Raw genomic sequence first — 57671 nt, 5'->3', positions numbered from 1 at the left:
GCCAGCAGGCCTGGAGGAACAGCCGGTGCTGGGGGTCCAGGACCCGTGCGGCCTGGGCGGAGAAACCGAAGAAGTCCGCGTCGAACTCGTCGAACCCCTCCAGCGGCGCCGCCCGTTTGACGTAGTCGGGGTGCTTCAGCACGTCCGCGGGAACCCCCTGGTCCAGGAGCTCCTCGTCGCTGAGGTCAACGATGGACTCCCGCCCCGCGCAGAGGTTCTCCCAGAACTCCTCCGGTGAGTCCGCCCCCGGGAGGCGGCAGGCCATGCCGATGACGGCGATGGCGTCCTCCGGCACCTCGTCGGGGTCCGTGGCCGGTCGGTGGCTCGACATCAGCCCCTCCTCCTGTCCTGCCGACGGCCCCGCCTGGCCGCCCGGGCCAGCGCCCGCTGCCTGACCTCGTCCTCGCCGTCGGGGTCCGTGGCCGGTCCGCCGTCAGCCGCCGGGCGGCCCGGCGACAACCGGCCCACCACGTCCCGCGCCAGCCGGTCCGTGCTGGAGCCCTGGAGCAGCGAGGCCACCGGCAGGTCCACCCCGAAGTCACGGCGGACCGCGTTCTTGATCCGCACCGCCATCAGCGAGTCGAGGCCGATCCGCACCAGGGGCCTGGTGGTGTCCAGTTCCCCGCTGGGGAAGCCCAGGGCGGCGGCGACGACCCGGGCCAGCCGCCCCCGCACCGCGTCCAGCAGGTCCTGGCCGTCCAGGCCGGTCAGCGCGTCGGGCCCGGACCAGTCGCCGGCGGTCCGCTCCTCCGCGCCGCCGCCGGCGAGCAGCGGGGCGAAGAACGACGAACCGGTCAGCTCCGGGTAGCTCTCCGCGAGCAGCCGTGGGTGGATGCGGGTGACCCCGGCCTGGACGCGCCCGTGGGCGAGCAGCCCCTTGAGGGCCTCGACGCCCTCCTGGGGACGGAGCATCCCGAAGGCCGCCAGCTTCAGGTCGCGGGCGGCGCCGACCTCGGACCAGCCACCCCAGTTGACGCTGAGCGCGGGCAGGTCCCGGGCCCGGCGCCAGTGCGCGAGGCCGTCGAGCCAGGCGCTGGCCGCCGCGTAGTTCCCCTGCCCCCCGCCGCCGAGCAGTGAGGCGATGGAGGAGTAACCGACCCACCAGTCCAGGTCCGCCCCGGCGGTCGCCTCGTGCAGCCGCCACGCCCCCACGGCCTTGGGGCGCCACACCCGCTCCAGGCGCTCCGCGTCCATGCCGGCCACCACGCCGTCGTCGAGCGCGGCGGCGGAGTGCACGACCCCGCGGAGCACCGCGCCGGCCCCCCGGACCGCGTCCACCATGCGCCGCGCGGTGTCCGCCTCGGCGACGTCCCCACGGACGACCGTCACCCGGGCCCCGGCGGCCTGCATCCGGGCGATGGCCTCCTCGGCCTCGGCGCTGGGCGCGGAGCGCGCGTTGAGGACGAGACACCCCGCGCCGCGCTCGGCCAGCCAGCCCGCGGTGAACAGGCCGAGGCCGGTGAGGCCGCCACTGACCAGGTAGCCACCGCCCTCGCGGACCACCGGCACCGCAGGCTCGGCGGCCGGCAGGGTGGTGGGGGTCAGCCGTGCGACGAGCCGCTGCCCGCCGCGCCAGGCCACCTCGTCGTCCTCCGCGCCGGACACCGCCTCGCGGGCGAGGTCCTCGAGCCCCCCGGTGCCCGGGTCGAGGTCGATCAGTGTGGGCCGCAGCTCGGGGTGCTCGAACCGCAGGGTCCTGGCCAGTCCGCGCAGCGCCGTCTGGGCCAGGTCCCCCGGCTCGCCGGCGGTGGCGTGCAGCCCGCCCTTGGTGACCATCCACAGCCGGGGCGAGGGGAGGTTCCTCGCACCGTACTCGGCGAGCGCCGTCACCGCGTTGGCCGCTGCCAGGACCCGCGCGGCGCCCTCGGCGAGCACCTCGTCCCCGGACCCGACCCCGGGGGCGTCGGCGGCGAACAGCACGTCGGTCACCGGGAGTTCCGGCCGGTGGTCGGCGAGGGCCGCGGACACCGCCGCCGGGTCGCGCCAGTCGGCGAAGGCAAGGGTGTGGCCGGCCGCGGCGAGCGGCGCCGTCGCCGCCTCGGGCTCGTCCCGCCCGTTCCCGTCCCACAGCACCACCCAGTGCCGCGGCCGTCCGGGCGGTTCCTCCCCGGGCAGCGGCGCCGGCTCGAAGGACCGCTCGTAGAGCTTGTCGTGGAGCGAGATGGGCAGCGCCGACTCGTCGATCTCCTTGAAGTAGACGTCCCGGGCCTCGGCGACCAGTTCGCCACGGGCGTCCAGGAGCCGCAACCGGGCCAGGTAGCCGGTGTCCTCCGCGGCCACCCCGACCTCGGCGTGGGCGTAGGTCACCGCGGCGACGTCACCGTGGACCCGGATGCTGCCGATCCCGGCCGGCAGGTGGTTGCGGCCGGGCACCTCGGGCACCCCGGCCACGGCGGCGTGCAGACAGGCGTCGAGGAAGGCCGGGTGCACCCGGAAGTGGGGGTTGCGGGTGGCGGCCTTGGGCCAGGTCACCCGGCACAGGGTGGAGGCGAGCAGCCCCCGGAGGCCCTCCCCCGCGGAGCGCCGCAGCTCGGTCAGGCCCGCGAACGCGGGGCCGTGGAACTGCCCGAAGCGGCGCATCCGCGCGTACACCGCGGACGGGTCGCCGAACTCCGGGTGCGCCGCCATCAGGTCGGACAGCGCAGGCCCGGCCTCCCGGTCGGCGGGACCGGCCGAGCCGGGCGCCCCCGCCGTCCCGCCGCCGAGGTGGCGCACCCGCGCCGTGGCGTGCACGACCCGTTCCCCGGACGCCGACGCGGTGGCGATCTCCACCAGCCCGCTCCCGTCGTCCTGCCGGGTGAGCCAGGTGGTGACCTCCACCGGCTGGTTGAGGACCAGGAGCTGCTGGTAGTCCACGTCCTGGAGCTCGACCGCGTCGGCGGTGGCGCCGAACGCCACGCAACCGGCGGACAGCGCCATCTCGCAGTAGCCGGTGCCCGGCATCACCACGATGTCCCGCGAGGAGTGGTCGGCGAGCCACGGCAACCGGTCCAGGTCGATCCTGGACTGCCACACGTGCTGCGCCGGCGTGCCGGGCAGCCGCAGGTGGGCACCGAGCAGCGGGTGCTCGTCCGCCCGGGTGTCGGGGCCGCCCCGCCCCTCCTCCCGCAGCCAGTACCGCCGGTGCTGCCAGGCGGTGGTCGGCAGGTCGAGCAGCCGTCCCTCGGGAAGGGCCAGGGCCGGGTCCACCGCCACCCCGTGGCAGTGCAGCAGCCCCAGGTGGGTGAGGAAGGTGGTCACCTCCGGCTGGTCGCGACGGAGGGTGGGGACCACCGCGCCGTCGTCGATCCCCAGGTCCTCCAGGGTCTCGGTGATCGAGTGGGAGACCACGGGGTGCGGGGACACCTCGACGAACACCCGGAAGCCGTCGCTCGCCGCGGCGGCCACGGTCTGGGTGAACCGCACCGGGTTGCGGGCGTTGACGGCCCAGTAGTCGGCGTCGCAGGCCGGCGGGGTGCGGGGGTCGGGGTGCGCGGTGGAGTAGAACCTCACCGCGGGGGAGGTCGGCGTCAGACCGGACAGCCCCCGGCGCAGCTCGGGGAGCAACGCGTCGACCTGCGGGCTGTGCCCGGCGCCGTCCGCGCCCTTGATCCTCCGGGCCATCAGGCCCCGTCCGGTCAGCTCGGTCACCAGCCGCTCGACGGCGTCGACGGGCCCGGACACCACCGTGGACCGCGGCGAGGCGCTGACCGCGACACCCACGCCCTCGTGCCCGTCCAACCAGCGTTCGACCTCGTCGCTCGGCAGCTCGACCAGCGCCATGGTGCCCCTGCCCACGAGGCCGCGGCGCAGCAGCGCGCTGCGCTGGCACACCACCCGGGCACCGTCCTCGGGGGACAGCGCACCGCTGACCACGGCCGCCGCGGCCTCGCCCAGCGAGTGCCCGAGCACAGCCGCGGGTTCCGCGCCGTGCGCGCGCCACACCTCGGCGAGTCCCACCTGCAGGGCGTGGATGGCGATCTGCGCGGCGACCGTGTCGCCGTACTCGCCGGAAACCAGGGTGCGGCGCAGAGAGATCCCGGCCTCGGCGGCGACCACCGGCTCGAGCCGGTCCACCACCCGGGCGAACACCGGCTCGCGTTCCAGCAGTTCGCGGCCCATGCCGGCCCACTGCGAGCCGTGGCCGGAGAACACCCACACCGCGCCGGCCGCGGCGCCGGGCAGCACCGTGCCGGTGACCAGGTTCCCGGTCGACTCGTCGGCGAGCAGCGCCTTCAGCCCCAGTTCGAGTTCACCGGCCGAGTCGGCGACGATCGCCGCCCGGGTGGCGAGGTGGCTGCGCCCGCGGCCCAGGGTGTGCGCGACGTCCCGCAGCGGGACGTGGCCGTGGTCGCCGAGCCAGGACGCCAGCCGCTCGGCGTTGGCCCGCAGCCCGCGGGGCGACGCCCCGGAGAGCCCCACCAGCACCGGACCGGCCACCGGCTCCCGGTCCGGCTCGGCGGCCGGCGGCCCCTGCTCGAGCACCACGTGCGCGTTGGTGCCGCCCATGCCGAACGAGGAGACCGCGGCCAGCCGGGGCCCGGAGCCGGTCACCGGCCACGGGGTCAGCGCCGTGGGGACGAACAACCGGGTCCCTTCCAGGTCCAGGTCCGGGTTGAGCCGGCGGAAGTGCACATTGGGCGGGACCTGGCCGTGGCGCAGGCAGAGCACCGCCTTGAGCAGGCCCAGCACCCCCGCGGCCTCCTCGCAGTGACCCATGTTGGTCTTGGCCGCGCCGAGGGCGCACCGGCCCTGCCCCCCGTGCCCGTAGACGTCGCTGAGCGCCCGCACCTCGATCGGGTCGCCGATGGGGGTGCCGGTGCCGTGGGTCTCCACGAGGCCGATGTCCCCGGCCCGCACCCCGGCCCTGGCCACCGCCTGGGCCAGCACCGCCCGCTGCGCCTCCGCCGAGGGCGAGGTCAGCCCGTTGGAGAGGCCGTCCTGGTTGATCGCGGTGCCCCGGATGACGGCGTGCACGGTGTCCCCGTCCCGCAGCGCGTCGGAGAGCCGTTTGAGCACCACCACCCCGCACCCCTCGGCGCGGACGAACCCCGCGGCGTCGGCGTCGAAGGTCTTGCACCGGCCGTCCGGGTCGGTGATGCCGGCCTTGTACAGCGCGATGGTGGTCAGCGGGGAGCTGATCACGTGCACCCCGCCGGCGAGGGCCAGGTCGCTGTCCCCGGCCCGCAGCCCCTGGCAGGCCAGGTGCACCGCCACCAGCGACGAGGAACACGCGGTGTCCACCGCCACCGAGGGGCCCCGGAGGTCCAGCAGGTACGACAGCCGGCCCACCGCGGTGCTGTGCGCACCGCCGGTGACGGTGTGCACGTCCTCCACGCCCTCGGGGTCCCGGAGCCGTTCGATGAGGTAACCCGGTGAGGCGATGCCCACGTAGACGCCGGTGCGGGAGCCCCCGAGGCCCTTCGGTGCGGTTCCCGAGTGCTCCAGCGCCTCCCACGCCACCTCGAGGAGCAGCCGCTGCTGGGGGTCCATGGCCAGCGCCTCGCGGGGCGCGATGCCGAAGAACTCGGCGTCGAAGCCCGCCGCGTCGTCCAGGAACCCGCCCCACACGTGCGGCATCCGGCCCGGCATGTCCGGGTCGGGGGAGTAGTAGGCGTCGATGTCCCAGCGGCCCTGCGGCACCTGGGTCACCGCGTCCCGGCCCTCGGCCAGCAGCTCCCACAGCCGGTCGGGTGTGTCGGCGCCGCCGGGGTAGCGGCAGCCCAGGCCCACCACGGCGATGGGCTCGTCGGTGCCGGGCCGGTCCGCCGCGGGCAGGTCGGCGGCCAGTTCGCGGGCCAGGGCCGCGCGTGCCTGCGGCGAGAGCCTGCCGATGAGGTTGGAGAGGTCGGTCACGGTGTCTGCTCCTCGTTCGCCTTCGCCGGGTGGCCGTCCGTTCCCTGCTCCGGCCCCATGGCCGCCAGGATCTGCGCCAGCACGTCGGTGTCCTCGGCGGACAGCGCCGCCGGTGGTTCCTCGGCGGCGGGCACCGGCCGGGTGGCCGCGGTGTCCCCGCCGGCCCCGGACCCCGGGGCAGGAGGAGGGGGAGGGGCCAGCCCGAGGCGCCCGGCCAGGTCCTCCACGAGTGAGGCCAGGTCCCGGTGGGACCAGACCAGCGCCGCGGACAGCTTCAGCCCGGTGCCGCCCTCCAACCGGTTGCGCAGCTCCAGTGCCATCAGCGAGTCCATGCCGAAGCTGGCGATCGGCGCCCGCAGGTCCACCGTCCCCTGGTCACGCCGGAGCACCCCGCGCACCTGTTCGCTGACGAACGCCTCCAGCAGCCGCCGGGCCTCCGGCTCCTCCCCGACCCCGGCGATCCGGGCGAGCAGCGGCGCCGACTGCCCGGTGTCGGCCGTCCGTTCGTCCGCCCCGGCGTACACCGACGAGGCGGCCACCGCGGGGTGTCCCCGGAACCACTCGTCGGGGTGGAACGACGCGAACGTGGTCTGCGCGCGGCGGTGGGAGACCAACGCGGACAGGGCCGCCGTCCCGTCCTGCGGCTCGATGAGCCGGTAGCCGCGCGCGTCCAGGTCCTGGGCGAGCCCGATGCCGGACCACGGTCCCCAGTCCACCGAGAGCGCCGGCAGCCCCCGCGCGCGGCGCCAGTGCGCCAGGCCGTCCAGCCAGGCGCTGGCCGCCGCGTACCCGGCCTGTCCCGCGCTGCCCAGCACCCCGGAGGTGGAGGAGAACCCCACCCACCAGTCCAGGTCCAGGTCCTCGGTGGCCCGGTGCAGCCGCCAGGCGCCGACGACCTTGGGACGCCACACCCGTTCGAGGCGCTCCGCGTCCAGGTCGGCCACCAGGCAGTCGTCGAGCACCACCGCGGAGTGCACCACCCCGCGCAGGGGCGCGCCGGACTCCCGCACCGCCGCGACCATCCGCTCCGCGGTGCCCTCGGCCGCGATGTCGCCGAGGACCACGCTGACCCGCGCCCCCGCGGCCCGCATCCGCTCGATCGCCTCCAGGGCCTGCCCTGACGGCTCGGAACGGCCGTTGAGGACCACGGCACCGGCCCCCTCGTCCACCAGGTGACCGGCGGTGAACAGGCCGAGGCCGGAGAGCCCCCCGGTGACGAGGTAGCCCCCGCCCTCGCGGACCAGGGGCACGGTGCCCGGCTCCTGGACCACCTCGGTCGTGCCCGAGGCCGGCACGGTGATCACCAACTTGCCGGTGTGCTCGGCGTTGGCCATGGTGCGGAACGCGTCCGCGGCCCGCTCCAGCGGCCACTCGGTGTGCGGCAGCGGTTCGAGCCGCCCCGCCGCGAACTCCGCGAACACCTCGTCGAGCACCCGGCGCATCACCGCCGGCCGGGTCCGTGCCAGCAGGTCGGCGTCGACCGCGGCGAAGGTGATCCCGCGGGAGAAGGGAAGCATGCCCAGCCGTGCGTCCTGGTGGATGTCCCGCTTGCCGATCTCGACGAACCTGCCGTGCTCGGCGAGCACCTCGACCCCGCGGTGCAGGGCCGGCCCGGTCAGGGAGTTGAGCACGACGTCCACGCCCCGGCCCCCGGTGGCCGCCAGGACGTCGTCCGCCCACGCCAGGGTGCGCGAGTCCGAGACGTGGCGCACGCCCATCCGGCGCAGCAGGTCCCGTTTGGCGGGGGTGCCCGCGGTGGCGTGCACCTCGGCCCCGGCCGCCCGCGCGATGGCGATCGCGGCCATGCCGACCCCGCCGGTGCCGGAGTGGACCAGGACGTGTTCGCCGGCGGCGACGCGGGCCACGTGGTGCAGCCCGTACCAGGCGGTGACGAAGACCGACGGGACGGTGGCCGCCCCGGCCGCGGTCATGCCCTCCGGCAGCGGGGTGACCAGGTCCGCACGGGTGGTCAGGAAGGTGCCGAAACACCCCCAGCCGGACGCCGCCACCCGGTCGCCGACGCGCAGCCCCGTGACGCCCTCCCCGACCGCGCTGATCTCTCCCGCGCACTCCGTGCCCAGCAGCATCGGCCGGTCGTCGCCCTCCGCGACCTGGTACACGCCCATCGCCTTCAGCGTGTCGCTGAAGTTCAGGCCGGCGGCGGCCACCCGGACCTCCACCTCGCCCGGCCCCGGCGGCCGGCGGTCGAAGGCGGTCAGCTCCAGGGCGTCGAGCCGTCCGGCGGTGCGGCTGGTCAACCGGAACCCGTCCGCGCCGTACCGGGCCGTGCGGCGCGCCGCGGGCCGTGCCCGGTCCGACAGTGGCGCCGGTGTGAACCGGGTCAGGTAACGCTGCCCGTCCCGCAGGGCGATGTCGTCCTGCGCCGGGTCGGCCAGCAGCTCCGCCAGCACCGACGACGCGCCGGTGCCGCCCTCCGCCCCGGGGCCGAGGTCCAGCAGGGTGGCCCGCAGCGCCGGGTGCTCGTAGCCGAGGGTCCTGACCATCCCCCGCAGGGCGCTCTGCGCCGGGCTCACCGGGTCTCCCGCGCCCACCGGGTGCGCTCCGTGGGTGACCACCCACAGCCGCGGTGCCGGGTGCTCAGCCGACCCTTCCGCCGTCTGGCCCAGCACCCCGACCAGTTCGGTGAGCCGGGCCACCCGCAGCCGCGCCTGGTCCAGGGCGGTCTCCGGGGCACCGGTCAGGAGCCGCTCGTCGTCCTCGGCGGGAGGCATGACCACCACCACCCCGCGCAGCGGCTCCCCCGACGACACCGCCGCGGTGATCGCGCCGGCGAGCGCGGCGGGGCCGGCCGCGGAGTCCAGCAGGGGGCAGGGCCTGCCGGCCGAGGTCAGCCCCTCCCGCAGCCGCTCGGCGAGCGGGGCGCCCCCGGGTTCGGTGAGCAGCAGCCAGGAGCCGCCCGGCGGCTCGGTGTCGGCGGCGACCGGGGGGACCGCCTCCCAGGAGAGCTCGAACACCCGGTCGTCCAGCGGGTGTCCGCCGGACTCCCGGGGCACCCGGACCACCTCCACGTTTCTGGCCTCGACCACCACCCGGCCCCCGTCGTCCAGCAGGGTGACGTCGCCGAGCAGGCCACCGTCGGGGCCGTGCGGCGCCAGGCGGCTGTGCACCACGCCGCCCGTCTCCGGGGCCGCCCACCTGCGCAGCGACCCCACCCGCACCGGGAGCAGGGCGTCGCCCCCCGCGGGGCGGGACGCGTCCGCCGCGGGCACCGCCGCGAGGAGCTGCATGCACAGGTCGAGCAGCACCGGGTGCAGCGATGCCTGCGGCAACCCCACCCTGGCCTGCTCGGGAACCGTGACGCGCCCCACGGCGCTGCGTCCCTCGGGATCGACCAGCGCGGACTCCACCCCCTGGAAGGCGGGGCCGTGCTGCTGCCCGGCCGCGCGCATCCACGCGTACAGCCGTTCGGCCGGAACCTCGGTGTGGTGCGGGGCCCCGGGACCTGCGGGGTCCTGGGCGGGCGGTCGCGGCCCGGTGGCGGGGCGGACCCCGGCCACGGCGTGCGTGGTCCAGGCGCCCTCCCCGTCCCGGGTGCGGACCTCCACCCGGCCGCACCCGGCGCCGGTCTCGGTGAGCTCCGTGGTCACCACGGTGGGCCCGTCGAGCACCAACAGCGACCGGTACTCCACGTCGTGCAGCTCCAGCGCGTCCGGTTCCGCGGCCAGCGCCTGGCACCCGGCGGCGAGCGCCGCCTCGCAGTAGGCGGTGCCGGGGACCACCACGCTCCCGGCCACCCGGTGGTCCTCGAGCCACGGCAGCCGCCGCGGGGACAGCTCGGTCTGCCACACGTGCCGCACCGGGGAACCGGGGACCAGCACACGGGTGCCGAGCAGCGGGTGGGCCGCCGGGTCCTGGGCCCCGCCGCCGTCGGTGTCGAACCAGAACCGCTCGTGCTGCCAGGCGTTGGTCGGCAGGTCGGTCAGCGTGCCGTGCGGGTGCAGCCGCGCGAGGTCCACCGGCGCCCCGTGGCAGTGCAGTTGGCCCAGGTTGACCAGGAGCGTGCGACCGGCCGGCTCGCCGCGCCGCAGCGTCCCGGTCACCAGGACGTCGTCCACGCCCTCCGCGGCCAGCGTCTCGCTGACGGAGTGGGTGACCACCGGGTGGGGGGAGACCTCGACGAAGACCCGGAAGCCGTCGGCCGCGGCGGCGGCCACGGTCTGGGTGAACCGCACCGGGTTGCGCATGTTGGCCGCCCAGTAGTCGGCGTCGCACACCGGCGTGGTGTGCGGGTCGGGGTGCGCGGTCGAGTAGAACGTCACCCGCGGCTCGCGGGGGGCGAGGTCCGCGAGCAGCGCCCGCAGCTCGGGCAGGAGCGGCTCCACCTGCGGCGTGTGCGCCGGGACGCTCACCCCGGGGACCAGCTTGGCGAGCAGTCCCTCGCCCTGCCACGCCTCCACCAACCGGCGGACCTCGGCGGCGCCCCCGCCGACCACGGTGGACCGGGGCGAGGCGCTGACCGCGACGGACACCCCGTCGTGACCCGCGAGGCGCCGGTGAACCTCGGCGGTGGGCAGTTCGACCAGCGCCATCAGGCCGCTCCCGCGGAACCGCTCCTGGTAGAGCCGGGAACGCCGGCAGATCGCCCGGGCGCCGTCCTCGAGCTCGAGGGCGCCGCTGACCACGGCCGCCGCCACCTCGCCCATGGAGTGCCCGAGCACCGCCGCGGGCTCCGCGCCGTGCGCGCGCCACACCTCGGCGAGTCCCACCTGCATGGCGAACACCGCGGGCTGGAGGTGACCGAGCGGCGCGTCAGTCAGGTCCCGGTCGCACAGCAGCTCGACGAGCGACAGCCCGGACTCGGCCGCGACCACAGGCTCGAGACGGTGCACCACCTCGGCGAACGCCGGCTCGGTGGCGAGCAGTTCACGGCCCATGCCGGTCCACTGCGAGCCCTGCCCCGAGAACACCCACACCGCGCCCTCGCCGGCCGACGGCAGGGTGGCCGCGGTGACCGCGCCCGGTGTGGTCTCGCCGGCGGCCAGCGACTTCAGCTCCTGGCCGAGTCCGGCGAGGGAGTCGGCGACGACCGCGGCGCGGTGCGGCAGGTGGGTGCGGCGGCGCCCCAGGGTGTGCGCGACGTCCACGGGGGACGCCTCCGCGTTCCGGCCCAGCCAGTCGGCGAGGCGCTCGGCGTTCGCCCGCAGCCCCGCGGGGGTGGCCCCGGAGAGCTGGAACAGCAGCGGCCCGCCGTGGCGGTGTGCCGGCGCCTCCCCGGAGGAGGCGGCCTGCTCCAGGACCACGTGGGCGTTGGTGCCGCTGATCCCGAAGGCGCTCACCCCGGCGCGGGCCGGCCGCCCGGTGTCCGGCCACGGCTGGCCCTGCGCCGGGATCTCGATCCTGGCTGCCCGCTCGCTGATCCGGTGGGTCCGCTCGGTCAGGTGCAGGTGCGGCGGGATGTGCCGGTGGTGCAGCGCGAGCACGGACTTGATCAGCCCGGCGACCCCGGCGGTGGCCTCCGTGTGCCCCAGGTTGGTCTTGGCCGAGCCGACGAGCAGCGGCCGGTCCGGGTCCCGGTCGGAGACGAACACCGAGGCCAGCGCCTCGAGTTCGATGGGGTCGCCCAGCGGTGTCCCCGTGCCGTGCCCCTCCACGTAGTCGATGTCCCGCGGGCCGAGACCCGACCGGTCCAGCGCGGTGCGGATCACGTCCTCGTGGGCGAGGCCGTTGGGCACGGTGGGCCCGCTGCTCGCCCCGTCCTGGTTGACTGCGGTGCCCCGCACCACGGCCAGCACCCGGTCCCCGTCCCGCTCGGCGTCGGCGAGCCGCTTGAGGACGACGACCCCGCAGCCCTCGCCCCGCCCCAGTCCGTCGGCGGAGGCGTCGTACGCCTTGCAGCGCCCGTCCGGGGCCAGGGTCCCGAACCTGGACAGGGAGATGCTGGACTCCGGCATCAGCATCAGGTTCGTCCCGGCGGCGAACGCCAGGTCGGCGTCGCCGGTCCGCAGGCTCTGACACGCCAGGTGCACCGCGGTGAGCGACGAGGAGCAGGCGGTGTCCACGGCCACCGCGGGCCCGTGCAGGCCGAGGTGGTAGGCGATGCGTCCCGCGGCGGCGTTGTGCACCCCACCGGTGACGGTGTACGCGTCCACGTCCTGCGGCCCGAGTGCCTGGAAGTGCCGCACCGCGTACTCGTGCAGCGTGATCCCCACGAAGACGCCCCCGCGGGTCCCGTGCAGCCGGTCGGCGGGGAGCCCGGCGTGCTCCAGCGCCTCCCAGACCACCTCCATCAGCAGCCGCTGCTGGGGGTCCATCGCCACGGCCTCGCGTGGCGAGATGCCGAAGAACGACGCGTCGAACGACGCCGGGTCCCAGTGCGTGAGGAAGCCGCCGGAGCCGGACCTGATGGTGCCGGGGACGGTGAAGTCGTCGCAGAGGAACCGGGCCGCGTCCCAGCGCGACGCCGGCACCTCCACCACGCCGTCCCGGCCCTCGGCGAGCAGCCGCCAGTAGTCCTGGGGACCGTCGACCTCGCCGGGCAGCCGGCAGCCCAGCCCGATGACGGCCACCGGCTCGGTGAGTCGGCCCTCGGCCGCCAGCGCACGCCGCTCGAGGCGCTCAATGGTGTCCAGCGCCTGCTGGATGACGGCGCGCCGGTTCTCGCCCTGACTGTTCGTGCCGGTCACAGGGAGTCCAGCCTTTCGGTGAGGCGGCGGAGGAGTTCGTCCTCCGACGGGTCGTCGGCCGACGCGGAGCCGCCCGACGGGGCGTCGGTCGGTGTGGAGCCGGCCGCGGGGGTGCCGGCGGAGGTGGAAGGGGCGGTGCCTGGTTGGGCGTCAGGCGGTCCACTGGACGCCGCGGGCGCGTCGTCCCCGCCGTCGAGCGCGCCCAGGAGGTACTCGGTCAGGGCGTCCACCGTGGGGTAGTTGAAGACCGCGGCCGGCGGCAGGTCGCAGTCGAGCTCCCGGGAGAGCTGCGCCTGGGTGCGGCTGGCCATGACCGAGTCCATTCCGATCTGGAAGAACCGCTGGTCCACGCCGAGCCGCTGCGGCGAGTCGAACCCCATCAGGGTCGCCACGGTGGACCGAACCAGGGCCTGGAGCAGCCTCCTGCGCGCGGCCCCGGTGGCGGCCCGCACGCGTTGCGCCTGCCCGCCCGCCGCGGCGCCCCCGCCCCTGGCGCCGGCCGGCGCCACCTCGTCGATCAGGTGCAGGGCGATCCGGGAACGGTAGGCGTCGGCCAGCGTCGGCCAGTCCACCGCGGCCACCACGCAGTGCGTCTGGTCACCGAACAGCAGGGAGTCCAGGGCGCGCACCGCCGTGGCGTCAGGCATCGGCCGCAGCCCCGAGTCGGACATCAGGTCCCGGTAGTGGACCTGGTCGAACGCCTCCCCCCAGATCCCCCAGTCGATGACCAGGGCGGGCAGCCCCAGGGTGCGCCGGTGCCTGGCCAGGGAGTCGAGGAAGTAGTTGGCCGCTGCGTAGTGGGTCAGCCCGCGCGCGCCGAGCAGCGCCGCGGTCGAGGAGAACAGCACGAACTGCCGGACGTCGTGGCCGGCGCTCAGCCGGTGCAGCAGCACGCTGCCGTCCACCTTCGGGCGCAGCATCAGGTCGATGTCCGCGTCCGTGAGGTCGGCCAGCTCCGTGTAACCGCCGGCGAGGGAGGCGTTGTAGACGCCGTGCAGCGGCGGCAGGTCAGCCCCGAAACGGGCGAACAACGCCGTCATCGCGGCCTCGTCGGCCACGTCCGCCCGCACCTCGGTGACCGCGGTGCCCTCGGCCCGGAGCCGCCGCGCCACCTCGGCGGACGGGCCGGTCAGTCCCCTGCGGCCCAGCAGCACCAGGTGTCGGGCGCCCAGCGCGACCAGCCGGGAGATCAGCACCGGCCCGATCGAGCCGGTGGCGCCGATCACCAGGTGGCAGCCCTCGGGGTCGAGCCGCCCGCCGGTCGGGCCCAGCGCGCCCCGCACCAGCCGGGTGACGTGCCGCCGGCCGTCCCGGAAGGCCACCTGGTCCTCCCCGTCGGACCCGAGCACCTCGTCCACCAGCAGTCGTGCCGCGTCCCGCGGGCCGGTGTCGTCGAGGTCGACCAGCCCGCCCCAGACCTCGGTCAGCTCCACCGCGAGCCCCCGGCCCAGGCCCCACAGGGCCGCCTGCGCCGGGGCCACCCGTGGCTCCCCGCCGACGGACTGGGCGAACCGGGTGACCAGGCGCATCCGTGGCCGGTCCGGACCGCGGTCGGCCAGGACCCGGGCCAGGCGCATCGGGTCCACCGTCAACCGGCGGGCCCACCGCGGCGACTCGGGTTCCTCCGCCGGGGTGTCGAGCGCCGCGCAGTACAGCACGTGGTCCAGCTCGGGGACGTCGGCGAGCCGCCGCGCCAACGCCCCGGGGGGCAGGTCGGCGAGTTCGCCGGCGGTCACCAGGCTGACCGTGCCGCCGCGGGCCTCCACCTCCGCCCGGACCTGCTCGCCCACCCCCGAGGCGTCGGCCACCACCAGCCACCGGCCGGCCTCCCCGCCGGTCCCGGCCGGCAGTGCCCGGGGCACCCAGACGGTGTGGTACACCCAGTCGGCGGGCACCCCGTCGTCCGCGGACACCTCCGCCTGCGCGCACCGCCACCACCCGCCGTCGCCGGTGGACAGGTGAAGCTCCCAGCGGGCGCGGTCGGTGTCGCCGTGCCGCAGGGTGCTCTGGAACCGGACGGCGCCGGTGGGGCCGGCCGGCGGCTGGTGCACCTCAAGGCCGGTGACCCCCGGGGCGGCGAACCCGGCGGCCCGCGCGGCGGCCACCGCCATCGCCAGACAGTGCCCCTGGTCGGTGGCGGAGGAGGCGTCCACCGAGCCCTGCCAGACCTGGGCGTCCTCGAGTCCCGCGAGTTCCACCCGCGTCCCCAGCACCGGGTCCGCGTCGGCGTCCCGGCGGGTGACGCCGCCGACCGCCCCGACCACCACTCCGGCTCGCCAGTGCCGTCGCCGCTGGAAGGCCGTGGTGGGCAGGTCCACCAGACGCCCCCCGGGCCGCACCCGGGACCAGTCGATCCGCACCCCGTGGCAGTGCAGCGCACCGAGGTTCTCCAGCAGCACGTCCCGTTCCGGTTCGTCCCGCCGGAGCGTGCCCCGCACCACCGCGTCCCCGGCGCCCGCGTCGTCCAGGGTCTGCCGCAGCGCGTGGCGGACCACCGGGTGCGGCGCGACCTCGACGAACAGCCGGTGGCCGTCGTCCGCCGCCCGGGCCACGGCCGCGTCGAGCCCCACCGGGTCGCGCAGGTTGGCCACCCAGTGCTCGGCGTCGAGCACCCCCTCACACCGGGCTGACGCCGCGTCACGCGCGGCGCGGGTGCCGCTGTAGAAGGGGACGTCGGGCCGACCCGGTGCCAGGTCCCGCACGGCGGAGCGCAGCGGCTCGCACAGCGGGTCCATCGCCGCGCTGTGGAACGCCACGTCGGACGCGACCCTGCGCACCGGGAGCCCGTCGGTCGCCGCCCGGTCCACCAGCGCCTCCACCGCGTCGGGCGGCCCGGAGACCACCGTGGACCGGGGAGCGGACCGGATGGCGACGGACAGCCCGGGGTGTTCCCCGAGCAGCCGCTCCACCTCGTCGGCGGGCAGTTCCACCGAGGCCATCGCCCCCGCTCCGGCCACGGCCCGCAGCAGGTGGGACCGACGGCAGACCAGTCGTGCGCCGTCCGCGGGGGACAGCGCCCCGGCCGCCACCGCCGCGGCGATCTCGCCCATGGAGTGCCCGACCACCGCGGCCGGACGGACCCCGTAGTGGCGCCAGACCGCGACCAGGCCCACCTGCACCGCGTAGATCAGCGGCTGCACCTGGTCGGCCGGGGCCGTCCGCAGGTCCTCGGCGAGCGCGGTCCGCAGCGAGACCCCGGTCTCCTCCTTGTACACCGGGTCGAGGTCGTCCACGACCCGGGTGAACGCCGGCTCCGAGTCCAGCAGGTCACGGCCCATCCCGGTCCACTGCGAGCCGTGTCCGGAGAACACCCACACCACGCCCCGCCCGGCGGCCCGGGCCACCGAGCCCGTGCTGGTGCCCGCGGCGACCTCGCCGGCGGACAACCGTCGCAGCCTGTCCACCAGTTCCGCGCGGTTCCGGGCGACGACGGCGAGCCTCGACGCCCGGTGCGAGCGGCGCAGTGCCAGGGTGTGCCCCACGTCGGGCAGGGCCGCGTCGGCGCCGGGTCCGGCCAGCCAGTCGCCGAGCCGCCGCGCGTTGTCCCGCAGGGCGGCGTCGGTGGCGCCCGACAGCGGGAACAGCAGGGCGCCCTCGTCCGGGGGCGCGGAGCTCGCCCCGGCCGGTGCCGGGGCCTGCTCCAGCACCACGTGGGCGTTGGTGCCGCCCATGCCGAAGGCGGACACCGCGGCGAGGCGGGTGGGGCCCTCCACCGGCCAGTCGGTGTGTTCCGTGGGGACGAAGAACCGGGTGCCGTCCAACGTGATGTTCGGGTTCAACCCGGTGAAGTGCAGGTTCTTGGGGATGGTGCCCCGGTCCAGGCAGAGTGCCGCCTTCAGCAGACCGACGACGCCGGACACCGCCTCGGCGTGCCCCAGGTTGGTCTTCGCCGCGCCCAGCGCGCACCGGCCCCGCCCCCCGGCGCCGTAGACCTCGGCGAGCGCCTCCACCTCGATGGGGTCCCCGAGCGCCGTGCCCGTGCCGTGCGTCTCGACCAAGCCGACCTGCGCCGGATCGATCCCCGCGCGGGCGACCGCGTCCCGCAGCAGTTCGCGCTGGGCGGTCCCGGACGGGGCGGTCAGGCCGTTGGACCGCCCGTCCTGGTTGACCGCGCTGCCGCGCACCACCGCCAGCACCCGGTCGCCGTCCCGAAGGGCGTCGGCGAGGCGTTTGAGCAGGACGAGCCCGCACCCCTCGGCGCGCACGATGCCGTCGGCGCCCTGGTCGAAGGTGCGGCACCGGCCGGAGGGCGCGAGCAGCCCGTACGCCTCGAGCGACATGCTGACCCCGAGGTCGAGGATCACGTTGACCCCGCCGGCCAGCGCCAGGTCGCTCTCGCGCATCCGCAGGCTCTGGCACGCCTGGTGGACGGCGGAGAGCGACGACGAGCAGGCGGTGTCCATGGCGACGCAGGGCCCGTGCAGGTCGAGCGTGTAGGACAGGCGCCCGGCCAGGACGCTGTGCAGCCCACCGGTGAGGGTGTACGCGTCCAGCGTCCCGCGGTCGGCCAGACCGCGTTGCAGGTACTCGTTGTAGTACGCCCCCACGAACACCCCGGTGCGCGTACCGGCCAGGTGTTCGGGGACCACACCCGCGTGTTCCAGGGTCTCCCAGGCGACCTCGAGCAGCAGCCGCTGCTGGGGGTCCATGGCCTCGGCCTCCTTCGGCGAGATGCCGAAGAACTCCGGGTCGAAGCCGGAGACGTCCTCGAGGTAGCCGCCCCGGTGCAGTCGCCGGCGCACCTCGAGGTCGAGATCGTCCATGTGGCCGGTCGCGTCCCACCGGTCGGCGGGCACCTCCCCGACGACGTCGCGGCCCTCGGCGAGGAGCTGCCACAGCCCGTCCGGCGAGCTCACCCCGCCGGGCAGGCGACAGCCCATGCCGACGATCGCGACGGGTTCGGCGGCCACGGTCCGTGCCGCTGATCCGAGGCGCTCCTGGAGGACCGCCCGCTGCCCTGCTGTCAGATCGGCGAGTCGCTGGCTGATGCTCACCGGTCACCCCCGTACGTGTTGTTCACAGACCTGTCTGTCAGCCCGTCAGGCTCTCGACTTCGTCGAGGAGCTGTTCGAATCCGGAAGGCATCGGGAGGGTCCCCGCCGACGCCACCGGGTGGGGTTCCGCCTCCGCGCGCTGCCCGGGCGGCGCCTTCCCGCCGAGCCGGGTGGACAGCTCGGTGACCACCTCCTGGACGGTGGGGTGGTTCCACAGCAGCGTGGCGGGGAGCGGCAGCTCCACCTGCTCCGCCAGGCGCCGCGTGATCCGCAGCGTGGCCAGGGACTCCATCCCGTACTCGGCGAGGGGCCGCCGGTCGTCCAGGTCCGCCGGTGCGACGCCGAGCTGCCCGGTCACGACCCGCCGCACCAGGGCGGTCAACGACTCGGCGAGATCGTCCGGCGCCAGCAGGCGCCAGGCCACGGTCTCCTCGGGACCTTCCCCGGCCGTGGCGTCCCCGTCTTCGGCGCGCTGCCAGGCGTACGGGGGCAGGTCCACCAACCGCCCGAAGGCGCCCTGCCGGTTCACGTCCACCGGGACGCCGTGGCAGTGCAGTGCCCCCAGGTGGGTGTGGAAGGTCCTGCGTTCCGGCCGGTTGCGCAGCAGCGTGGGCAGCACCACGGCGTCCGTGACCCCCTGGTCGGCGAGGATCTCCCCGAGCGCCTGGGTGACCAGCGGGTGCCCGGAGACCTCGACGAAGACCCGGTGGCCGTCCTGCGCCGCCGCGGCGACCGCGGTGTCGAAACGCACCGGGTTGCGCAGGTTCCCCGCCCAGTACCCGGCGCCGAAGTCCGTGGCGCCCCGGGGCCCGGGCTGCGACGTGGAGTACAGCGGGACCAGCGGCCGGCGTGGCGCCAGCTCCGCGAGCCGGGCCCTGACCTCGTCGAGCAGCGGGTCCATGTGGGGGCTGTGCGGGGCGATGTCGGTGGCGACCTCCCGCACGAACCGTCCCCGCGCCTCCCACAGGCGCACCAGCTCCCGGACGGCGTCCAGGTCACCGGAGACCACCGTGGACAGCGGCGACGCCCAGATCCCCACCACCACGTCGTCCCGGCCGGCCAGCGAGGCGTCCACCTCGGCCGGCGGCAGGTCCACCAGCGCCATGGTGCCCCGGCCCGCGACCCGGTGCAGCAGCGCGGAGCGGCGGCAGACCAGCAGGGCGCCGTCCGCCGGGGACAGCGCGCCGGCGGCCACCGCGGCGGCGATCTCGCCGCCGGAGTGCCCGATGACCGCTGCCGGCTCCACTCCGTGGTCGCGCCACACCGCGGCCAGCGCCGCCTGCACGGCGAAGCACAGCCCCTGGATGTGACCGACCCGGGCGGCGCCGACGTCCGTGGTGGTCAGCAGCTCGACGGGGGAGTAACCGCCCTCGGCCCGGAAGACCGGGTCCACCTCGTTGAGGAAGTCGGCGAAGGCGGGTTCCCGCTCGAGCAGTTCCCGGCCCATCCCGGTCCACTGCGAGCCGTCCCCGGAGAAGACCCACACGACACCGGTCCCGCGGCCGGCCACCGGAGCCCCGGTGGCCACACCCGGTGCGGACTCCTGTGCGGCCACGGCCCGCAGCCCGGCCCGCACTTCGTCGGCGTCCCCGGCCACCACCACCGCCCGCGCGGTGAGCGGGGTCCGGTGCCGGGTCAGGGTCCACGCGACGTCTGCCAGCTCCGGCGCCTCGGGGGAGGCCAGCAGCCCGGCGAGGCGCGCGGCGTTCTCCCGCAGCCCGGACGGCGACGCCCCGGAGAGCGGGAACACCATCGGCGAGGGCGGCTCGGCGACGACGGGAGCGGGCCGAGGCGGTGGCGCGTCGAACCGGACCGGTGTCCCGTCCCCGCCTCCCACCAGGGCGTTCCCCGCCTCCCCGCGCCGTGCCGCGTGAACCGCCCGGACGACTCCCTCGGGGCCGGCCCCCCGCAGCGGGACCGGGTCCTGCTCCCCGCGGCTCGCCGCCGCCCCGAGCACCGCCAACACCCGGTCGCCCTCGGCCACCGCGTCGGTCAGCCGCCGCAGCACCAGCACCGCGCACCCGGTGCCACCGGGGGAGTCCTCGAGCGCGACCAGGGCCGTACCGCACCCGTCGGCACCGCCCAGCCGCCGCACCGCGCGTCCCAGCACGTCCTCGGCGTCGTCCCCGGTGGTGACCGCCACCTCCAGCGGCCCGAGGCGCGTCCCGCTCCCCCAGGGCGGGTCGGCGCGGCGCTCGACGAACAGCGTGACGTCCTGCCCGGCCAGCCGGTCGGACGTGCAGCCAGCGTGCTCGAGGGCCTCCCAGGCGACCTCGAGCACCACCCTCCGCTGGGCGGGCAGGGCCGCGGCCTCTTCCCGACCCATCGAGAAGAACACGTGGTCGAGTGCGCCGCGTTCGCCTCCGACTGGCAGGGGCACCTCTGACTCCGGGGCCCGGCTGGCCGCCTCGAACGACCTCGGGGCGACACCGATGACGGCCACCAGGGGGGTTGCGGTGTCCTGCTCCGGCCGCGTCACGGCGCGGCCCCCGCTGCGCCGGCGACCGAGGGCGCCGGAATCGGGAGGGGTACTGACACCTGGGATCGGTCCAGATCACTGGAGTCCACGAACGCGGTGGTTCCCCACGGTCGTGAGCCGACCGCAATCACGTCCACACTCAACCTGACGCCTCTGTTCTCTGTGCAAAAGCCAGCAGACGACCGACGCCCCCGAACGCAGTTGGCGGCGGGATTGTGACGGGGGAGGACGGTCCCTGTTCCGGCGCGGTAAGGCCTTCGAAGGCCGATTGTCCGTCGCGCCACCGATCTGCATGACCGCGTCGGTCAGCACAGCACAAGATACGACTGGTGTGGGACAGATCTCTTTACGTTTGCTTGAGGAACGCATGTGCGTTCCTTGGGTGCCAGTGAAACCACCCTTTGCTGGACGGCCGGGATAATTGCTCCCGTCCGGCCCCTTCCTTCGAGGTTCGGAATTTTCCGGATCAGGCGGTTTCTGTGGTATCGCCGCACAGGTGTGGACAACGGGAGTCCGGCTCGTTATGGCACTCATTTGTCATGCGTTCGCCAGAATCATGGGTGTGTGCGGGGAACTCTCGGTCATGTCTTTCTTGCCGGGGCCCGCCTGACTTGCTCGACCATGCTCCGTATCCCGTGCCTTGCTCCCCGATCAGACCGACACATCCGGTTCCCGGGTCGCGGGCCCTCGGCGGTCCGAACCGGTGCGCCACTCCTGAACGCCCTGGCCGTGCGCGCCGGCCAGGGCAGTCACGTCGGGCACCCCGAAACGCTCACGGAGGGCGCCGAAGGCCTCCACCTCGTCCTCCCCGAAGCGGCGGACGTGGGCGGCACAAGCGTGAGCGGTGAGGAACGTCGGTGGGGTGGTCTTGCTGTGGAACTTGTCCGCGTACATGACGAGCCGCTCCTCGGCCGTGACCGCGAGATGGTCGGCCACTGGCAACGGGAGTCGCTGGCGGATGACGTCGTTCCTCGTCAGCCCCACGCCGGTGTGGCACGAACAGAAACGGCGCAACGCCTCCGGGAACCCCTCGGACCGGAGGATCTGGTGCCCGAGCAGGCCATGCCGCACGTAATTCCTGCGGTCGGGGCTCCCGGCGCCATCGATGACCCGGTACACACCGACGTCGTGCAGGAGGAAACCGGCCCCCACCAGTTCCCCGTCGATGTCGCCCGCAAACCGTTCCAGGAGTTGTTCCGCGATTTCCCAGATGATTTCACAGTGGCCGATACACGGTTTCCAGGACCTGCGGTGTGGGGGCATACCGCTCGTGCAGGGCGCGAATTTCCCGAGGTGTCGGCACACGCATTCCGGCAGGATACTGACCGACTGCTCCCGGAACGCCCGGGTCACCCCGGCCGAAGGGATCGGAGCTCCCTTCGGCCCCGCTCCGTGCGGCCGGGGCGCCCGCCCGCCGTGGCCGCGTCAGCCGCCGCGCCCCGCCGCTCCCGCCGCGGTCACGGGCTGTCCGCGGGCTCCGTGTCCCCGGCCAGTACGTCGAGGATCGGCTGGCCGTACTTGGCGAGCTTGGCCTCGCCGACCCCGGACACCGTCCCCAACTCGGCCAGGCTGGACGGGGCGCCGGCGGCGATCTCCCGCAGGGTCGCGTCGTGGAACACCACGTACGCCGGCACCCCCTGCTCCTTCGCGGTCGCCGCCCGCCAGGCACGCAGCCGCTCGAACACCGGCACCGCGGCGTCCGGCAGGTCGACGGGCACCGCCCGGCGGCCCTTGGCCCCCTGTTCGCGCCCGCCGGCCCCGGTCGCGCGGGCCCTCGGCGCCGGTTCCGGCTCCCGGCGCAGCATCACCGGGCGTTGCCCCCGCAGCACCTCGCCGCTGGCGTCGGTGAGCACCAGCGTGCCGTAGTCACCTTCGACCGCGAGCAGTTGCTGGGCCAGCAACTGGCGCACCACCCCGCGCCACTCGGCCTCCCGCAGCTCGGTACCGATGCCGAAGACACTCAGCGTGTCGTGGTCGTGCTCGATCACCTTGGCCGTCTTGCGGCCCAGCAGGATGTCCACGACCTGTCCCGCGCCGAACTTCTGCCGGCGCTCCCGCAGCAGCCGGACCACCGTGGACATGACCTTCTGAGCGGCGACGGTGCCGTCCCAGGTCTCCGGCGGGCTCAGACAGGTGTCGCAGTTGCCGCAGGAAGAACCGGACTGGCCGAAGTAGTCCAGCAGGTGCTCCCGGCGGCACCGCGCGGTCTCGCACAGCGCCAGCATGGCGTCGAGGTGGGCGGCGAGCCGGCGGCGGTGGGCGTCGTCCCCCTCGGAGCCGTCGATCAGCTTGCGTTGCTGCACCACGTCTTGGAGCCCGTAGGTCAACCAGGCGGTGGACGGCAGGCCGTCCCGGCCGGCCCGGCCCGTCTCCTGGTAGTACCCCTCGATGGACCTGGGCAGATCGAGGTGGGCGACGAACCTCACGTCCGGCTTGTCGATGCCCATGCCGAACGCGATCGTGGCCACCATCACCAGGCCGTCCTCGCGCAGGAACCGCGACTGGTGCTCGGCCCGGGTGCGGGGGTCGAGGCCCGCGTGGTACGGCAGCGCCTCGATCCCGGACCGCACCAGGAAGTCAGCGGTCCTCTCCACCGAGGCGCGGGACAGGCAGTAGACGATGCCCGAGTCCCCCTGGTGCTCGGCGCGCAGCAGCGCCAACAGTTGTTTGCGGGGGTCGTTCTTCGGCACGATCCGGTACTGGATGTTGGGCCGGTCGAAGCTGGCGACGAACGACCGGGCGTCGGCCAGCCCCAGCCGGGAGACGATCTCCGCCCGCGTCGCCTCCGTGGCGGTCGCGGTCAGGGCGATCCTCGGCACCTTGGGCCACCGCTGCCCCAGCGTGGAAAGGGCCAGGTAGTCGGGCCTGAAGTCGTGCCCCCACTGGGCGACGCAGTGCGCCTCGTCGATGGCGAACAGGGAGATCGTGCCCCGGTCGAGCAGGCGCAGCGTGGCCTCCGACCGCAGCCGCTCCGGGGCCAGGTACAGCAGGTCGAGCTCACCGGAGAGGAACTCCGCCTCGACCATGCGCCGCTCGTCCGGGTCCTGGGTCGAGTTGAGGAATCCGGCCCGCACCCCCAGCGCGCGCAGCGCGTCCACCTGGTCCTGCATGAGCGCGATCAACGGGGAGACCACCACCCCCACGCCCTCCCGGACCAACGCCGGCACCTGGTAGCACAGCGACTTCCCGCCGCCGGTGGGCATCAGCACCAGCGCGTCGCCGCCAGCGATCACATGCTCGACGATCTCCTGCTGCTCCCCCCGGAACGTGTCGTAGCCGAAGACCCGGCGCAGCACCTCCAACGCACCGTCCGCGAACGGGTCCGGGGCCCCGGTGGGCGGGAGGAGGGGGACGGGTGGGACGGGAGCTGATTGCTGGGTAGCCACCAGGTCATCCTAGGAGGGTCCGCGCCCCTGCCCGGGACGCTCGGCGAACCACCGGCCGCGGTCCAGGCCCCACGGCGTCACGGCGCCCGCGACCGGTGCCGGCGGACCTCGCGGAACCGCCCCGGGGAACCTCCCGTCACCCCCGGGGCGGGTCACCGCCCGGACCGCCGACGGCCGGAACGCCGCCCGTCCCCGGCGGGGCCTCGATGTGGCTGCTGGCCACGATCACCGACTGGACGTGCCGCCGCTCCGGGTGCTCCAGGACCCGCACCTCGCCCCGCTCCGCGTCCTCGATCGTCACCAACCTGGCGAGGCGCCGCAGCCGGTCGGTGTCCCGGAGCTGGTGCGCCAGCCGCACCGCCGTGCCCAGCTCCCTGACGGCGACCCCCCGGTCGCCCCGGACCAGGGCGTCGGCGCCGTCCCTGGCCGCCTCGTTCAGCCGGTCGTACCGCTCGAAGTGCGCCCGGAGCCCGCCCGGTTCGGCGGGCGGCGCCTCCCCGCCGGTCCAGCGGACCGTGATCTTCTGCTCCTCGGGCAGCTCCGTGCCCTCGGCGACCAGCGCGACCGACGCGATCGGGGTGGTTCCGTCCGCCAGGGGACGCGGCCGGTCGGGTTCCGCCCGCAGCCGCAGCTCGTACCAGCGGGTCTCGTCCCCCCAGGCCCCGGTGCACAGGTCCAGGGCGGCGCCGCCGTCCACCGGCGCGCCGGTCAGTTCCCGCTCGGTTGGGGTGAGCTGCCGGACCAGGGCGACCCGCACCGAAGCCTCAGGGCGTACCCGCAGGGCCAGTTGGGGCAGGGTCCGGCTGGTCGAGGCCCCGACGAGCTCGCGGAACAACCCGGTCAGCCGGCGTGCGGTGTCGCCGGCGTCCGAGGTGCCCTCCCCGCCCGTGTCCACGGCCTCCGCCCTGCCGTGCAGCCGGTGGACGATCTCGGTGAGCTGGTGGGCGTCCCAGTCCTCGCCGATGCCCAGCGCGTCACAGGTGAACTGGCCGGCGCAGCGGTCGAGCACCCGACGCAGGGCATCGGGGGTGTCGTGTTCGTCGTGGCCGTCGGTGAGCAGCAGCACGTGCCGCAGCGTGGCGTTGGGGCGGGTGACCAGCAACCTGCGGGCCAGCTCGAGCCAGGCGGAGATGCGGGTGCCGCCGTGGGCCTTCATCGCCCGCGCGGTGCGACTGCCCTGCGCCCGGCTCTGCGGGGTGGCCGCGACGGTGGTGGGGGAGCAGGAGTCCACCCAGGGGTAGGCCACCCTGGCCGTGCCGGTGCCCTCGACCAGTGCGAAGTGGGTGCCGTCGGGCAGCATCGCGATCGCCTCCGCCGCCGCCCGGCGGGCCGCGCCGATCTTGCCGACGGCGGGGTGCGCCATGGAGCCGGAACAGTCGATGATGACGACCTCGGACCGGTCCACCGCGCCGCAGGGCCCGGCACCGAGACCGCTCGCCGTCACCTCGAGGAAGACGCGCACGTCCCGGTCCGCACCGGCGGCGTACGGGTCGGTCTGGTGGGTCGTCGTCAGGGTCAGCCGCCCCCCGGTCCCCCGGTCCGACGTGGTCTGCGCGCTCATCGCCTCGCCTCCTTCCTCCCGGAACGGAACGGGCCCGGGGCGGCCCGTTCCCGTCGGCGCCCGGGCGGAACCGGGCTCCGTCCGCCACCACCGTGGACCTCCACGCTCCAGCCGCCGTACGGGATGGCTCGTACGTGCGGGACGGGCTCGTACCGGGGGTGCCGGGGGACTCCGGGCGACGGGTGGCCGGGTCGCCGCGGGGTGGGGAGACCGCGCCACCCGGGGACCCGCGGTGACACGGCGGTCGGCGACGGCGCGGACGGTCCGGCCGGGGGCGCCGTCCGGTCCCCGCGTGCGGCCCATCCGGCACACGGGCGCGGGTCAGCGCCGTGTCCCCACCGAGGGGAACCCCCGGGCCGGGGACCGGGCCGGAACGGGACCGGACACGGATCGGCCGGGGGTTCCCGGGCGCTGCTGTCGGTGATGTCGTCGGGCCGCGAAGTGGCACCGTCCCCCATGGTTGTGCAGCATACGCGCGGCCTCCCGCGTGCTGTAGCCCTCGGGCGCCAGTACGGGCGCGGGCTCAACGGTGGCGCCGGACGCGGCCCCGCCGGTCGGTGGACGGTCCCGGCCGGGATGCTGTGATCCTCCGACCACCGGGTACCACGGTGCGCAGACCCGCATCGGCGTACCCGGGAGGTTCGGTGGAGATCGTGGCCTATGGGGTGCTCGCCACCGAGCGCCCCCTGCTCGAACAAGCATTCGCGCCGAGTCACCAGGTGCGTTGTCTCGACCTCTTCCTCACCCCGGACACCGCGCCCACCGCAGCCGGCCACGAGGTGATCAGCAGCAGCGTCAACGACACGTTGGACGCCGGTGTCCTGCGGGTCCTCGCGGACGGCGGGACCAGGATGATCGCCCAGCGCGCCACCGGCCACAACAACATCGACCTGGGCCGGGCCCGGGACCTCGGCATCACCGTGGCCAGGGTGTCGGCCTACTCGCCGCACTCGGTCGCCGAGTTCGCCTGGGCGCTCGCCCTCGCGGTCAACCGGCGGGTGGTGCGTGCGGCGAGTCGGACCAGGGAGTTCGACTTCCGTCTCGACGGGTTGATGGGAAGGGACTTCCACGGCCGCACCGTGGGGGTCCTGGGTACCGGCAAGATCGGCGCCGCCTTCGCCGGCATCGCCGCCGGGTTCGGGATGCGCCTGCTCGGCTGCGACGTCGTGGAGAACCCCCGGTGCCGGGAACTGGGCCTGGAGTACGTCGAACGCGATCGGCTGTTCGCCGAGTCCGACCTGGTCAGCCTGCACGCCCCGCTGGTGCCCGACACCCGTCACGTGGTGGACGCCGCTGCCCTGGCCACCATGAGGGACGACGCCATCCTGATCAACACCAGTCGGGGCGGGCTGATCGACACCGGCGCCCTGGTGGAGACGCTGCGCGCCGGTCGGCTCGACGGGGTGGGCCTCGACGTCTACGAGGAGGAGGCCGGGGTCTTCTTCCGGGACAGGTCCATGGAAGTGATGACGGACGACGTCCTCGCCCGGCTGATGACCTTCCGCAACGTGCTGGTCACCTCGCACCAGGCGTACTTCACCCGGGAGGCGGTGGGGGAGATCGTCCGCACCACGGTGCGCAACGTCGAGGACTACCTGGCCGGACGCCGCAGCGACGACTTCCTGTGACCCCGCCGCTCGGCCTCGACCGTCCATGGGGCCCGTCAGCTTGCCGGCGGACCGTTGCCGATGGTCACGTCCACCGCCGAAGCAGGCCCGACCGGCTCGCTGGAACCGGCCGCGGCCGTGGTCGACGAACCCCGTCAGCGGGTGGTGCCCGAACGTCTTCTTCCAGGCGCGGCGGCGTCTACTCGAAGAACTTCAGGCTGTAGCCCACGTTGGTGGTACTTCCGGGAACGTTGGCGCGCCGGTAGGTGGTGTTGCTCCACCAGACCGCCGTCCCGGAGTACCAGGAGCGGTTGGACCACGTGTACGGAGTGCCCTTGGCCACCGCGTGGAACAGGATGGGGAAGCGGTTGCCGGACGGCGGGCCGGCGTTGACGTCGCCCTCCGGAAGGATGAACGTGTGGTGGCCGGGGCCGTTGACGTTCACCGTCGGTGTCCATCCGGTCATCATGGACGGCGCGTACGAGCCGAACAGGCAGCCGTTGCTCTTGTACCAGTCCCAGACGTAGGTGGGATCGCCGCCGGCCCTCAGCCGCAGGTCGGCGATGCAGTACTTGTCGCTCCAACTGCCGTTCGCGGAGTAGACGACATGCAACTGGCCACTGGGGTCGACGATCGGCTGGGGCGCCTCGTTGATGTACGGGTTGCCCACGACGCGCTCCCACGGCTCGCGCGGCTGCGAGATGATGTAGCGGCTGCCGGTGGAGGCCGTGGGGCTGCTCATCCGGGCGACGTAGAGGTTCTGTTCGACGTTGGTGTCGCCGGACCAGCCCGACCACACGAACCAGCGCTGTCCGCCGAACGTGAAGGGCACTCCGTCGATGGCCCACTTGTCGCCGGGCAGGGCCACCTTCACGGCCGCGGAGTATCCGGATGTCGGGTTCGGGGAGCTGATGTGGTACATCCGGTGGGCCGCACCGCGGCCGGCGGCGAAGTAGATGCGGTACTGGCCGTCGTGATGGACGATCTCCGGCGCCCAGACCTCGCCCAGGTTCGCGGTGTCCTGCCACACCTGGTGCTTGGGCGCGGTGGCCACGGCCTCCGGCGTGGACGCCGTCCGCACCGCGATCCCGCCGTCCACCGATTTGGCGGCGACGTAGAGGCTGCCCACCTTGATGACGCTGGGGTCGGCGCCGCCCACCAGAGCACTGCCGAGCGTGGAAGGCGCATCCGCCGTCGCCGCCTGCGGAGCTGATGGGCCGGCGGGCCCGTCACCGGGCGGGGCGGCGGTGGCGGCTTGTCCGAGAGCGAGTACGCCGATCAGCCCCAACGGAATGGCACCGGCGAGCCAACGGGAAGGGCGCATCCAGGTCTCCTTGGTGTGTGAGATTGGCATGTACATGACTCATCGATCGACTATCACGGTGGCGGGGAAACCTGTCAACTCCTCCGACGGCTCCACCGGGGTGCCGGCAGCCGTGGCGCTCGCTCCCACCCGGAGCCGGCGTTGGGGATGGCGGGTCAACGGCCGTACACCTCGAACGAGTACAGCGAGTATCCGTACTGGGTGTTGCGCTGCGTTCCGTACATGCGGACGTACCGTGCGTCGGTGGAGACGGGGATCGTCTCCACCCCGCCCGCTCCGCTGGTCGTGGAGTGGACGTCGGTCCAGTCGCTGCCGTCGTCCGAGACCTGGAGCCGGTAGCTCTTGGCGCTGGCTGTCTCCCAGTGGAGTTTCACGGCGCCGATGGCCGTCGTGGTACCCAGGTCGATGCTCAGCCACTGCGGGTCCGAGTAGTCGGATCCCCAGCGGGTGTTGGCCTGCCCGTCCGTGGCGTTGGACGGGGCCAGTTCGGCGACGCGGGTCGAGGAGGCGGTGGCGGGCTTGCCGCGAGCGAGGTCCGGAGCAGCGTGGACCTCCAGGCCCCGCAGCGAGAAGCCTCGGCTGGTGTGCCGCTTGGTGAGGTTCAGGCGGACGAACCGCACCGGTTGGGGGGTGATGGCCAGGGTCCGGGTGCCGCCCGTTCCCGCGGTGGTCGAGTGGACGGTCCGCCAGGTCTCGCCGTCGGGGGAGACCTCGACGGCGTACGCCTGCGCATAGGCGGTGTCCCAGTGCAGCGTCACGGCGTCGGCGAACTGAGGCGTCAGCAGGTCGACCATCGCCCATTCGCCGTCCGAGGGCGCCGAACCCCAGCGGGTGCGGGGGTTGCCGTCGGTCAGGAAGTGGGCTCCGACGGAGGTGTCCTTCTCGGAGGAGGTGAGCACCGGGCGGCGCAGGGCGACGTTGTTCGCCGTTGCGCCGAGGGTGACTCCCGCTCCCTGTCGGTCGCCGTCGGGGAGGGTGACGGTCTGGCGGGTGACCCTTCCGAACCGGGTGAGGGTGACGGCGACGGTGACGCCGGGTGCCTGCGGGGCGGAGACGGTGATGACGGGAGCGCCGGGCCCCGACTCGTCGAGGATGACCATGCAGGACTGGTCGACGGCGAGGGTCACCCCATCGCGGACGTCGGCGGTGCCGGGGGAGTAGAAGAGGAGCTGGGAGATGCCCAGACCGTCGTGGCGCACGCCTTGCAGGGACGTGGTGTTGGCGAGCACCCGTACGGGCAGGTGCTGCGCGTACGCCACGGCCTGGCCCTGGTCGACACCCGGCCGGACGACGTAGGCGTAGGTCGCGTCCCTCGGCTCCACGCCGTGGTCGAGCCAGAGGCCGAACACGTCCTGGGTGACCGGGGTGGGGTCCTGGCCGGTGGCGATGTCGGCCCAGGACCCGGTGACGGTCTCGTTCTTGACGGTCATGGTGACGGGCTCGAAGAAGGCGTATCCGGTGCCGTCGTGGTGGGCCCACGTTCCGGTGCGGGTGCGGGTGGCCCCCGGCTCGACGGTGCTTCCGGCGGCGACGACCTTGCCCACCCGGCGCGTCTGGTTGAGCGTGGTCACGACGGGGTTCGGATCGGAGGAGGTGATGCCCGCGCCGAGTGCGACGAACTCGTCGTCGAAGCAGAAGTAGCCCTTGCGGGCGGTGGTTCCGTACTTGTCCAAGTCCAGGGCCGCCGCGCCGTAGAGCCCGTTGTCCACGCCGCCGACGAAGGTGGTCGACTGCCGGTACGGGTTGCTCGCCTCCAGGGGGACCACGACCGCGGGGTTGGTGCATCCGGGCAGTCGGGACCAGTCCCACACCGGGAACAGGTTGCGGTACTCGTCTCCCCTGCGGGCGATGAACGTGGTGCCGAAGGGGACCCAGTACAGGTAGTTCAGCCTCCGGGGGTTGGAGGAGCGCCACTCCGAGCCGATGGTGCGCGCGGAGACCATCTTGACGGTCACGCCCCAGCCGGGGCGCTTGTGGGCGGCGAAGTCCGAGCGCCAGAAGTACTTGTGGCCCCTCAGCCCCGTGTCGCTGCTCTGGAGGGCGATGTTGCGCCGTAGCTGGCCGAAGTGGACGGCCTGGCCGGGCAGTACGTCGTCCATCCGCCGGAGGGCTTCCAGGGTGCGCTCGGCGTTGCTGCGGTACCGCGGCGCGGGGTTGAGGAAGACGTTGAACTCGGCGTGGTCCCCGTTGATCATCCAGCGGGTCCCGTCCAGGACCCAGCTCGTGTAGCCGTAGACCGACGCGGGCGCGAAGGCGAAGGAGGTGCGTCGCAGGACGTACAGCCATTGCGCGACGTCGGTGAGCATGCTGCGGCCGTACCCGGCCGAGTGGAGCTGGTCACCGTGCTGGTGGTAGCTGAGGTCGCTCTGGACCCCGTCGCCCGTGTTGAGGAGGATCGCGCGGGCCATGGCGTCGCGCCCGGAGGCGACGAGGACGGGGTCAGAGGTCAGCAGGCCGCGGAAGATGACGTTCTGCGCGTACCAGACGGCGTTCTGGCCGGTGCCCGACGAACTGCTCTGGAGGATGCCGACGATGTCCGCGGTGCGGGAGTCGCCGAGCTGTCCGTGGAGGAGCAGGCCGATGCGCCCCAGGCGGAGCTGGATGCCGATGCCCCGCTCCCACCAGTTGACGTTGGTCGGCTCGACCTGGAACCAGTGGTCGACGCCTCTCTGCACGCCGGCCAGCAGCGCGGGGTCGCGGTGGTGCGGTCCGGCCGGATTGGCGTAGGCGGCGGCCATGGCCTGCATGCGGTCCAGCGCCCGGTACGGCGACCACGCCGCCCCGTTGGCGGCGCTGTTGGTGGCGGAGTAGTCCACGTCGCTCCACGAGCCGTCGGCCCGCTGGGCGGACAGGTAGCTCATGGCCTGGCTCTGGTACGTCCATTCCACCCGGGCTGTGGTGCCGTCGTCGAGCCAGTCGTGTTCGAGGTAGATCTCGAGCAGGGCCGAGCGGATGTCGGTGAGGTCGTCGGTGGCGCCGGCGAACGCCGACGGTACACGGCCCAGCGGGCCGCCGGCCATGATCAGTGCGGCGAGTGCCGCGCTTGAGGAACCCAGGAAGACCCGGCGTGAAACGGTCACGACGAGACTCCTTTCTGCGAGGTGGGGGCGGGACGGGGTCAGGGGGCGGTGCGCTCGAGCGCTGCGACGCCGATGGAACTGTCGGCCATCCCGTAGAAGACGTACGGGACGCCGCCGATCTCCTCGATGGCGGTGGGGAAGACAACGTTGCCGAGGGTGCCCTCGGTCTCCTCCCGGGTCTGCGGGGACAGCCACGGCTGCCGGCTGCGGGCCAGCACCCGGGACGGATCGAGGGCGTCGAGCAGGATGCCGCCGGCCTGGTAGACGGACCCGTGGCTCAGTTCGAAGCCCTTGGCGACCGGTCCGGTGACCCCGTGGTGGATCAGCAGCCAGCCCTCGGGCACGCGCAGCGGCGGCGGGCCGGCTCCGATCTTGGCCTCCTCGAACGGCATCTGGGGTCCCGCGACCGGAGCGGCATGGGTCAGCGAGGTCAGCGCGGACACGTCGGCACGGACGGCGTCGGCGTCCGCGTAGGCGATCCAGATCGACGGCCGGGGGTCGGTGATCCCGGCCGGGACCGGGGCGCCTTCGCCGGGGCGCAGCCAGTCCAGTTCCCACATCGGCCGGTGCAGCATGGCGAAGCAGGGCCGCCCGTTCGGCCCGGTCAGCACTTCGGGGAAGAACACCAGGTCCTTGTTGGGGAAGAAGTTCAGGTCGGTGGACAGGCCCGGCTGGTACGCGAAGTGCAGCGGACCCAGGCGCCGCCAGTGGACGGTGTCGTCGGAGACGGCGAGGGCCGGGCGGGGGCCGAGGGGGCCGTAGGCGACGTAGGTCATGACGTGCACGCCGAGATCCGCGAGGAAGGTGATGCGTGGGTCCTCCACGCCGGCGTTGTGCGCGCCGCGCTCGAAGCCCTCGTCCGGCGCCAGGACCACGCCCTGGCGTTCGACGCCGACCGGGACGCCGTCTTCGATGACCACGCGGGCTCGGGCGATGCGCGAGACGTTTCCGGCCGAGACGATCCTCGGGTAGAGGTAGAGGCAGCCGTCGGGTCCCCAGGCAGTGGCCGGGTTGAGGACGCCCTCGGCCTCCAGCGGGTCGGCCGGGTCGGGGGTCATGAGCACGCCGACGCGCTTCAGGGCGTAGGGGAGTGCGGTTTCGGCGTTGAGCTGGGTCATACCTACCCTTTGATCGCGGAGCCGAGGTTGGAGGAGGTGAAGTGGCGCTGGAAGAGCAGGAACAGCACCACGGCCGGGACTGCCAGCACGCACGCGCCGGCCAGCACGGCGCCCATGGGGTTGGCCTGGAAGGTGGAGTTGGACTGGGAGAAGTTCGCCAGGCTCACCGCGAGGGGTTGCATGTCCGGGTTCTTGGTGATCAGGAACGGCCACAGGAACTCGTTCCACGGGCCGATGAAGGTCACCAGCATCGCGGTGAGGATCGCCGGCCGCACCAGCGGCACCGCGACCGAGCGCAGGATGCGCAGTTCGCTGGCGCCGTCCATGCGGGCCGCGTCGAATATCTCCCTGGGTATCTGCAGGAAGTACTGGCGGAAGATGAGCACGGCGACGGAGTTGATGGCGAAGGGAAGGATCATCCCGGCGTAGCTGTCGGCCAGGTGGAAGTAGCGCACCACCATCACGTAGAGCGGGATCATCAGCAACTGGAAAGGTACGGCCTGGACCAGCAGCACCAGGGCGAAGACCAGGCCGCGACCGCGGAAGTGCAGGATCGCCAGTGCGTATCCGGCGAGCAGCCCGAAGACCAGGGTGCAGGCCACCACCCCGGCGGTCATGATGAGCGAGTTGAGCAGGGCGGTGGTGAGGCTGAAGGAATCGTCGATTCCGGAGAGGTTGGCCAGGGTCAGGTTGGACGGGTCGGGCAGCAGCCCGCCCAGGCTGGTGTCGCGCTTCTTCTGCAGCGCGCCGATGAGCATGTAGTAGAACGGCAGCAGCGCGGCGACGGCACCCAGACCGAGCGCGCCGTAACGCAGCAGGCGCAGCGTGCGGGCCATGTCAGTTCCTCTCCATGACGCGCCGGGAGATGGTGGCGAGGATGAGTACCGCGGTGACGAGGATCAGCCCGATCGCGGCGGCTGCGTCCGGTTCGCCCTGTTCCAGGCCGCGCTGGTAGATCAGCAGTGCGGGGGTCAGCGAGGCGCCGTTCGGGCCGCCGCCGGTGAGCAGGAACGGCTCGGTGAAGATCTGCCCGGAGGTGATCAGCGACAGGAGGATGACCAGGGAGGTCACCGGCCGCACGGCCGGCAGGGTGACCGCGCGGAAGGCCTGCCAGCGCCCCGCGCCGTCGGTGAGCGCCGCCTCGTGCAGCTCGCGCGGCACGTTCTGCAGTGCGGCCAGGTACAGCAGGATGTAGAACCCGAGCTGTTTCCAGGTCACGTACAGGGCGATGAGCGGCATCACCAGGTGCTTGTTCGCCAGCCACGACGGGTCCGGCGCCCAGGCGCCGAGCGCGTGGTTGACCGCACCGGAGCCGCTGAAGAGGAACAGCCACACGGCGAGGGTGGCCACCGACGCGGTGACGTACGGCACGTAGTAGGAGGCGCGGAAGAACACGCTCCATCGCGTGGCCGCGTTCAGCGCCGCCGCCAGCGACAGGGCCAGCACGACGGTCAGCGGAATGTTGATCGCCATGAAGACGCCCAGGTTGCGGAAGGCGCGCTGGGTGTCCCCGTCTCCCAGGACGGCGGTGAAGTTGTCGAACCCGACGAACGGGTGCGGGACCGACACTCCCGGGGCGGTGAAGAAGTAGTCGTGGAAGGCCATCCACACGCCGAAGCCGAACGGGATCGCGAAGACGACCAGGACGAAGATCGTGTACGGGGCGGTGAGCGCGAGCCCGAACGGGTGCCGGCCCAGCCAGCGCTCAACGCGGTGCGCCCGCCTGGGTCGTGGCTGCCGGCCGGCCCGGGCGCTCGCGTGGGGAACGGGGCGCGAGGAGCCCTGGAGCTGCGGCCCGGAGGGCGAGCCCCCGGCGGCTCGCGTCTCCTGCCGGTGGGGATGTGGTGCGGTCATGGTGGTGCGCCCTCGTCAGCCGTTGGCCTGGTCGTCGATGGTCTGGGCGGCCGCGCCGAAGGCGTCCTTCACGTCGCCCTTGCCGGACAGCACGGTGTCGTCCCACGCCTTGCGGAAGGTCGTCCACACCTGACTGGAGCCGGGGATGTTCGGCACGTCGACAGCGCGCGGGACGGCGTCGGCGAAGGGCTCGTAGAACGGGTTCTCCTTCAGGAAGCCGGCGGCGACGGTCGTCACGTCGGTGCGGGTGGGGAACTGGCCGGTCTCCTCCAGCAGGGCCGCGTCGTTCTCCTTGCTCATGGAGAACTTGGCGAAGTCCCAGGCGGTCTGCTGGTTCCGGCAGGAGGTGAACATCCCGACGTTCTTCGAATCGGCGAACGTCGACGTCTCCTCCGCGCCGGCGGCGGTGGGCAGCGGCACCACGCCGAACTCCACCTTGCCGTCGAACTGTCCCTTGCCCCACGGTCCGGCGATGCCCATGGCGGCCACCCCGTCGGAGAACGGGCCCGCCCACATGTCACCGCTGTACGCCTCCGGCGAGGAGTAACCCTCGGCGTACATCTGCTGCCAGAAGCCGAGGGTCTGCAGGCCGGCCTCGCCGGTGAAGGTGGCCTTGCCGTCCTCGACGAGCTGGGTCCCGCCGGAGTTCGCCAGGTACAGCGGGTAGAAGTCGAAGAGCGAGTTGGTGTAGTCGCTGGTCGCCGGCGGATACAGAGCGAAGTCCGCCGCCTTGGCGCTCTTGATCGCCTTGGCCGCCGCCAGCACGTCGTCGTAGGTGCGCAGCTTGGGATGCTCCGCGTCCAGCCCGGCCTTGGCGAAGACGTCCTTGTTGTAATAGAGCATGAACGGGTTCGTCTTCCACGGCATTTGATACAGCGAGCCGTCCGGGGACCGGAAGCCGTCCACCGCGTCGCCCGAACGCTGCTCGATGAACGACTCCGCGTCCTTGAAGGTCTTCGACAGGTTCACCAGCCCACGCTGCTTCTCGAACGCGGAGACCGCGGCGGGCGCGGTGTTGTACACCAGGCAGGGTGTGTTGCCCGCGGTGATCGCCGCACCGATGACGTCCTCCGTGGACTTGCCCGCCGGCACCGCCCGGGCGGTAACCTTCTCCTCGGGGTGCTCGGTGTTCCAGGCGTCGACGACCGTCTTGGCCCACGCCTGCTCCTGCTCGTTGGTCGAGTACCAGATGTCGATCGGCCCCGCTGTCGGCTTGCCGCCGCTGGAGTCGTCCGACCCGCAGGCGGACAGTGGCAGGACCACCGCCGCGGCTGTCACCAGCACCGCAATGCGCGTATGACGCTTCATATGGCCTGATCCCTTCAAGGTGTGAGGGTGGAGAGATGCCGGACGTAACGGCCGCTGACCGTCCCGCGACGCCCTCGACCGGTCCCGGCAGGTGATCGAGCCGGGGTTACGAGCGCCATTCAAACCGGTTTAAAATCTGAGCGTCAAGGGATCGCAGGAAACGTTCCGGTAATCGGCTGCCCGTCCGTCCCCCCGGGCTCCCGGGTGCCGGGCGGCGGCAAGGAGGCGAACAGCATGGCCCAGCAGCACCCTGAGCCGAGCGCGGCGCGGACCGCCCCGGAGCCCGCCGCACCGACGCCTCCGCGCCGGCGCAGCCGCCCCACCATCGGGGACGTCGCGGCGCTGGCTCAGGTGTCCAAGGCGACCGTGTCCTTCGTCGTCAACGGCCGGGCCGGAGTCAGCCCTCGGGCGCGGCAACGGGTCCTGGAGGCAGCCGCCGCGCTGGGCTGGCAGCCCAGCGCGGGTGCCCGGGCGTTGTCCACCCGTCGCGCCCAGGCCCTCGGCCTGGTGATCCGCCGGCCCCCCGAGCTGCTGAGCACCGACCCGTTCTTCCCGCAGTTCGTCGCAGGTGTCGAAAGTGGACTGTCGCCACTCGACTACGCTCTGGTCCTCCAGGTCGTCGAGACCGAGGAGGCCGAGCGCAACGCGTACGAGCGCTTGAGCCACGACGGCCGGGCAGACGGCGTGTTCCTCACCGATCTGCAACTCGACGACCGGAGACCAGCGCTCACCGACCGGCTGGGCCTGGCCGCGTTGATCATCGGCCCGGGTCGGCCGGACAGCCCAGTGCCGGCGATCGGTGCCGACGACGCCGAAGGGGTGCGCCGCGCCGTCGAACACCTGCATGCGCTCGGCCATCGCCGTATCGGGCACGTCGGCGGCGCCGAGGGCTACGTGCACGCCGAGGCCCGACGGCGCGCCTGGATGACCGCCCTGGACGACGCCGGTCTGCCCGAAGGGCCGCTCGAAGCCGCGGACTTCACCGGCGCCGGCGGCGCCCGCGCCACTCACCAGTTGCTTGACCTGCCCGATCCGCCGACCGCCATCCTCTATGCCAACGACTTGATGGCCATCGCCGGGATCGCTGCCGCGACCAGTCGCGGACTGCGTGTCCCGCAGGATCTGTCGGTGGTGGGGTTCGACGACATCCCGCTCGCCGAGTACATCGCCCCGCCGCTGACCACCATCCGCCAGGATGTGATCGCATGGGGCCGTGCCGCGGCGCAGCAACTGGTCTCCCTCACCCAGGGGCACCCCTTCGAGGCACCCGCACTCCCGCCGGTCGAGTTCGTGGTCCGCGTCAGCACGGCGCCGCCGGCGAGCTGAGTCCGAAAGACCCACCGACCCGGCCGCGGGCGGGCCGCGCCGGTGTCCCGGCTACGGTGCGGACCGCGGCAGGCCCGCTCGGGCAGGAAGCCGTGTGCCCGCTGCCGGATGTCATCAACGGTCGTGACCTCACCGCTACGACTCGGAGCTCCTGTGTGCGGGTCGGTGCGCCGGCTGTGAGGTCGCCGGCGTACCGATCCGTGCCGGGCGGTTCGTCCAGGCGGTTGGTCCGCGGCGCTCGCGCCGGTCGCGTGGGTGACCGTGCCTCCGTACCCACCGCCTTCGCGTCACGGCGCGGCCCGAGCCCGGAGACCCGGCTCGGGCCGCTCGGGCCGCCCGCCGCGCTGCCGCTGCGAGCGAGCTGGCTCCATGCCGCCCACATTTGTTGTGCCGCGACTGTTGACGCACCCAGGTCGGAGCCGGTACCTGTTTTGAACGCATCGCTTCAAACCGGTTTGAAGAATGGTGCGTACCTATCGCAGATCGTGACCGAATCAGCACCCGGAAGCCCCCCTCAGCCGGCGGGCGCACACCTCCCCGCAGCGTTCTCGCCACCGGGTGCGTCTAAGGAGCCCGCATGCCCGAAAACGGAGCCGCACCCCTTCTCGACCGACGCCGTGTCCTGCTCGGCGGACTCGGACTTGCCGCAGGCGTGTCCGGTCTGACCCTGTCGGCACCGGCTCTCGCGCGGGCCGCCGAAGCAGGCCCCGCAGCGGCGGACGATATCCAGCTCATCATCGAACGCATACAACAGCGTTTCCTCTCCCAGGGTGACCAGATCAAGCTCGCCAACTTCATCTACCTGGCCCGTACGTCCGAAGCCCTGATGTACGTCGAGTCGCTGCGCGCCGATGGCTCATGGCCGAATGTGGACTACGCCGACACCACGAGTTCCGCGAACGGCCGGGTCTGGTCGCCGTACCACGCGCTCTACCGCATGATGGCGATGGCGCACGCCTACCGCGATCCGGACGCCCCGGGCTACGGGAGGCCGGAGATTATCGAGGCCCTGAACCGTGCACTCCTGTACTGGGACGGTGTCAAGCCGACCAGCAAGAACTGGTGGGAGGTCGAGATCGGCAAGTCCATGGCCATGGGCCGAGTGTCGATCTTCGTCGGCGACGAACTCAGCGCCGAGGCACGCGAAGTGACCTACGCACACAACACCGGCCGGCTCGACCCGGTCGGGGCGAACGGCTCCTGGAGGACGGAGAACTACCTCTACGAAGCCGTCGCCAAGCGCTCGACCGCCGAGATCGAGCGGGGCTACGACACCATGTCGCAGACCATCGCGGTCGACCGCAGCGGCGGTATCAAGGAGGCCGTGCAGGTCGACTCGAGCTTCTGGGCGCATGGTGCGCAGCTCTACAGCGAGGGCTACGGCATGGCGCTGTTCACCATCGTCGCGGCGTGGGCCGACGTCTCGCGCGGCACGAGCTTCGCCCTCTCCGACGAGGAGGTCGACGCCATCGCCTTCTACATCCTCGACGGGACGCGCTGGTTGATCCGCGGGGAGATCGGGATGATGTACCTCGGGTACCGCCCCCCCAACACGATCGATGGCGTCACGAGTTATGCGGCGGACTTCCTGGATCCGCTCGACCGGATGGTGCGGGCGGACGAGGGCAACTCCGCGGCCTACAAGAAGCTCGCCGACAACATCCGTGGGAAGACCCGCGAGAACGGCGTCACCGGGCACAAGTACTTCTGGCGCTCGGAGTTCTCCTCGCACCTGCGCGACGGGTACGGAATCTTCACCAGGATCAATTCGCCACGCATGGTCGGCAGTGAGTACCGCTCCACCTTCCGGCCGGAAGTCGGCAACGAGATCGACTGGAACGCGCAGGGCGCCACCTCGGTCCAGGTCACGAACCGGGAATACGACGACCTCGTACCCGCCTTCGACTGGTTCCACTACCCAGGGGTCACCGCGCCGTACGCCAAGGTGATGTCACAGTCGGGTAAGCGCAACGCCGGCAGCTTCACGGGTGGTGTCTCCGACGGGCGCTACGGAGCCGACGTCTTCACTCTCGACCGGTCCTCGACCACCGGACGCAAGAGCTACTTCTACTTCGACGATGAGATGGTCGCTCTCGGCGCGGGAATCAGCTCCACTTCCGAAAACGCCGTCCACACGACCGTCAACCAGGGCGCAGCCCGGAGTAATGCCTCGGTCGGAGGCGAAAGCGTGCCCCCGGGGACCGATTCCACCGCCACCGACGCCTCCTGGGCGTACAACGACGAGATCGGTTACGTCTTCCCCGAGGGCGGACCGCTCAGGGTCTCGAACAAGGAGCAGACCGGGAGCTGGATCGACCGCGATCCGGTGACGCGGAATGCCTTCACGCTCTACTTCGACCACGGCCAGGCCCCAGTGGGAGCCGAATACGCCTACATCGTCCTGCCCGGCGCATCACCGGAGAAGGTGCGGTCCTACGCGGCCAGGCCGGCGGTCAGGATCCTGCGTAACGACGAGCAGGTCCAGGCGGTCCGCCACCCGCGGCTGCGGCTGACGATGGCTGCCTTCCATGCCGCAGGCTCCCTCGACCTGGGTGTGCACCGTACGCTGCGGGTCGATCAGCCCGCCATCGTCATGCTCAGGGAGTCCGACAGCGCGGCCGTGGTGAGCGTCGCCAACCCCGACCAGCCTGGGCTGACCGTCTCCGTCACCCTCGCCGCCCCCGGCCGCACCCGCCGAGCCAGCTTTCAGCTGGGCTCCGGCGCGGACCTCGGCAGAACAATGACGCAGCCCCTCGGCTGACGGGTGCGAAAGGGCGTGCTGCCGACCCAGCACGCCCTTTCCGCTGTCCATGTCAGCGCGTGGCCACCCCTCGGACTACCCACGTCATCGAGGCCCGGGGTCAGTGCATGAACTTCAGCCCCACCACTCCGGCCACGATCAGCACCAGGCACACGATCCGCCCGGCGGTCACCGCGTCGTTGAGGGCCACCATCCCGTACACCGCCGTCCCCACGGCTCCGATGCCCACCCAGATGGCGTAACCGGTGCCGATGGGGATGCTCCGCATGGCGTAGCCGAGCCCTCCCATGCTCAGCACGAGGGCGACGACGAAGAGGACGGCGGGCCTGAGGCGGGACAGGCCCTGGGACGCGGCCAGGGCGGCGGCCCAGACGGTCTCCATGACCCCTGACAGGACGAGGATGATCCACGGCACGGCGACGGCCTCCGGAGGAGTAGTGATCGTTACTACGCCGTCTTGTCATGCCGGGTACGACGCGCTCGTCCGGGGCGTGTCCCACACCGACGAACCGGTCCGGTCGCTGAGCGGGGACATCCACCTCGAATCTAGCACGGGCGGCGGCGCGCAGCCCGCGGCCGGACCTGCTGGACGGGCACGGCGGGTGCCGTGGAGAGCGACGAGCGGGCGCTAGGAAACCGTGAGAAGCTGCCGAGAAGGTAGCCAACACGGCCATCCTCCGGAAAGGGTGGGAGATGTCCGAGATAGAGCCGACCTCGTGGAACCGGGTCAGTGCCGCCTGGAACACGGTTGCGAGCTATGACGCCTACGAGGACGCCCAGGCCGCCGTGGACCGGTTGTCCGACGAGAAGTTCCCGGTGGAACACCTCGACATCGTCGGGACCGACCTCCACCTGATCGAACACGTCACCGGGCGGCTCACCAAGGGGCGCGCCGCCGCCGCGGGTGCCGCGAGCGGCGCCTGGTTCGGGTTGTTCATCGGCCTGCTGGTGGGGCTGTTCACCAGGGGCCCCATCTGGCTGGGCCTGATCCTCGGCGGGGTGCTCATCGGCGCGATCTGGGGAGCCATCTTCGGCTTCGTGGGGCACGCGGCGACCGGGGGCCGGCGGGACTTCGCCTCCGTCCGCAGCCTGGTCGCCGCCCGTTACGACGTGATCGCCCGAGGTGGCCGGGTGGACGAGGCCCGAAGCATCCTGGAGCGCGCCGGACTGCTCGAGGCCCGCTCCTGAGCGACCCCCCACCGCGCGCGGGGGCGTGCACCGTGGCCGGCCCCCGCGGGCGCCGGCCACCGCGCGATCACGGCTTCCTGGCCACCCCGCCGTACAGGCAGACGTCCGAGTCGCTGGCGGTCACCGGGCCGTCGGGGCGCCAGCGCTGCGCCGGGACGACGCCGGGCTCCAGCATCTCCAGGTCGCTGAAGAAGCGTTCCATCCCCGGCTGGTCGACGTACCGGAGCGCCGTGCTGGACAGGGTGTTGTACTCCCGCACGCCCCGCTTGACGCGGTCCGGGGCGAAATCGGCGGTCAGGTGGCTGATGGCCAGGTAGCTCCCCGACGGCAGGGGCTCCAGGAGCCGGCGGACGATCTCGTCCTGGTCCAGGTCGGCCGGCAGGAAGTGCAGCACCGCGAACAGGGTGAGGGCGACCGGCTCGTGGAAGTCCAGGACCTCCCCCAGCTCCTCGGAGGCGAGGATCGCCGCCGGGTCCGTGAGGTCCGCGTCGATGTAGGCGGTCCGGCCCTCGGCGGTGGAGGTCAGCAGGGCCCGGGCGTGCCCCAGCACGATCGGGTCGTTGTCCACGTAGACGACCCGGGCCTCCGGCGCGACGGCCTGCACCACCTCGTGCAGGTTCGGAGAGGTGGGGATGCCGGTGCCGATGTCCAGGAACTGCCGCACCCCCTGCCCGGCGAGGTGGCGCACCGCCCGGTGCATGAAGGCCCGGTTCTCCCTGGCCGCCGTCGGCATGTTGGGGGACGCGCTCATGGTCCGCTCGGCGGCTTCCCGGTCGGCGGCGAAGTTGGTCTTGCCGCCGAGCGCGAAGTCATAGACCCGGGCTGGGTGCGCCACGTGGGTGCGCAGGTCGACCGGCTCCCGTTGCCCGTCCACCGGCCTCATCCACTCCGGGGTCTCTTCCGGTAGATCCGGCACTAGTCCTCCGAGTAAGGGAAGTTGATGTTCCGTCGGCCGCATCCTAACGGCGTGTCACGCGCCTGGCCGCGCCCGCCCCGTCCGACCGGACCGCCGTGCGTCACCGTGCCCGGAACGGCAGGGTGAACCGTTCCAGGTACTGGCGCCGGCACGCCGAGCGGCGGACCTTGCCGCTGGGGGTCCTGGGCATCGAGCCCGGTGGCAACGGGACCACGTCAGCCACCGCCACCCCGTGGCGCCGCCGCACGGCTTCGCGGACCGCCTCGGCGACGGGGCCGACCGGGGTTCCCGGGCCGGTGCCGGCGAACTCGGCGACCACCACCAGGCGTTGGCTGTGCTCCCCGGGGATCGGGAAGGCCGCCACGTGGCCGGCCCGCACCAGGGGACTGGCCCCCTCCACGGTGGCCTCGACGTCGGTGGCGTAGTGGTTCCGGCCGTCGATGACGATCAGGTCCTGGATGCGTCCAGTGAGGTAGAGGTGCCCGTCGTGCAGGAATCCCAGGTCGCCCGTGCGCAGCCAGGGTGCCGGCGAGCCCTCGAGCCTGGCCGCGAAGACCTCCGCGGTGCGTCCGGGCTGGCCGTGGTACCCACCGGTGACGTTCGGCCCCCTCACCCAGACCTCCCCGACGCGCAGCGGGGGAAGCTCCCGGCGCCGCTGTCGGTCGACCACGGCGATCCGCTGGTCCACCGCGGTGCCGCACTCGACGAGCGCGTGCCCGCCCCGCGTCACCGGCAGCGCCACCCCCCGGGTGAGCGCCTCCCGGTCGCACCGCAGCACCCGCGGTGCCTGGCCCCTGGGGGTGCTGCTGACCAGCACGGTGGCCTCGGCGAGACCGTAGCTGGGTTGGTGGGCGGTGCCCACGAAGCCGTGACGGGCGAACCGCTGGGTGAACCGGCGCAACGTCGCGGGCCGCACCGTCTCCCCGCCGCTGATCAAGGTGGTGAGCGCGCTGAGGTCCAGCCCACCCAGCTCCTCGTCGGTGGTCCCGGCCACGCACATCTCCAGTGCGAAACCCGGACCGGCGGTGACGTGCGCCCGGTGCTGGCTGAGCAGCCGGAGCCAGCGCGCCGGGTCCTCCATCACCGCCTCCGGGGTGGTCAGCACCGTGTGGTGGCCGAGGAGCAACGGGACGGTCACCCCCAGGGCCAGGCCCATGTCGTGGAAGAGCGGCAGCCAGCTCACCACCACGCAGTCCGGGTCGGGCCCGAACGCCGACAGGCACTGCTGGGCGGTGTGGCCGACGTTGGCGTGGCTGACCAGGACGCCTCGTGGGCTGCCGACCGCGCCCGAGGTGTACTGCACGTAGGCCAGGGTGTCCCCGGTGATCCCGGGCCGGGTCCAGCGACGGGCCTCGTCGTCGGGGACCCGGTCCACCAGGATCACCTCGGCCGCGCCGAGCTCACGGTGCGTCGCCCGGAGCCGTTCCAGCGCTGGTTGGCCCGCCGAGGTGGTGAGCAGGCAGGACGGTCGGGAGTCGGCCAGGAGGGCGGCGAGCCGTGAGGTGCTGCCGAACACCTCCGGTTCCTCCAACGGCACTGCCGGCAGCCCGGCGTACAGGGCGCCGAGGAAACCGACGGCGAAGTGCTCGCCCTGCGGACAGAGCACCGCGACGAACCTGTCCGGCCGGTCGCGGCCCTGGAGGTGCCCGGCGACCGCGCGGGCCCGCAGGTCCAGCTCGGCGTAGGTGAGCGTGACCGGGGGAACGGACGGGCCGTCGGTGAACCCCGCGAAGGTCAGCGCGGGCCGGTCACCGCGACGTTCCGCGTGCTCTCGTAAGGCGGTGACCAGCAGTGCGGGAGGACTCATGGGCACAGCGCCGTTCCGCGGTCACCTGGGTGCGGGAAGCCTGTCCCGTTCGGGAGCGCTCGGAACACCACGGCAACGTAGCCGTGTTGCGCGGCACCTGACAACAGCGCCGGACGGCGCCGTCCGGGCAGCGGGTCGGCGGTCACAAGACCGGCCAGGTGGCGTGATCTGTGCCACATGCCATGGGGTCGGTCACCGTGCGCGGTCAACCGAGCACTTGACCGACTGGTGAATTGCCAGCGCAGAGGGGCGCGCCACGGAGTGCGACCCGAGCTCCGCTACCCCTGGTAGTCGGCCGGGACCGAATGGTGATTTCTCCTGGCCGGCGGATGAGTGATTCGGACCGGAAATCGCTTAGCTGGAGACATGGGCGAGCAGCCCGCGGCACCGCAGACCGGGCGGTGCCGACCACACCCTCGACGAAGGGGACACACCCCCATGACGACAACCTCGCCTCGTGTCGATCGCCGTTCCCGGCGGCCCGGGCGCGACCCGCTCCGACGGGCGCGGCCGCGAGGTCGCGCGGCGAGACCCACCCCGGGGGCCGTCCCCGCCGGCGGAGCGGCCCGGTGACCGAGCCCCCCGACGAGGCCCCCGCCGACGCCCTCGACGCCACCACGCACCTGGTGCACGCACCCGAGGAACTCCCGCTCTCCTTCGAGGCCTTCTACCGCAGCCACCAGCGGCCCTACCACGAGTACGCCGAAACCCAACTCGGCGACCGCCGCGCCGCCGAGGAACTCGTCCACCACGTGTTCCTGCAGTTCCTGGCCGCCTGGGGGGACCTGCTCAGGGAGGCGAACCTGGAGGCCCACGCCTGGGCGGTCCTGCGCCGCGAAGTGGCGCGCCACCTGCACCGGCGGGACCGCCGGCCGGCGTTCATCGAACTCGGCCCCATCGCCCAGGTGCTGCGGGCCACCCAGCAACGCCTGGCCTGCGTGGAGGGCACCATAGGGCTGTACGAGGCCATCGCCGACCTCCCCGCGCGCCAGTTCGACGTCATCGTTCTCAGCTACGTACTGGAGTACCCCACGGACACCATCGCCTGGATTCTCGGTCTGGACAGCCGGACGGTGAACTACCACCGGCGTCAGGGGAAGGAGAGACTGCGCGTGCGACTGCGTCTCCCTCCCGAGACCGGGCGCACCGGGGGAGGGGACCAGCAGTGACCCGGGGGACCATCCACGACCTCCTGGCCGGCGCCGCCGTACCGCCCTCCGCCGCGAGTGGTTTCGACGTCGGGGCGGCGCTGCGCCGCCTGGCCGTGGACGCCGCCCGCGCCCGCCGGAACACCGCCTCGACCCCCGGCAGCCGGGCGAAGGTCATGCTCGTCGTGGTCTCCCGGTGGGTCCTGGACGAACCGCTGGCCGGGCCCCGGTTGGCGCGGCTGGCCGACGAGGAGCCCCTGGAAGCGGAGGGAGCGCTGGTGTTCGCCTGCCTGCTCCACCTGGCCAGCCACCCGGAGAGCGCCCAGTTCTGGTGGCAGTTGGCCGCCGGTGCAGGGGACCGCGTCGCCGCCTACTGCCTGCACCTCCACCACACCGCGCGCGGCGAGGCGCGCGAGGCGCAGCACTGGTTCGACCAGGTCGTGCGGGTCCTCGTGGACCCCCGCGAGCCCGTGCCGCAGCCACCGCCGCTGCCGGAGCACCAGCAGTTCCTGAGCCTGTTCGCCCGGTACGGCATGGGCGCCGAGCCGTTGGGTGCCGACGTGGCGCTCCTGGCCGGCGCCGACACCTGCGTCATCGCCAGACGCCCCGATCGGGAGACGGCGGCCCGACTGCACGACCTCGTGGGGCGCCGGTGACGTCCGGGTATCGAGTGCCGCGTCGTCCCCGGCCGCTACGGTGCGGTCATGGCCAGAGCCGTGGAACTGATCACCTACCCCGTCAAGGGCTGCGCCGGCGTCCGGTTGCGCGCGTGCCCGCTCACCGCGGCCGGGCTGCGGCACGACCGCACCTTCATGGTCGTCACCGAGGACGGGACCTTCCGCAGCCAGCGGCGCGACCCCCGACTGGCCGTGATCAGCCCCCGGGTCAGCGACGACGGGGAACGGCTGGCCCTGGACGCCCCCGGGGCACCCACGCTCCGCCTCGCCGTGGACCTCTCCTCGGCCCGGTGCCGGGTCGAGCTGTTCGGCGTGCCGTACCAGGGCATCGACCAGGGAGACGCCGCCGCCCGGTGGTTGTCCGCGGTGCTTGACGCGCCCAGCAGACTGGTGCGGGTACCGCCGGAGCACCGACGGGTGACCGACGGGCGGACCCCCGGCACCTGCGGGTACGCCGACAGCGGGGCGCTCCACCTGCTGTCCGCCGCGTCCCTCACCGAGCTGAACCGCCGGCTCGCCGCACGCGGCGAACCCGCCCTGCCGATGTCCCGGTTCCGGCCCAACGTCGTGGTGGACGGCTGGGACGAGCCACACCGCGAGGACCGGCTCCGGCTGCTCGGCGTCGGCGACGCCCAACTCGCCTACGCCAAGCCCGCGGTCCGCTGCGCCGTCACCCGTGTCGACCAGCGGAGGGGCAGGACGACGGGCCCGGAACCGCTGCGCACCCTCGCCGACTACCGTCGCGCCCCCTCCGGCGGTGTGACCTTCGGGGTGAAGCTCTCGGTGATCCGGCCGGGGACGCTCGCCGTCGGCGACGAACTGCGCGTCACCGCCTGGGCGGGTCCGGAGGACTGACCGACGAAGGGCCCGGACCGTCGGCCGGGCCGCGGCGACGCCCGGCCGGCCGGTGCACCCGGATGCCGGTGCCGGTGCGAATTCTCGTTTGACTCACCGAACGGAGCAACGCACCATGGCGTGCCGAACAGCTCACTCACGAAGGTGTGTCCAGGTGACCCAGAGCGACCCATGCCGCGAGACCCTCACCGATCACGACGGGTCGCCGGTCCTGACCTACGTCCGAGGTGTCCGCGAGGGCCATCCCTGGGCCGACCTGGCGCAGGTGGTGGGTCCCGAGCCGGTGCGCCGGGTCCTCGACGCCATGTCCGGGTGGGCGGTCTCGGGATCTGTGGAGCTCGGCGAACAACTCGTCCAGCACGGTGCCCGGGTCCTGCGGCACGCCCACGGCATGCGGCGGGACCTCGTCTCGGACCCGCCCCCGCCCGCGTGGGCGTCCTCGCCCCCGCCGGAGGGGCTGCGCATCACACCCTGTGACCGGGGAGCCGAGGAGTTGTTCCCCGCGTGGCGTGCCGCCTTCTCCGCGGGACACCCCGACCACCGCCACACCAGTGACCAGCAGGCCCTCGACGAAGAGCTGGCCCCGCTCCTGGCCGGATCGGTGATCGGACCGGTCATGCCGTGCAGCAGGCTCGCGGTCGACGGGACCGACCGGGTGGTCGCGGGAGCGATCGTCACGGACCGCGACGGCGTGCCCTGGGTCGCCACCGTCTTCCGGCAGCCGGGACCCGCCTACGCCGGCCTCGGCTCCGAGCTGCTGCGCCGCGTCCTGGCCGACGCCGCCGCGCGGGGCCTGACCGAGATCGGACTCGCGGTGAGCGACGCGAACCCGGCCCGCCGCGTCTATGACGAGCTCGGCTTCCACCTCACCGACACCTCCCTCACGGTCCTGGTGCCCTGAGCCGCCGGCCACCCCCGCTCAACCCCCCGTCGCGCCCGACGGGGGAACGGGGTCCGGCGCCGCCGCCCCGGTGGTGGAGGAGCCCGTCCCGCCCGGCCGCAGCCCCGGGGCCAGCGCCAGGGTCACCGTGACCGAGGCCAGCGCCAGCAGCGCCATCGCCGTCGTCGTGGAGGTGCCCTGGGCCAGCGCCCCGGCCAGGGCCGCCCCCACCCCCTGCATGGTGAGCATCCCGCACGAGTGCAGCCCGAGGGCGTGCCCGCTCAGCTCGTCGGGGGTGAGCTCCATCAGCCGTTCCTGGAGCAGCAGGCTGGCGGAGAACCCGACCGAGGCGACGACGACCGCCAGCACCGACACCGCGAGCGGGGGACGCAGCGCGAAGACCAGGTAGGGAGCTGCGAGCAGCAGCCGCAACGGGGCACCCAACCTGACGCGCCAGCGACGCGGGACGAACCGGCCGACCAGCACGTCCCCGAGGAGCATGCCGAACGCCCCGGCCGCGAACAGCAGACCGGCGTGCCCGGGCGCGTGCGGAACGAAGAGGGACTCGCAGCCGACGATCAGCCCGTTGGGCACCCACAGCGCGAGGTAGACGTGGCGACGGGGCGAGGAGGACCACAGCAGGGCGTTGTTCTTCCAGGTCCGGGTGACCGAGATGCGCCCGGCGGCCCGAGGCGGACGCCGGCTCAGCCCGCCGCGCTCCACCGCCGCCGCGCCGAGGTGGAGTGCGGCGGCGACCAGGAGCACCACCCGGGGGGACGCCGTGGTGAGCAGCGCGCCGCCGAGGGCGTAGCCGCAGATCTGCATGGTGCCGGCGGTCATGTTGAGGGTGGACCTGCCGATGAGGAAACCGTCCCGGCTGAGGATCTCGTGGAGCAGGCCGTAGCGCACCCCACCGACCAGTGAGGCCAGCAGGCCCATGAGGGCCAGGACCGTGAACCTGACCGACAGCGGCATCCCCGGGACGGCCTGGGCCGCCGTTCCGAGGCAGAAGGCCAGGGACAGTCCCGTCAACGCGGCCCTGGGCGGCAGCCGGTCGGCCGCCGACAGCAGCGCCAGCGCACCGACCACCTGGGCGAGGGAGGGGCCGAACATGCTGAGCGCCGCGAGCAGCGGGGACCCGGTGGAGGAGTAGACCAGGGTGCCCAGCGCCAGACCGCTCACCGTGGTCGCCGCCGCGTGGCCCGTGGTGCAGAGGAACAGGGGGGTGAACTCGGGTGTCCTGAACAGGTCGTGGAAGGTACGCACGCCGCTGATTCTCAGCATGCCCGACCTGCGCTGTTAATGTTTCGCCGGGAGGCGAAACGTTGGGTTACTGGGAGGTCAGCGCGGACACCCTGGCGGGGAGCCGGTTCGCCCTGTCGCCCCTGGCCGAGACCCTGGCGAGCCTGTGCGTGCTGCACCGCGGGGTCGCCTCGCACCCCGGCGAACGCGCCTGGCTCGACGCCCACCTGCCCGCCTACCGCCGCCGGCTGGCCGACGACCCGGTCACCGCGCTGCTCTTCCGGGCGGCCCTGGGGAGACGGTGGACGGCCGACTTCCTCACCCTCCCGCCCTCCGGCGCCACGCCGGCTGCTTTCGACGCCGAACTGGCCACCGTGCGCGGGACCCCGGCACGGACCGCGCGGAACGACGTGGCGGTGACCCTCGGCGGTCCGTTGCCCGCCGCACTGCGCCGCGCCGACCTCCCCCAGCGCGCCGCCGACCTGCTGGAGTGGGTGTGGCGGGAGACGGTGGAACCGTCCTGGCCGCGGCGGCGCCGGATACTCGAGGCGGACGTCGTCGCCAGGACCGAGCGGCTGGGCCAGGGCGGCTGGGCCGCGGCGCTGGACACCCTGCGGCCCGGGACGCGGTGGCTGGGGGGCAGCCGCCTGCAGATCAACCTCCTCGACAACCCGCCGCGGGAGGTCGGTGACGCCCAACTGCTGTTCATCCCCGTCACCCCACGTTCCGGCTGGGTCGGTTGGGACATCCCGCACCGCTTCGCGGTGGTGTACCCCTGCTCGGGGGTGCTGGTCGAGGGAGGGCGGCCGCCGGTACCCGGTGCCCTGGGGCGGCTGCTCGGCGAGGCCCGGGCGACGGTGCTGGCTCTGCTGGACACCCCGAAGAGCACCACGCAGTTGGTGGCCCTGACCGGTCAGGGCCTGGGTTCGGTGGGCCGGCACCTGCGGGTGCTGCTGGACGCCGGCCTGGTCAGGCGACGGCGCGCCGGTCGCCGCGTGCTGTACTCCAGGACCCCCACGGGGGACGCGCTGGTGGGGGCGGCACGGGACGGCCACGTGGGGGAGGGGACCGCGGACGGGCGTGGGACCTCACCGGGGTGACGCGCCGGCCTCGGCGACCACCCGGCCCAGGACGGCCACCCCCTCAGCGATGCGGGACGGGGGACAGGCCCCGTACCCCAGCACCAGGCCGGGCGGGCCGGGGAGCTGCCGGTGCCAGGACAGCGGTTGCACCTTCACCCCCAGCGCCAGCGCCGCGGCGGCCAGATCGGTGTCGCCGCACCCGGCCCGGAAGGTGACCATCAGGTGCAGCCCGGCCGCCGCCCCGTGCACGCTGACGTCGGGCAGGTGGGTGCGCAGCGCCTCGATCATGACGTCGCGACGCCGACGGTGCCGTCGCCGCAGCAGCCGCAGGTGACGTTCCAACGCGCCGGACTCCATCAGCCGGGCCAGCACGAGCTGCGGCAGCACCGGTCCGCCGAGGTCAGCGAAGCGCCGCGCCTCGACCAGCGCGTCGGCGTAGCGGGCGGGCGGCAGCATCCACCCCAATCGGAGGCCTGGCGCCAGCACCTTGGACACGCTCCCGGCGTAGCAGACCCGTTCCGGCAGCATCGACCGCAGCGCCGGGGCCGGCGGCCGGTCGTAGCGGTGCTCGGCGTCGTAGTCGTCCTCGACGACCAGTCCACCGGCGTCGGCCCAGCGCATCAGCTCCCGCCGCCGGGTGCCGTCGAGCACCACCCCCGTGGGGAACTGGTGCGCCGGAGTGAGCAACACCGCCGCCGCGTCCAGGTCGCGCAGCACGTCCACCCGCAGCCCCCGCGCGTCCACCGGGACCGCGGGGGTGCCCAGGCCCCAGTGCGCCAGGTGCTGGCGGGCCCCCAGCGCCCCGGGGTCCTCCACCGCCATCCGGTCGATCCCCTCCGCCCGCAGCACCTGGGCGATCAGACCGAGGGTCTGCGCGACGCCCGCCACGATCACCACCTGGTCCGGGTCCGTCCTGATCCCACGGTTCCGGGCCAGCCAGCGCGCGACGGCGAGGCGCAGCGGCGGCGCTCCCCGCGGATCGCCGTACCCCAGGTCCGAGGCGGTCAGCCCGTTCAGCACGGTGCGTTCGGCCCGCAGCCACGCCGCCCTGGGGAACGCCGCGAGATCGGGTACCCCCGGGGCCAGGTCGATCGCTGCCGGCGCCGCGCGGAACGCGTCGAAGACGTCCGGCCCGGGCGGAGCGCCAAGCACCGCGCGCAGGCGTGAGCCGGGGTCCGCGGTGGCCGCGGCGCCGGAGTCCGCCCGCCGGACGGCCGGGGCGCTGGACGGGGCGGCGACCACGACCGTTCCGGCCCGGCCCCGCCCCAGCGCGTGGCCGTCCTCGGTGAGCCTGCGGTACGCCTCGGTGACCACGCCGCGGGAGACCCGCAGCTCCTCCGCGAGCACCCGGGTGGCCGGCAGCCTGCTGCCCAACGGCAGGTGGCCGTCGGCGATCGCCTGCCGGAGCCGGCCGGCCAGCCAGTCGGACAGGCCGCCCACCGGTGCGTCACGGACGTCGAGCTGGAGGAAGTCGGTCCCCGACGTTACGGACCTGTCGACGGCGTCATCATTGGACCTGTCCACCGGACCATTGTGCGGGGCAGAGTCGGAGTCATGAACTCGCCCCTGACAACGGACGTCCCCGCGGCCGGCTATGTGCACGGCTACTCCCGGAGGGAGGCCCGCCGCCTGGGTGACCAGGCGGACACCCTGGCCACGCTGCTGCACTCCGGCACCTCCTACCCGCCCGGCAGCCGTGTCCTGGAGGTCGGCTGCGGCGTCGGTGCGCAGACCGTCCACCTGGTCACCGGCAGCCCCGGGGTCCGCCTGGTCGCCGTTGACCTCTCCGACGACTCGCTCGCCGAGGCCCGTGCGCGGGTGGCGGCCCACGCCCCGCAGGCCCACGTGGAGTGGTGCCGCGCCGACCTGTTCGACCTGCCGTTCGCCGACGCCACCTTCGACCACGTCTTCGTCTGCTTCGTGCTCGAGCACCTGCCGGACCCGGTGCGGGCCCTGGCCGGGCTGCGCCGGGTGCTGCGGCCGGGAGGGACCGTCACCGTCATCGAGGGTGACCACGGGTCGGCGTTCTTCCACCCGGACAGCGCCTGGGCGAGCGCCGCCGTCCGCTGCCTGGTGCGCCTGCAGGCCGCGGCCGGCGGCAACGCGCTGATCGGCCGGGAACTGCAGCCGCTGCTGACCGCGGCCGGGTACCGGGACGTGCGGGTCGCCCCGCGCACCGTCTACGCCGACCCGTCCCGTCCCGAGCTGGTCCGGGGCTTCACCCGTGACACCTTCGTGGCCATGGTCGAGGGGGTGCGGGAGGAGGCGCTCGCCGCCCGACTGGTCTCCCCGGAGGACTGGGACCGGGGTCTCGCCGACCTGCGCAGGACCGCGGGGCCCGACGGGACGTTCCACTACGTGTTCTTCAAGGGCCTCGCGGTCAACCCGGCCGACGGCGGGGCGTGCGGCGAGTAGGCCGTGGCGGAGCAGCGCGGGCAGGTGGGTGCCGCACGGGGCCTGCCGCGGCGGACGTCGGAGCTGCCCCTCGCCGGGAAACCGCTCCTGATCTCCGTCGGACGAGGTGCTCCCCTAGAGCCTGTCTGATAAGTAGCGTCGTCCGCCCGGAGGGCGGGGGTCGCGGCGTCTGGTGCGTGCGATCGCAAGGCGGAGGGTCGTCCTCGTACTGGGCGTACATGGACGATCCCGACAACGCAGCGAGCGTGCGTGCCAGGCGTCACGACCCAGGCGGGATTTATCAGACAGGCCCTAGTGTGGAACGGTGGACGACACGTTGGGAACGGCGGAACGCAGGGCGCGGATCGGAGAGGTACGCCGTCGGCTCGTGCGGGAGGGGCCGCCACGGACGCGGGACCGGGAGGCGGACTTCGAGACGGTCACGGTGCCCGAGCGCCACTGTGACCAGTTGCGCGACCTGCTGGTCTCCGAGGGCGCGCAGACCGTCGTCGAGGTCGGCCTCGCCTACGCCAGTTCGGCACTCGCCATCGGGGAGGCGCTGGTCACGGTTGACCCGCCGCGCCCCCGGCACGTCATCATCGACCCGTTCCAGGAACGCGACTGGTCCAACGTCGGCTGGGACCTGCTGCGCTCCGCGGGCCTGGACTCGATCGCCTCGCTCGTGCCCGTTCCCTCGTCGGTCGCGCTCCCGCGGCTCCTCGCTGAAGGTCTCGTCGCCGACGCGGCCTTCGTGGACGGCAGTCACCGGTTCCACGAGGTCTTCGTCGACCTCTACTTCCTGCGCAGGATCGTCCGCCCCGGCGGGCTGATCGTCGTGGACGACGCCGCGGCGCCGTCGGTGCTCACCGCTGTGCGCTACTACGAGCGGAACCTGGGGTGGACGGAGGTCCCCGACGCCTTCCCGGGCGGAACCACGGCGAGGGTGGCTGCCGACCCCCGGGCCGGATCGGTGACTCGCTGCCGGGCCATGCGCCTGCCAGACCCGTCGTTCGAGCCGCCCTTCGAGGAGTTCCGCGCGTTCTGAGCAGGTGTTCCCTCCCCGGTGCTGATGGCTGGCTGACGGCCGGCGCTACGGGGTGGCCGCGCGGCGGGACCCCGGCGCGGCACGCCGCCGCAGGGACTCCACCGCCATCCGCGCCGCCGTGCCGATCGCCGCGTCCGCCGCGGGCTGGTTCGCCGCCGTGCGCGCGGCCCGGGTGAACACCGCCACCGCGTACCGCCCGCCGTCCGGGTACTCGACGACGCCCGCCTCGTGGCGCAGTGTGGGCAGCGTTCCGGTCTTGCCCGCGACCCGCACGTCGTCGAACGGGAACCCCGACGCCAGCCGGTGCGGCCACACCTGGAGGGCCAGGGCCTCGCGGAGCTCCTGCGCACGCCCCGCGGAACAGGCCTCGTCCCGCCACAGGGCGGCCAGCAGCGAGGTCATCTCCCGCGGGGTGCTGCGACTGGTCCGCGCGGGGTCCAGCACGCGCACCCCGGCCAGCGCGCCCGGGTCGGCCGACAGGTACGTCAGGTCCCCCGCGCCGTCCTCCTCGATGAGCTCCACCAGGTCGCGGGGGGTGTGCACGGCGACGGTCCGCCGCATCCCCAGGGACCGCGTCGTCCGGTTCACCTCCTCGAGGCCGACCCGCTCGAACAGCACCTGGGCCGCGGCGTTGTCACTGACCGTCAGCGCCAACAGCAGCAGGTCGCGCAGCGACATCCGGACGGGGTCCTGCATCACCGAGAGCCCGGTGGTCCCCGGCGTCCGGCCCGCCGCGGGGACCTCCACCTGCTCGCGGGGGTCGAGCCTGCCCTCGTCCGCCAACCGCTGGACCGTCACCGCCAGGCACAGTTTGTGGACGCTCGCCGTGCACACCGGGGTGTCCGCGTCCACCGCCACGTCGTGGACCCCGTCCACCTCGGTGGCGTGCAGCCAGCCCGTCACGCCGGCGGAGGCGAAGACCTCGCGGATGCGAGCCCGTGCCCCGCCGTTCCCGCTCACCGGACGAACCCCGTCGCGGGACGGATCTGCACGGTCCGTCGTTCCCGGACCGACTCGGCCACCGGAACCATGCCCCCCTGCCTCTCCAGGACCTTCCCGACGACCTCGGCGAACAGCCGCACCGCGGGGTCGGCCCGCCGCCCCCGCAGCCACGCGGCGGACACCCGCTCCCACAGCGGCGTCCCGACGAGGGGCCGCCACACCATTCCGGCAGGGAGGTCGCGTCCGCGCGCGGCGAACGTCACCGCCTGGCCGGACAACACCATGCCGTCGACGAAGGCCGGGTCCTGACCGGAGATCACCCCGCCCGGTTCGAAGCCGTGCAACCGACACGCGTTGACGATGTCGTCGTGCAGCGCGGGACCGGACTGGCGCGGGAAGAGCACGAGTTCGCGCCCGGACAGGTCCGCCAGGTGCACCGGCCCCTCCCCGCCGGCATCCGCCGAGAGCAGCACGCCGAGCGGACGGCACAGTACCGCGCCGAGCTCCAGTCCGGCCACGTCGCACGGGTGCCGCAGCACCCCCACGTCGAGGCTCCCCGCGGCCAGTTCGGCCAGTTGCACCTCGGCTGCCACCTCCCGCAGCGCCAGCCGCACCCCCGGGGAACGCTCCCGGAACTCGCCCACCAGCGCCGCCACCACCGTGCTGCCCAGGTCCTGCGGGACGGCGGCGTGCAGCACCCCAGCCTCGCCGCTGCGCACCCGGGCCGCCACCCCGAACAGCGCGTCCGCGCGCTCGAGGACCAGCCGGGCCTCCGCGAGCAGCAGCCGACCGGCCTCGGTCAGTTCGACTCCCCGGCCACCGGCCCCGCCACGGTCGAACAGGCGCACCCCGAACTCCCGCTCAAGGCGTTGGATGCGCTGGGACAGCGACGGCTGCGCCAGTCCGAGCCGGGCCGCCGCCTGCCCGAAGTGCCGTTCGTCCGCCACCGTCGCGAAGTAGCGCAGATGTCTGACCAGGTCCATGGCCAGCCATCATAGTCATTCGACTATGGGAATGCCTTTGATAGGACTCTTGGACAGGAAGGTCATACGTCTGTTCTCGTGTACATATGCACGATCCTTCCTCGACACCGCCGTACGGCGCCGGCCCCGCCCCGCAGCGGCGCGGGGCACGGACACGTCGCCGCCGCAGACGCCCCGGCCTCGTCCTCGTGGTGGTCCTCGCCCTGCTCGCCGTGGCGGGCGTCGCCGCCTGGAGGTTCCTCGACCGCGAGACACGGGACGAACGGGCCGCCGCCGTCGACGGCTTCCTCGACGCCTGGGCCGCGGGCGACCCGCAGGCGGCGGGACGACGCACCGACAACCCGACCGACGCCACCGCGCGCCTCACCGCGCTCCGCAAGGACCTGCCGCACCGCGGCCTCACCCTCGAGCGGGGGGAGCGGACCGAAGAGGGCGACGCCTACGCCTTCCGCCTCACCTGGCGCTTCTCGGCGGCGGACACCTGGACCTACACGTCCACCGTCCCCCTCGTGCGCTCCGAAGGCCGCTGGCTCGTGCACTGGAGCCCGGCCGTGGTGCACCCCCGGCTCACCGAGGGCAGCAAGCTCGCCCAGCGCTCCGGCAAGGGGGAACGCGCCGACGTCCTGGCCGCCGACGGCAGCACGCTCGACGGGCTCGCGCCCGCCCTGGTGGGCGTGCCGGGCAGCAGCGGTCTGCAGTACCGCTACGACAAGCAACTCACCGGTCGTCCCGGCACCACCGTGGCCATCGTCGGCACCAGCACCGGTCGGACGCTGCGCACCGTGCACACCGGTCCTGACGCCCGCGAGGGCACGCCCGTGCGCACCACCCTCGACCCGGACACCCAGCGCGCCGCCGAGGCCGCCCTGGAGGGTCTCGACAAGAACGCCGCCATCGTCGCGGTGCGCCCCAGCACCGGGCACATCCTGGCCGCCGCGGACAACCCGCCCACCGGCGAGAACCGTTCCCTGCGCGGGCGCTACGCCCCCGGCTCGGACTTCAAGGTCGTCACCGCGGCCGCGCTGCTCGACGGGGGGCTCTCCGCGGACACCCCCGTGCCGTGCCCGAAGTACGAGACCGTGGACGGCCAGCGGTTCGAGAACCAGGACCTCTTCGAGCTGCCGTCCGGGTCCACCTTCAGGGACGACTTCGCCCACTCCTGCAACACCGGCATCATCGCGCTCCGCGACCGGCTCTCACCCGACTCCCTCACCACCACCGCCAAGGCCTTCGGCATCGGCTCCACCTGGGACGTGGGCGCGGTGACGTTCGACGGCTCCGTCCCGGTGGCGACCAGCGCCAACGACAAGGCCGCAGCCATGATCGGCCAGGGCCGCGTGGAGGCGAGCCCGCTCGTCATGGCGTCGGTCGCGGCCACCGTCAAGAGCGGTACCTTCCGCCAGCCCGTGCTCGTCCCGGACGCCGTCAAGAAGCGCGCCCAGGCGGAGGAGCAGCTCGCCCCGGCCGTCGCCGAGCAACTGCGCACGATGATGCGCGCCGTGGTCACCGAGGGCTCCGGCAGCGCACTGCGCGACATCAGTGGGGAACCGGGAGCGAAGACGGGAACCGCCGAGTACGGCCAGGAGACGCCGCCGCGCACCCACGCCTGGTTCATCGGCTACCGGGGCGACCTGGCGTTCGCGGTGTTCATCGAGGACGGAGGGTCGGGTGGCCGTGACGCGGGACCGGTCGCGGCGGCCTTCCTCCAGGGTCTGCCCGGCTGACGCCGCCGACCCGTCCGACCGCACGGACGGGATGACCGGCCCGGGCGTGACCACCCCCGCCCGGGCCGGAGTCGGTTCACCGCGTCTCCTTCGAGGATGCCCCGTCCTTGAGGGCGGGGAGGATTCGTAGCTCCCGCGTAGCGGGGCATGGGGCAGGGCAATCGCTGTCAGGGTGATTGGTCGTCCTCGACCGCCGGACCGAGTGCGGCCTCAAGCAGGTGGATGATCTCGGAGTTGAGCGATCGCCGGTCGGTACGGGCCGCTTCAACGAGGCGTGCGTGCAGGTCTGTTGGTAGGCGGAGAGAGATCCGCTTCTCGTTGTCCATGCTAAAATGATGCCATGGCGACACCATGGTGGGTGGCGGGAGGATGCCGGGCATGNCCGGTACACGTACCGGCTTCGTGTGTCGTCGACCGCCCGCANGGGCCTGATGGCCGAGTGGGCGCGNTGCCGGTGGGTGTGGAACGAGTGCGTGGCCNTGTCCCGCAAGGTCCACACCGCGAACCAGGGGACGGCCGAGAAGACGACGTGCGGCCCGGCCCAGCTCGACAAGATGCTGACCGAGGCCCGCAACACGAAGGCCTGGCTGCGTCAGGGCGTGTCGGTGCCGCAGCAGCAGGCCATCCGCGACTTCGCCAAGGCCCGCGCCAAGGCCATGAAGGACATCAAGGCGAAGCTGCCGGTCCGGCAGCGCGCCGGGATGCCCCGTGTCAAGCGCAAGCGTGACGCGCTGCCGACGCTGAACTACACCCGGCGCGGCTTCCGGCTCAAGGACGGCCGCCTCCACCTCGCGGGCGGCATCGCCCTGACCGTGGTGTGGTCCCGTGACCTCCCGGCTGTACCCTCCAGCGTGCGCGTCTACCAGGATTGCGTGGGGCACTGGTACGCGTCGTTCGTGGTCGCCACTCAGGCACAGCCGCTCCCCGCTACGGGACGGGTCCTCGGCGTGGACTGGGGCGTCAAGGAGACCGCCACTACCACATCCGACGCGCACGACTTGCCGCATGCCCAGCACGGGAAGAACGCCGCGCAGCGCCTCGCCCGCTATCAGCGGATGATGGCCCGCCGCCGCCCCGCCAGGGGACAGGCGGCCTCCAGGGGCTACCGGCAGGCGCAGCGGCAGACGGCGAAGGTGTACAAGAAGGTGGCCCGGCAGCGGCAGGACACCGCCCGCAAGTGGGCCAAACGCGTCGTGACCGACCACGACGCGATCGCGGTTGAGGACTTCCGCCCGAGGTTCCTCGCGAGAACCAGCATGGCCCGCAAAGCGGCGGACGCGGCGATCGGCGCCACGAAGACGGCTCTGATCGAGATGGGCCGCAAGCACGGNCGGGATGTGCGTCTNGTGCATCCCGCGCACACCACGATGGACTGCGCGTCGTGCGGAGCGAGAACCAAGCACGCACTGCCTCTTTCGGAACGTACCTACGCCTGCACCGCGTGCGCAGCCGTGTCCCCCAGGGACAAGAACTCCGCACGCGTGATGCTGGTCCGGGCTGGTCTCAACCCG

Annotated in this window: 35 protein-coding genes and 1 riboswitch (1 of these 36 running past the window's edge); of the genes, 13 read left to right on the top strand and 22 right to left on the bottom strand. The window is 73.4% G+C overall.

Going from position 1 to position 57671, the window contains the following annotated elements; all coding sequences use genetic code 11:
* From A3IG_RS27985 to A3IG_RS27975, 8 genes are all read right to left on the bottom strand, one after another.
* Positions 1 to 331 carry the 5' portion of a type I polyketide synthase gene (locus tag A3IG_RS27985; protein ID WP_018381507.1) on the bottom strand. It extends 4256 nt beyond the left edge of the window, so only the first 331 of its 4587 coding nucleotides appear in the window; the start codon lies at positions 329 to 331; the stop codon falls past the left edge of the window.
* The gene (locus tag A3IG_RS0100165) at positions 331 to 5835 is read right to left on the bottom strand and encodes a type I polyketide synthase (RefSeq protein ID WP_018381506.1); all 5505 of its coding nucleotides are present in this window, start codon (positions 5833 to 5835) and stop codon (positions 331 to 333) included. Before A3IG_RS0100165 ends, A3IG_RS27985 begins: the two co-directional genes overlap by 1 nt.
* Complete coding sequence (locus tag A3IG_RS35600) at positions 5832 to 12479, bottom strand: type I polyketide synthase (RefSeq protein WP_018381505.1); 6648 nt, start codon at positions 12477 to 12479, stop codon at positions 5832 to 5834. Before A3IG_RS35600 ends, A3IG_RS0100165 begins: the two co-directional genes overlap by 4 nt.
* Complete coding sequence (locus A3IG_RS0100155) at positions 12476 to 17473, bottom strand: type I polyketide synthase (protein ID WP_026219734.1); 4998 nt, start codon at positions 17471 to 17473, stop codon at positions 12476 to 12478. Before A3IG_RS0100155 ends, A3IG_RS35600 begins: the two co-directional genes overlap by 4 nt.
* A gap of 37 nt (positions 17474 to 17510) precedes the next feature.
* The gene (locus A3IG_RS0100150; protein WP_236719072.1) at positions 17511 to 19952 is read right to left on the bottom strand and encodes an acyltransferase domain-containing protein; all 2442 of its coding nucleotides are present in this window, start codon (positions 19950 to 19952) and stop codon (positions 17511 to 17513) included.
* A gap of 651 nt (positions 19953 to 20603) precedes the next feature.
* Positions 20604 to 21305: an HDIG domain-containing metalloprotein gene (locus A3IG_RS27980; protein WP_322887977.1), complete on the bottom strand. Its 702-nt coding sequence runs from the start codon at positions 21303 to 21305 to the stop codon at positions 20604 to 20606.
* Between the two features lie 104 nt (positions 21306 to 21409).
* Positions 21410 to 23254, bottom strand: coding sequence for a DNA helicase RecQ (gene recQ, locus A3IG_RS0100140; RefSeq protein ID WP_018381502.1), 1845 nt, complete (start codon positions 23252 to 23254; stop codon positions 21410 to 21412).
* Between the two features lie 220 nt (positions 23255 to 23474).
* A complete protein-coding gene (locus A3IG_RS27975; RefSeq protein ID WP_018381501.1) occupies positions 23475 to 24899 on the bottom strand; it encodes a VWA domain-containing protein in 1425 nt (474 codons plus the stop codon).
* 644 nt (positions 24900 to 25543) lie between these two features.
* Here A3IG_RS27975 and A3IG_RS0100130 point away from each other — a divergent pair.
* Positions 25544 to 26527, top strand: coding sequence for a 2-hydroxyacid dehydrogenase (locus tag A3IG_RS0100130; RefSeq protein WP_018381500.1), 984 nt, complete (start codon positions 25544 to 25546; stop codon positions 26525 to 26527).
* Positions 26528 to 26705: 178 nt separating this feature from the next.
* On the opposite strand, the gene A3IG_RS0100125 is transcribed toward A3IG_RS0100130, so the two are convergent.
* From A3IG_RS0100125 to A3IG_RS0100100, 6 genes are all read right to left on the bottom strand, one after another.
* On the bottom strand, positions 26706 to 27665 hold the full coding sequence (locus A3IG_RS0100125; protein WP_018381499.1) for a glycoside hydrolase family 43 protein: 960 nt from the start codon (positions 27663 to 27665) through the stop codon (positions 26706 to 26708).
* 320 nt (positions 27666 to 27985) lie between these two features.
* Positions 27986 to 30910 (bottom strand): polysaccharide lyase family 8 super-sandwich domain-containing protein, encoded by a 2925-nt coding sequence (locus A3IG_RS0100120; protein WP_018381498.1) that lies wholly within the window; start codon positions 30908 to 30910, stop codon positions 27986 to 27988.
* A gap of 38 nt (positions 30911 to 30948) precedes the next feature.
* Positions 30949 to 32028 (bottom strand): glycoside hydrolase family 130 protein, encoded by a 1080-nt coding sequence (locus A3IG_RS0100115; protein ID WP_018381497.1) that lies wholly within the window; start codon positions 32026 to 32028, stop codon positions 30949 to 30951.
* Between the two features lie 2 nt (positions 32029 to 32030).
* A complete protein-coding gene (locus tag A3IG_RS0100110) occupies positions 32031 to 32864 on the bottom strand; it encodes a carbohydrate ABC transporter permease (RefSeq protein ID WP_018381496.1) in 834 nt (277 codons plus the stop codon).
* Between the two features lies 1 nt (position 32865).
* Positions 32866 to 33882: a carbohydrate ABC transporter permease gene (locus tag A3IG_RS0100105; RefSeq protein ID WP_018381495.1), complete on the bottom strand. Its 1017-nt coding sequence runs from the start codon at positions 33880 to 33882 to the stop codon at positions 32866 to 32868.
* A 15-nt stretch (positions 33883 to 33897) separates the two neighbouring features.
* On the bottom strand, positions 33898 to 35190 hold the full coding sequence (locus A3IG_RS0100100; protein ID WP_026219733.1) for a sugar ABC transporter substrate-binding protein: 1293 nt from the start codon (positions 35188 to 35190) through the stop codon (positions 33898 to 33900).
* A gap of 234 nt (positions 35191 to 35424) precedes the next feature.
* Between A3IG_RS0100100 and A3IG_RS0100095 the strand changes: the two genes are divergently transcribed.
* Positions 35425 to 36516 carry a LacI family DNA-binding transcriptional regulator gene (locus tag A3IG_RS0100095; RefSeq protein WP_018381493.1) on the top strand — a complete coding sequence of 364 codons (1092 nt, stop codon included), beginning with the start codon at positions 35425 to 35427 and terminating at the stop codon, positions 36514 to 36516.
* A 652-nt stretch (positions 36517 to 37168) separates the two neighbouring features.
* On the top strand, positions 37169 to 39277 hold the full coding sequence (locus A3IG_RS27970) for a polysaccharide lyase family 8 super-sandwich domain-containing protein (protein WP_244885030.1): 2109 nt from the start codon (positions 37169 to 37171) through the stop codon (positions 39275 to 39277).
* 100 nt (positions 39278 to 39377) lie between these two features.
* Here A3IG_RS27970 and A3IG_RS0100085 read toward each other — a convergent pair whose 3' ends face one another.
* Positions 39378 to 39692: a DMT family transporter gene (locus tag A3IG_RS0100085; RefSeq protein ID WP_018381491.1), complete on the bottom strand. Its 315-nt coding sequence runs from the start codon at positions 39690 to 39692 to the stop codon at positions 39378 to 39380.
* A gap of 31 nt (positions 39693 to 39723) precedes the next feature.
* Positions 39724 to 39785: riboswitch (guanidine-III (ykkC-III) riboswitch) on the bottom strand.
* A 185-nt stretch (positions 39786 to 39970) separates the two neighbouring features.
* On the opposite strand from A3IG_RS0100085, the gene A3IG_RS0100080 reads away from it, so the two are divergent.
* On the top strand, positions 39971 to 40465 hold the full coding sequence (locus A3IG_RS0100080; protein WP_018381490.1) for a general stress protein: 495 nt from the start codon (positions 39971 to 39973) through the stop codon (positions 40463 to 40465).
* A 67-nt stretch (positions 40466 to 40532) separates the two neighbouring features.
* Here A3IG_RS0100080 and A3IG_RS0100075 read toward each other — a convergent pair whose 3' ends face one another.
* Positions 40533 to 41348, bottom strand: a complete 816-nt coding sequence (locus A3IG_RS0100075) for an SAM-dependent methyltransferase (protein WP_026219732.1) — start codon at positions 41346 to 41348, stop codon at positions 40533 to 40535.
* Between the two features lie 133 nt (positions 41349 to 41481).
* A complete protein-coding gene (locus A3IG_RS0100070) occupies positions 41482 to 43188 on the bottom strand; it encodes a fatty acyl-AMP ligase (protein WP_018381488.1) in 1707 nt (568 codons plus the stop codon).
* A gap of 569 nt (positions 43189 to 43757) precedes the next feature.
* Here A3IG_RS0100070 and A3IG_RS27965 point away from each other — a divergent pair.
* The 4 genes from A3IG_RS27965 (at position 43758) to A3IG_RS0100050 (ending at position 46769) form a co-directional block, all read left to right on the top strand.
* Positions 43758 to 44357 (top strand): RNA polymerase sigma factor, encoded by a 600-nt coding sequence (locus tag A3IG_RS27965; RefSeq protein WP_018381487.1) that lies wholly within the window; start codon positions 43758 to 43760, stop codon positions 44355 to 44357.
* A complete protein-coding gene (locus A3IG_RS0100060; RefSeq protein WP_018381486.1) occupies positions 44354 to 44992 on the top strand; it encodes a hypothetical protein in 639 nt (212 codons plus the stop codon). Before A3IG_RS27965 ends, A3IG_RS0100060 begins: the two co-directional genes overlap by 4 nt.
* A 48-nt stretch (positions 44993 to 45040) precedes the next feature.
* Entirely contained in the window at positions 45041 to 45868 is an 828-nt protein-coding gene (locus A3IG_RS0100055; protein ID WP_018381485.1) for an MOSC domain-containing protein, read from the top strand.
* Between the two features lie 154 nt (positions 45869 to 46022).
* Positions 46023 to 46769, top strand: coding sequence for a GNAT family N-acetyltransferase (locus tag A3IG_RS0100050; protein WP_018381484.1), 747 nt, complete (start codon positions 46023 to 46025; stop codon positions 46767 to 46769).
* Between the two features lie 18 nt (positions 46770 to 46787).
* Here A3IG_RS0100050 and A3IG_RS0100045 read toward each other — a convergent pair whose 3' ends face one another.
* Entirely contained in the window at positions 46788 to 48014 is a 1227-nt protein-coding gene (locus A3IG_RS0100045) for an MFS transporter (protein WP_051087331.1), read from the bottom strand.
* A gap of 59 nt (positions 48015 to 48073) precedes the next feature.
* On the opposite strand from A3IG_RS0100045, the gene A3IG_RS0100040 reads away from it, so the two are divergent.
* Positions 48074 to 49090, top strand: coding sequence for an ArsR family transcriptional regulator (locus A3IG_RS0100040; protein WP_018381482.1), 1017 nt, complete (start codon positions 48074 to 48076; stop codon positions 49088 to 49090).
* Here the strand turns inward: A3IG_RS0100040 and pdxR are convergent.
* Entirely contained in the window at positions 49079 to 50596 is a 1518-nt protein-coding gene (pdxR, locus tag A3IG_RS0100035) for a MocR-like pyridoxine biosynthesis transcription factor PdxR (protein ID WP_018381481.1), read from the bottom strand. The genes A3IG_RS0100040 and pdxR overlap by 12 nt on opposite strands.
* Before the next feature lie 30 nt (positions 50597 to 50626).
* Here pdxR and A3IG_RS0100030 point away from each other — a divergent pair, with 30 nt between their 5' ends.
* Complete coding sequence (locus A3IG_RS0100030; RefSeq protein ID WP_051087326.1) at positions 50627 to 51487, top strand: methyltransferase domain-containing protein; 861 nt, start codon at positions 50627 to 50629, stop codon at positions 51485 to 51487.
* A 304-nt stretch (positions 51488 to 51791) separates the two neighbouring features.
* Positions 51792 to 52511 (top strand): class I SAM-dependent methyltransferase, encoded by a 720-nt coding sequence (locus A3IG_RS0100025; protein WP_018381479.1) that lies wholly within the window; start codon positions 51792 to 51794, stop codon positions 52509 to 52511.
* A gap of 45 nt (positions 52512 to 52556) precedes the next feature.
* On the opposite strand, the gene A3IG_RS0100020 is transcribed toward A3IG_RS0100025, so the two are convergent.
* Both A3IG_RS0100020 and A3IG_RS0100015 read right to left on the bottom strand, forming a co-directional pair.
* On the bottom strand, positions 52557 to 53471 hold the full coding sequence (locus A3IG_RS0100020) for a serine hydrolase (RefSeq protein ID WP_018381478.1): 915 nt from the start codon (positions 53469 to 53471) through the stop codon (positions 52557 to 52559).
* Positions 53468 to 54436 (bottom strand): LysR family transcriptional regulator, encoded by a 969-nt coding sequence (locus A3IG_RS0100015; RefSeq protein ID WP_018381477.1) that lies wholly within the window; start codon positions 54434 to 54436, stop codon positions 53468 to 53470. The genes A3IG_RS0100020 and A3IG_RS0100015 overlap by 4 nt, the downstream gene beginning before the upstream one ends.
* Positions 54437 to 54522: 86 nt before the next feature.
* Between A3IG_RS0100015 and A3IG_RS27960 the strand changes: the two genes are divergently transcribed.
* Complete coding sequence (locus tag A3IG_RS27960; protein WP_078499864.1) at positions 54523 to 56160, top strand: penicillin-binding transpeptidase domain-containing protein; 1638 nt, start codon at positions 54523 to 54525, stop codon at positions 56158 to 56160.
* A 167-nt stretch (positions 56161 to 56327) separates the two neighbouring features.
* On the opposite strand, the gene A3IG_RS32190 is transcribed toward A3IG_RS27960, so the two are convergent.
* Positions 56328 to 56486, bottom strand: coding sequence for an Arc family DNA-binding protein (locus A3IG_RS32190; protein ID WP_078499888.1), 159 nt, complete (start codon positions 56484 to 56486; stop codon positions 56328 to 56330).
* Positions 56487 to 56495: 9 nt separating this feature from the next.
* On the opposite strand from A3IG_RS32190, the gene A3IG_RS0100005 reads away from it, so the two are divergent.
* Positions 56496 to 57671 (top strand): RNA-guided endonuclease InsQ/TnpB family protein (locus tag A3IG_RS0100005; RefSeq protein ID WP_211219462.1); only part of this gene is annotated, 1176 nt, incomplete at its 3' end.

It is taken from the genome of Wenjunlia vitaminophila DSM 41686 (assembly GCF_000380165.1).
In the GTDB taxonomy this organism is placed as follows: Bacteria; Actinomycetota; Actinomycetes; order Streptomycetales; family Streptomycetaceae; genus Wenjunlia; species Wenjunlia vitaminophila.
Note: the sequence above shows the minus strand (reverse complement) of the source record. Positions and strands in the feature narration are given on the sequence as shown.

What these genes read in the sequence shown, in the direction of transcription:
- A3IG_RS0100030 (WP_051087326.1), top strand. Translation starts at nt 50,627, where the DNA reads ATGAACTCGCCCCTGACAACGGACGTCCCCGCGGCCGGCTATGTGCAC.
- A3IG_RS0100055 (WP_018381485.1), top strand. Translation starts at nt 45,041, where the DNA reads ATGGCCAGAGCCGTGGAACTGATCACCTACCCCGTCAAGGGCTGCGCC.
- A3IG_RS0100115 (WP_018381497.1), bottom strand. Translation starts at nt 32,028, where the DNA reads ATGACCCAGCTCAACGCCGAAACCGCACTCCCCTACGCCCTGAAGCGC.
- A3IG_RS27975 (WP_018381501.1), bottom strand. Translation starts at nt 24,899, where the DNA reads ATGAGCGCGCAGACCACGTCGGACCGGGGGACCGGGGGGCGGCTGACC.
- A3IG_RS0100015 (WP_018381477.1), bottom strand. Translation starts at nt 54,436, where the DNA reads ATGGACCTGGTCAGACATCTGCGCTACTTCGCGACGGTGGCGGACGAA.
- A3IG_RS0100080 (WP_018381490.1), top strand. Translation starts at nt 39,971, where the DNA reads ATGTCCGAGATAGAGCCGACCTCGTGGAACCGGGTCAGTGCCGCCTGG.
- A3IG_RS0100070 (WP_018381488.1), bottom strand. Translation starts at nt 43,188, where the DNA reads ATGAGTCCTCCCGCACTGCTGGTCACCGCCTTACGAGAGCACGCGGAA.
- A3IG_RS0100075 (WP_026219732.1), bottom strand. Translation starts at nt 41,348, where the DNA reads ATGAGGCCGGTGGACGGGCAACGGGAGCCGGTCGACCTGCGCACCCAC.
- A3IG_RS27960 (WP_078499864.1), top strand. Translation starts at nt 54,523, where the DNA reads ATGCACGATCCTTCCTCGACACCGCCGTACGGCGCCGGCCCCGCCCCG.
- A3IG_RS32190 (WP_078499888.1), bottom strand. Translation starts at nt 56,486, where the DNA reads ATGGACAACGAGAAGCGGATCTCTCTCCGCCTACCAACAGACCTGCAC.
- A3IG_RS0100105 (WP_018381495.1), bottom strand. Translation starts at nt 33,882, where the DNA reads ATGACCGCACCACATCCCCACCGGCAGGAGACGCGAGCCGCCGGGGGC.
- A3IG_RS0100110 (WP_018381496.1), bottom strand. Translation starts at nt 32,864, where the DNA reads ATGGCCCGCACGCTGCGCCTGCTGCGTTACGGCGCGCTCGGTCTGGGT.
- A3IG_RS0100095 (WP_018381493.1), top strand. Translation starts at nt 35,425, where the DNA reads ATGGCCCAGCAGCACCCTGAGCCGAGCGCGGCGCGGACCGCCCCGGAG.
- A3IG_RS0100100 (WP_026219733.1), bottom strand. Translation starts at nt 35,190, where the DNA reads ATGAAGCGTCATACGCGCATTGCGGTGCTGGTGACAGCCGCGGCGGTG.